52 protein-coding genes and 2 pseudogenes (1 of these 54 running past the window's edge) are annotated in these 57,671 nt (G+C 55.5%); 20 read left to right on the top strand and 34 right to left on the bottom strand.

Translation table 11 applies throughout. The annotated features are described in order from the left end of the window. Together nagZ and AC1DKH_RS19255 are read left to right on the top strand one after the other, a co-directional pair. Positions 1-55, top strand: partial view of a beta-N-acetylhexosaminidase gene (gene nagZ / locus AC1DKH_RS19260; RefSeq protein ID WP_477759921.1) — the final stretch only. The gene continues 956 nt to the left of window position 1, outside the view; the window shows 55 of its 1,011 coding nt (coding positions 957-1,011); its start codon lies off the left edge, out of view; its stop codon occupies positions 53-55. Positions 56-67: 12 nt separating this feature from the next. Beyond that, positions 68-805, top strand: coding sequence for an S-methyl-5'-thioinosine phosphorylase (locus AC1DKH_RS19255; protein ID WP_477798959.1), 738 nt, complete (start codon positions 68-70; stop codon positions 803-805). Between the two features lie 140 nt (positions 806-945). Here the strand turns inward: AC1DKH_RS19255 and AC1DKH_RS19250 are convergent, their stop codons facing one another. From AC1DKH_RS19250 to mfd, 3 genes are read right to left on the bottom strand one after another with little or no spacing between them, the layout of a single operon-like run. Next, positions 946-3,639, bottom strand: coding sequence for an SNF2-related protein (locus tag AC1DKH_RS19250; protein ID WP_477798958.1), 2,694 nt, complete (start codon positions 3,637-3,639; stop codon positions 946-948). A gap of 6 nt (positions 3,640-3,645) precedes the next feature. After that, the gene (locus AC1DKH_RS19245) at positions 3,646-4,224 is read right to left on the bottom strand and encodes a CsiV family protein (RefSeq protein WP_477798957.1); all 579 of its coding nucleotides are present in this window, start codon (positions 4,222-4,224) and stop codon (positions 3,646-3,648) included. Positions 4,225-4,234: 10 nt separating this feature from the next. After that, entirely contained in the window at positions 4,235-7,684 is a 3,450-nt protein-coding gene (gene mfd, locus AC1DKH_RS19240; RefSeq protein WP_477798956.1) for a transcription-repair coupling factor, read from the bottom strand. A gap of 363 nt (positions 7,685-8,047) precedes the next feature. Here mfd and AC1DKH_RS19235 point away from each other — a divergent pair, with 363 nt between their 5' ends. The 7 genes from AC1DKH_RS19235 (at position 8,048) to sthA (ending at position 16,134) form a co-directional block, all read left to right on the top strand. Continuing rightward, on the top strand, positions 8,048-9,511 hold the full coding sequence (locus AC1DKH_RS19235; protein ID WP_477756617.1) for a glyceraldehyde-3-phosphate dehydrogenase: 1,464 nt from the start codon (positions 8,048-8,050) through the stop codon (positions 9,509-9,511). 216 nt (positions 9,512-9,727) lie between these two features. Continuing rightward, positions 9,728-10,213 carry a hypothetical protein gene (locus AC1DKH_RS19230; RefSeq protein WP_477798955.1) on the top strand — a complete coding sequence of 162 codons (486 nt, stop codon included), beginning with the start codon at positions 9,728-9,730 and terminating at the stop codon, positions 10,211-10,213. Between the two features lie 115 nt (positions 10,214-10,328). Next, the gene (locus AC1DKH_RS19225; protein WP_477798954.1) at positions 10,329-11,441 is read left to right on the top strand and encodes a polymorphic toxin type 44 domain-containing protein; all 1,113 of its coding nucleotides are present in this window, start codon (positions 10,329-10,331) and stop codon (positions 11,439-11,441) included. A gap of 543 nt (positions 11,442-11,984) precedes the next feature. Continuing rightward, positions 11,985-12,410 carry a hypothetical protein gene (locus tag AC1DKH_RS19220; protein ID WP_477798953.1) on the top strand — a complete coding sequence of 142 codons (426 nt, stop codon included), beginning with the start codon at positions 11,985-11,987 and terminating at the stop codon, positions 12,408-12,410. Positions 12,411-12,528: 118 nt separating this feature from the next. Beyond that, the gene (locus AC1DKH_RS19215; RefSeq protein ID WP_477798998.1) at positions 12,529-12,903 is read left to right on the top strand and encodes a hypothetical protein; all 375 of its coding nucleotides are present in this window, start codon (positions 12,529-12,531) and stop codon (positions 12,901-12,903) included. Between the two features lie 606 nt (positions 12,904-13,509). Next, positions 13,510-14,532 carry an FAD:protein FMN transferase gene (locus AC1DKH_RS19210; protein ID WP_477798952.1) on the top strand — a complete coding sequence of 341 codons (1,023 nt, stop codon included), beginning with the start codon at positions 13,510-13,512 and terminating at the stop codon, positions 14,530-14,532. 207 nt (positions 14,533-14,739) lie between these two features. Further along, positions 14,740-16,134: a Si-specific NAD(P)(+) transhydrogenase gene (gene sthA / locus AC1DKH_RS19205; RefSeq protein ID WP_007984277.1), complete on the top strand. Its 1,395-nt coding sequence runs from the start codon at positions 14,740-14,742 to the stop codon at positions 16,132-16,134. Positions 16,135-16,176: 42 nt separating this feature from the next. Here the strand turns inward: sthA and AC1DKH_RS19200 are convergent, their stop codons facing one another. Continuing rightward, positions 16,177-16,899, bottom strand: coding sequence for a glycerophosphodiester phosphodiesterase (locus tag AC1DKH_RS19200; RefSeq protein WP_477756820.1), 723 nt, complete (start codon positions 16,897-16,899; stop codon positions 16,177-16,179). Between the two features lie 14 nt (positions 16,900-16,913). Continuing rightward, positions 16,914-17,495 carry a PilZ domain-containing protein gene (locus AC1DKH_RS19195; protein ID WP_477798951.1) on the bottom strand — a complete coding sequence of 194 codons (582 nt, stop codon included), beginning with the start codon at positions 17,493-17,495 and terminating at the stop codon, positions 16,914-16,916. Between the two features lie 94 nt (positions 17,496-17,589). Here AC1DKH_RS19195 and AC1DKH_RS19190 point away from each other — a divergent pair, with 94 nt between their 5' ends. The 3 genes from AC1DKH_RS19190 (at position 17,590) to AC1DKH_RS19180 (ending at position 20,839) form a co-directional block, all read left to right on the top strand. Beyond that, on the top strand, positions 17,590-18,840 hold the full coding sequence (locus tag AC1DKH_RS19190) for a lipoprotein-releasing ABC transporter permease subunit (RefSeq protein WP_477798950.1): 1,251 nt from the start codon (positions 17,590-17,592) through the stop codon (positions 18,838-18,840). 7 nt (positions 18,841-18,847) lie between these two features. Then, complete coding sequence (lolD, locus tag AC1DKH_RS19185) at positions 18,848-19,531, top strand: lipoprotein-releasing ABC transporter ATP-binding protein LolD (RefSeq protein ID WP_218428817.1); 684 nt, start codon at positions 18,848-18,850, stop codon at positions 19,529-19,531. A gap of 63 nt (positions 19,532-19,594) precedes the next feature. Beyond that, entirely contained in the window at positions 19,595-20,839 is a 1,245-nt protein-coding gene (locus tag AC1DKH_RS19180) for a lipoprotein-releasing ABC transporter permease subunit (protein WP_150724713.1), read from the top strand. A gap of 159 nt (positions 20,840-20,998) precedes the next feature. On the opposite strand, the gene AC1DKH_RS19175 is transcribed toward AC1DKH_RS19180, so the two are convergent. Next, positions 20,999-22,348 (bottom strand): heavy metal sensor histidine kinase, encoded by a 1,350-nt coding sequence (locus tag AC1DKH_RS19175; RefSeq protein WP_477798949.1) that lies wholly within the window; start codon positions 22,346-22,348, stop codon positions 20,999-21,001. After that, positions 22,348-23,028, bottom strand: a complete 681-nt coding sequence (locus tag AC1DKH_RS19170; protein ID WP_007995297.1) for a heavy metal response regulator transcription factor — start codon at positions 23,026-23,028, stop codon at positions 22,348-22,350. Before AC1DKH_RS19170 ends, AC1DKH_RS19175 begins: the two co-directional genes overlap by 1 nt. Positions 23,029-23,183: 155 nt before the next feature. Between AC1DKH_RS19170 and copI the strand changes: the two genes are divergently transcribed. Both copI and queF read left to right on the top strand, forming a co-directional pair. Continuing rightward, positions 23,184-23,720 (top strand): copper-resistant cuproprotein CopI, encoded by a 537-nt coding sequence (copI, locus tag AC1DKH_RS19165; protein WP_477798948.1) that lies wholly within the window; start codon positions 23,184-23,186, stop codon positions 23,718-23,720. Positions 23,721-23,781: 61 nt separating this feature from the next. Further along, the gene (queF, locus tag AC1DKH_RS19160; protein WP_477755952.1) at positions 23,782-24,612 is read left to right on the top strand and encodes an NADPH-dependent 7-cyano-7-deazaguanine reductase QueF; all 831 of its coding nucleotides are present in this window, start codon (positions 23,782-23,784) and stop codon (positions 24,610-24,612) included. 107 nt (positions 24,613-24,719) lie between these two features. On the opposite strand, the gene AC1DKH_RS19155 is transcribed toward queF, so the two are convergent. Both AC1DKH_RS19155 and AC1DKH_RS19150 read right to left on the bottom strand, forming a co-directional pair. Then, positions 24,720-24,983 carry a DUF4404 family protein gene (locus AC1DKH_RS19155; RefSeq protein ID WP_477755953.1) on the bottom strand — a complete coding sequence of 88 codons (264 nt, stop codon included), beginning with the start codon at positions 24,981-24,983 and terminating at the stop codon, positions 24,720-24,722. A 112-nt stretch (positions 24,984-25,095) separates the two neighbouring features. Further along, positions 25,096-25,716: an HAD family phosphatase gene (locus AC1DKH_RS19150; RefSeq protein ID WP_477798947.1), complete on the bottom strand. Its 621-nt coding sequence runs from the start codon at positions 25,714-25,716 to the stop codon at positions 25,096-25,098. A gap of 200 nt (positions 25,717-25,916) precedes the next feature. On the opposite strand from AC1DKH_RS19150, the gene AC1DKH_RS19145 reads away from it, so the two are divergent. The 3 genes from AC1DKH_RS19145 to rssC all read left to right on the top strand — a co-directional run bounded on the left by AC1DKH_RS19145 (position 25,917) and on the right by rssC (position 28,661). Continuing rightward, a complete protein-coding gene (locus tag AC1DKH_RS19145) occupies positions 25,917-26,606 on the top strand; it encodes an MlaA family lipoprotein (RefSeq protein WP_477798946.1) in 690 nt (229 codons plus the stop codon). 391 nt (positions 26,607-26,997) lie between these two features. Then, complete coding sequence (rssB, locus tag AC1DKH_RS19140; RefSeq protein WP_477755956.1) at positions 26,998-28,179, top strand: two-component system response regulator RssB; 1,182 nt, start codon at positions 26,998-27,000, stop codon at positions 28,177-28,179. Beyond that, positions 28,179-28,661, top strand: coding sequence for an anti-sigma factor antagonist RssC (rssC, locus tag AC1DKH_RS19135; RefSeq protein ID WP_477755957.1), 483 nt, complete (start codon positions 28,179-28,181; stop codon positions 28,659-28,661). The genes rssB and rssC overlap by 1 nt, the downstream gene beginning before the upstream one ends. Positions 28,662-29,682: 1,021 nt before the next feature. Here the strand turns inward: rssC and tal are convergent. Beyond that, positions 29,683-30,609: a transaldolase gene (gene tal / locus AC1DKH_RS19130; RefSeq protein WP_477763451.1), complete on the bottom strand. Its 927-nt coding sequence runs from the start codon at positions 30,607-30,609 to the stop codon at positions 29,683-29,685. Between the two features lie 475 nt (positions 30,610-31,084). Here tal and AC1DKH_RS19125 point away from each other — a divergent pair, with 475 nt between their 5' ends. Continuing rightward, a complete protein-coding gene (locus AC1DKH_RS19125; protein WP_477798945.1) occupies positions 31,085-31,453 on the top strand; it encodes a hypothetical protein in 369 nt (122 codons plus the stop codon). 74 nt (positions 31,454-31,527) lie between these two features. Then, positions 31,528-32,154: a hypothetical protein gene (locus AC1DKH_RS19120; RefSeq protein WP_477798944.1), complete on the top strand. Its 627-nt coding sequence runs from the start codon at positions 31,528-31,530 to the stop codon at positions 32,152-32,154. A gap of 35 nt (positions 32,155-32,189) precedes the next feature. Here the strand turns inward: AC1DKH_RS19120 and AC1DKH_RS19115 are convergent, their stop codons facing one another. The 24 genes and pseudogenes from AC1DKH_RS19115 to AC1DKH_RS19000 form a co-directional block, all read right to left on the bottom strand. Next, the gene (locus tag AC1DKH_RS19115; protein ID WP_477798943.1) at positions 32,190-32,648 is read right to left on the bottom strand and encodes a mannose-1-phosphate guanylyltransferase; all 459 of its coding nucleotides are present in this window, start codon (positions 32,646-32,648) and stop codon (positions 32,190-32,192) included. Between the two features lie 346 nt (positions 32,649-32,994). Next, the gene (locus tag AC1DKH_RS19110) at positions 32,995-33,384 is read right to left on the bottom strand and encodes a VanZ family protein (protein WP_477798942.1); all 390 of its coding nucleotides are present in this window, start codon (positions 33,382-33,384) and stop codon (positions 32,995-32,997) included. Further along, entirely contained in the window at positions 33,381-35,465 is a 2,085-nt protein-coding gene (locus tag AC1DKH_RS19105; protein ID WP_477798941.1) for a YjbH domain-containing protein, read from the bottom strand. Before AC1DKH_RS19105 ends, AC1DKH_RS19110 begins: the two co-directional genes overlap by 4 nt. Continuing rightward, complete coding sequence (locus AC1DKH_RS19100) at positions 35,462-36,229, bottom strand: capsule biosynthesis GfcC family protein (protein ID WP_477798940.1); 768 nt, start codon at positions 36,227-36,229, stop codon at positions 35,462-35,464. Before AC1DKH_RS19100 ends, AC1DKH_RS19105 begins: the two co-directional genes overlap by 4 nt. After that, positions 36,226-36,885, bottom strand: a complete 660-nt coding sequence (locus tag AC1DKH_RS19095) for a YjbF family lipoprotein (protein ID WP_477798939.1) — start codon at positions 36,883-36,885, stop codon at positions 36,226-36,228. The genes AC1DKH_RS19100 and AC1DKH_RS19095 overlap by 4 nt, the downstream gene beginning before the upstream one ends. 13 nt (positions 36,886-36,898) lie before the next feature. After that, positions 36,899-38,011: a polysaccharide biosynthesis/export family protein gene (locus tag AC1DKH_RS19090; protein ID WP_477798997.1), complete on the bottom strand. Its 1,113-nt coding sequence runs from the start codon at positions 38,009-38,011 to the stop codon at positions 36,899-36,901. Positions 38,012-38,693: 682 nt separating this feature from the next. Beyond that, positions 38,694-39,767 (bottom strand): UDP-glucose 4-epimerase GalE, encoded by a 1,074-nt coding sequence (gene galE / locus AC1DKH_RS19085; RefSeq protein WP_477798938.1) that lies wholly within the window; start codon positions 39,765-39,767, stop codon positions 38,694-38,696. 150 nt (positions 39,768-39,917) lie between these two features. Further along, positions 39,918-40,085, bottom strand: a pseudogene (gene cpsB / locus AC1DKH_RS19080) (mannose-1-phosphate guanylyltransferase/mannose-6-phosphate isomerase); the annotation flags it as partial. Between the two features lie 378 nt (positions 40,086-40,463). Next, positions 40,464-40,790, bottom strand: a complete 327-nt coding sequence (locus tag AC1DKH_RS19075) for an NAD-dependent epimerase/dehydratase family protein (protein WP_477798996.1) — start codon at positions 40,788-40,790, stop codon at positions 40,464-40,466. Positions 40,791-40,795: 5 nt separating this feature from the next. Continuing rightward, on the bottom strand, positions 40,796-41,002 hold the full coding sequence (locus AC1DKH_RS19070; RefSeq protein WP_477798937.1) for an NAD-dependent epimerase/dehydratase family protein: 207 nt from the start codon (positions 41,000-41,002) through the stop codon (positions 40,796-40,798). Positions 41,003-41,085: 83 nt separating this feature from the next. Further along, a complete protein-coding gene (locus AC1DKH_RS19065; protein ID WP_477798936.1) occupies positions 41,086-41,793 on the bottom strand; it encodes a WecB/TagA/CpsF family glycosyltransferase in 708 nt (235 codons plus the stop codon). Between the two features lie 200 nt (positions 41,794-41,993). After that, on the bottom strand, positions 41,994-43,238 hold the full coding sequence (locus AC1DKH_RS19060) for an O-antigen ligase family protein (protein WP_477798935.1): 1,245 nt from the start codon (positions 43,236-43,238) through the stop codon (positions 41,994-41,996). Between the two features lie 420 nt (positions 43,239-43,658). Beyond that, positions 43,659-43,826 carry a hypothetical protein gene (locus AC1DKH_RS19055; RefSeq protein ID WP_477798934.1) on the bottom strand — a complete coding sequence of 56 codons (168 nt, stop codon included), beginning with the start codon at positions 43,824-43,826 and terminating at the stop codon, positions 43,659-43,661. 313 nt (positions 43,827-44,139) lie between these two features. Then, complete coding sequence (locus AC1DKH_RS19050) at positions 44,140-45,282, bottom strand: glycosyltransferase family protein (RefSeq protein WP_477798933.1); 1,143 nt, start codon at positions 45,280-45,282, stop codon at positions 44,140-44,142. Between the two features lie 197 nt (positions 45,283-45,479). Further along, complete coding sequence (locus tag AC1DKH_RS19045; protein WP_477798932.1) at positions 45,480-45,713, bottom strand: UDP-N-acetylglucosamine 2-epimerase; 234 nt, start codon at positions 45,711-45,713, stop codon at positions 45,480-45,482. A 56-nt stretch (positions 45,714-45,769) separates the two neighbouring features. Beyond that, on the bottom strand, positions 45,770-47,206 hold the full coding sequence (locus AC1DKH_RS19040) for a lipopolysaccharide biosynthesis protein (protein ID WP_477798931.1): 1,437 nt from the start codon (positions 47,204-47,206) through the stop codon (positions 45,770-45,772). 38 nt (positions 47,207-47,244) lie between these two features. Further along, positions 47,245-48,414, bottom strand: coding sequence for a glycosyltransferase (locus AC1DKH_RS19035; RefSeq protein WP_477798930.1), 1,170 nt, complete (start codon positions 48,412-48,414; stop codon positions 47,245-47,247). Positions 48,415-48,723: 309 nt separating this feature from the next. Beyond that, entirely contained in the window at positions 48,724-49,845 is a 1,122-nt protein-coding gene (locus AC1DKH_RS19030) for a DegT/DnrJ/EryC1/StrS family aminotransferase (protein ID WP_477798929.1), read from the bottom strand. 3 nt (positions 49,846-49,848) lie between these two features. Further along, positions 49,849-50,430, bottom strand: a complete 582-nt coding sequence (gene wbpD / locus AC1DKH_RS19025; RefSeq protein ID WP_115947593.1) for a UDP-2-acetamido-3-amino-2,3-dideoxy-D-glucuronate N-acetyltransferase — start codon at positions 50,428-50,430, stop codon at positions 49,849-49,851. Between the two features lie 7 nt (positions 50,431-50,437). Further along, the gene (gene wbpB / locus AC1DKH_RS19020) at positions 50,438-51,388 is read right to left on the bottom strand and encodes a UDP-N-acetyl-2-amino-2-deoxy-D-glucuronate oxidase (RefSeq protein ID WP_477798928.1); all 951 of its coding nucleotides are present in this window, start codon (positions 51,386-51,388) and stop codon (positions 50,438-50,440) included. Positions 51,389-51,467: 79 nt separating this feature from the next. Continuing rightward, entirely contained in the window at positions 51,468-52,781 is a 1,314-nt protein-coding gene (gene wbpA / locus AC1DKH_RS19015) for a UDP-N-acetyl-D-glucosamine 6-dehydrogenase (protein WP_477798927.1), read from the bottom strand. Between the two features lie 109 nt (positions 52,782-52,890). Further along, positions 52,891-52,974, bottom strand: a pseudogene (locus AC1DKH_RS19010) (exopolysaccharide biosynthesis polyprenyl glycosylphosphotransferase); the annotation flags it as partial. Positions 52,975-53,227: 253 nt separating this feature from the next. After that, a complete protein-coding gene (locus tag AC1DKH_RS19005; RefSeq protein ID WP_477798926.1) occupies positions 53,228-55,456 on the bottom strand; it encodes a polysaccharide biosynthesis tyrosine autokinase in 2,229 nt (742 codons plus the stop codon). Positions 55,457-55,493: 37 nt separating this feature from the next. Then, on the bottom strand, positions 55,494-55,934 hold the full coding sequence (locus AC1DKH_RS19000; RefSeq protein ID WP_477798925.1) for a low molecular weight protein-tyrosine-phosphatase: 441 nt from the start codon (positions 55,932-55,934) through the stop codon (positions 55,494-55,496). Between the two features lie 649 nt (positions 55,935-56,583). Here AC1DKH_RS19000 and rfaH point away from each other — a divergent pair. Next, a complete protein-coding gene (gene rfaH / locus AC1DKH_RS18995) occupies positions 56,584-57,114 on the top strand; it encodes a transcription/translation regulatory transformer protein RfaH (RefSeq protein ID WP_477798995.1) in 531 nt (176 codons plus the stop codon). Positions 57,115-57,671 lie beyond the last annotated feature (557 nt).

Below are 57,671 nucleotides of genomic sequence, written 5' to 3'. Positions count from 1 at the left end.
CCCGCGCTGGCTGGCCGCTGTCGGCGCACTCAAAGAAGCTCAATTGATTGATTAAGGACTGTTCGTTATGACGGTTTACGCGATTATCGGTGGCACTGGCCTGACTCAACTCGAAGGCCTGAGCATTCGCCAGTCACTGGCAGTGGACACGCCTTATGGTGCACCTTCGGCCGACATTCAGATCGGCGAGTATGCCGGCAAGGAAGTGCTGTTCCTCGCGCGTCACGGTCATCCCCATCGTTTTCCGCCGCATCAGGTCAACTACCGCGCCAACCTCTGGGCGCTGAAGCAGGCTGGGGCGCAAGCGATTCTCGCAGTCAATGCCGTGGGTGGAATTCACTCAGCCATGGGCACCGGGCATTTCTGCGTGCCGCATCAGTTGATCGACTACACCAGCGGTCGTGAGCACACCTACTTTGCCGATGACCTGGAGCAGGTCACCCATATCGACTTCAGCTACCCCTACAGCGAACCGTTGCGCCAGCAACTGATCGCGGCATTGGCGGTGGAAGGTGTTGGCTACAGCAGTCATGGCGTGTATGCGTGCACTCAAGGGCCGCGCCTGGAGACAGTGGCTGAAATCGCCCGGCTGGAGCGCGATGGCTGCGACATCGTCGGCATGACCGGTATGCCGGAGGCCGCCCTGGCCCGGGAACTGGAACTGGATTACGCCTGTCTGGCGCTGGTGGTGAACCCGGCGGCGGGCAAGTCGACGGCGGTGATCACCATGGCCGAGATCGAGCAGGCATTGCATGACGGCATGGGCAAGGTGAAATCGACGCTGGCGCGGGTGCTCAAGGGCTGAGTCAGGCTTGGTTCCGCGTTGCGTCCTTCGCTGGCAAGCCAGCTCCTACAGGTTTGGTGTCGTTCGCAGATATTGTGTTCGACGTGCTCACTGTAGGAGCTGGCTTGCCAGCGAAGAGGCCGGTTCAGGCGCCGCAAATCTCAACGCTTTTCGAGGTTTTCCGGCAGCGGCGCAAACAGCGCTTCGATATCATCGCCCTGCAGTTTCCAGTCCCCGGCCTTGCGCCCATCCAGCACGCCGGCCGCGAGGTCGGATTTTTCCTTTTGCAGGTGCTGAATCTTTTCTTCCACCGTGCCGCGCGCAATCAGTTTATAAACGAACACCGGCTTCTCCTGGCCGATGCGATACGCCCGGTCAGTCGCCTGGTTTTCCGTCGCCGGGTTCCACCACGGATCGTAATGAATAACCGTGTCCGCTTCGGTCAGGTTCAGGCCAACGCCACCGGCCTTCAGGCTGATCAGAAATATCTGACGTTTGCCGCTCTGGAATTCCTTCACCGGCGTGCGGCGGTCGCGGGTCTGGCCGGTCAGCAGGGCGTAGGCCACGCCGCGTTTGTTCAGTTCGTCTTCGATCAGCGACAGCATTGAAGTGAACTGCGAGAACAGCAGGATCCGTCGACCTTCCTCGAACAATTCCTCGAGCATTTCCATCAGGCTGTCGAGCTTGCCTGACGTGCTGCCACGGCTTGGCAGGGTCGCCTCGTTGACCAGGCGCAAATCGCAGCACACCTGGCGCAGTTTCAGCAGCGCTTCGAGAATGATGATCTGGCTGCGGGCCACGCCTTTGCGGGTGATCTCGTCGCGGACTTTCTTGTCCATGGCCAAACGCATGGTTTCGTACACGTCGCGTTGGGCCTCGTTGAGTTCGACCCAGTGGATGATCTCGGTTTTCGGCGGCAACTCGGTGGCCACCTGTTCCTTGGTGCGGCGCAGCAGGAAAGGTTTGATCCGGCCGTTGAGGTGCTGGAGCCTGACCTCGCTGGTGCGTTTTTCAATCGGCACGCGGTAATCGCGGTTGAAGCTTTTGACGTCGCCCAACCAGCCGGGCAAGAGGAAGTGAAACAGCGACCACAGCTCGCCCAGATGGTTTTCCAGCGGCGTGCCGCTCAGGCACAGGCGTTGCCGGGCATTGAGCTCACGGGCAGCCTGGGCGGCCTTGCTGCTCGGGTTCTTGATGTATTGCGCTTCGTCCAGCACCAGTATGTGCAAGGGCTGCGCCGCCAGGCGTTCGACATCCTTGGGCAGCAGCGCATAGGTGGTCAGGATCAGATCGTAGTCAGCCAGCTTGTCGAAGTGCTTTTTGCGGCTGGCACCGTATAGCGCCAGTACCTTGAGCTGCGGCGTAAAGTGCGCCGCTTCGTCGAGCCAGTTGGGAATCAGGCTGGTCGGCATTACGACCATGCACGGCCGATCGAGGCGGCCGGCGTTTTTCTCGCTCAGAACATGCGCCAGTGTCTGCAGGGTTTTGCCCAGGCCCATGTCGTCCGCGAGAATTCCACCCACTTCCAGTTGTCGCAGCGACTGCATCCAGCTCAAGCCTTCGAGCTGATACGGACGCAGCGTCGCATTCAGGCCGTCCGGGGCGGTGGCCGTGTGGTCCTTGATGTCGCGCAGGCGCTGGGCAAAGGTGCGGATCTGTTCGCCACCCTCCCACAGTAGTGGCATGTCTTCCAGCGGGTTCAGGCGCGTGGCATCGGCCTTGCTCAGGCGCAGCGTGGTGTCGCCGGGCTCCTGCAGGTAGAACTCGCCGAGGGTGGCCAGCACCGGCTTCAAGCGGCCGAAGGGCAGGGCGACTTGCAGCGGGCCGTACTCGGAGTTCGGGCGATTGGGAATGTTGACCAGGATCAGCTCGTCGTCGCGGCGTCGGGCCAGGCGTTCCGGGTTGAGGATTTCGGTGTGGGAGCGCATCAGGTTGAGCAGGATCGGCAACAGGCTCAGGCGTTCGCCGTTGACGATGATCCCCAGTTCCAGATCGAACCAGTCGCGCTCCGGTGCCTGTTCGACCGTGGCGTACCAGTCGTCTACCGCCGTCAGGTCGAAACCGAAGTCCTCGTCGATCTGCAATTCCCAGCCCTGGGTGCGCAACTTCGGCAGTTCATTGAGGGTAAAGGTCAGCCAGGCGCTGTCATTGACCATCTCGAACAGCTCGCCGGCACTTTCCGGCAAGGCCTTGCTTTGCCGGGTGGCGACTTTGAAACCGAGGATTCGCAGCTGTTCCCGGTAGGACTGTTCCACTTCCGGGTGGCGTTTTATCCGCAGCGTCTGGGTTTCCTGACGAATCAGGATGTCGGAGTTTCTCTGCCCGGACACGTACTCGTCCAGGTAGCTGAAAGACAGCGCCGCCCGATGCTGAATGTACCGCTGCATTCGGCCGTTGCGCGGTTCGAACGCGCTGAACTCGATGCTGGCCAGCCACAGGCGCGGGACGGGCTGCACATTGTCCACCAGCACTTGCGGCGGGGCTTTCGGGCTGCGGTTTTCCAGGACTGCCTGGAGTTTTTCCAGAAGTTCGGCGTCTTTGGCGGCAGCGGGGAAGTCGAGGGTTTCCTGCACTTGCAGGAGCACCGCTGCGCAATGTTTGCAGTTGATGTGGACCGGGCAGGAGCAGGTGGCGTCGACCATCAGCAGCGTGCCCTTGGCTGACTCGCGCAGGCGAATGGTCTGACGGTAAACGTTACTGCCAGAGCCTTCGCAGGCGGCAATGATCGTGGCGTCGCCGGCCTCGACGATCCTGACACGATTCTCCAGCGCGTAACGGCGACCACGCTCCAGGCTCTGTTCCTTGAATCGGCTGACCCAGGATGGTGCCAGGGGTTTGCTCAGGGTCGCGGACATAGGGAATCAGTCCGGAATTTCTTCGGGAGCTGCTCGGGGTGCGGGAGCGGTCAGCGAGGTGATCTTGATCAGCAGGCCGAGGTGGCCGTTGTCGAGGAAGTTCAACTGGCCGTTTTTGGTGTGGCTTTCCTGTTTCAGGCGCTCGCTGGCGGTCACCATGCCATTGGCATCGATCTGATTGACCCAGAAATCGGCGTCGACGTCGGTAAAGCGTCCCAGCGTCATGTTCAGCGTGCCCTCGATCGGGAACTGACCATATTGTTCCTTGCCGTCGCTGATCGCCACTTTGCTGGCGTTTTCGCCGAGAGTCTGTTGCCAGGCCTTGTGCAGCAACACCGTGTAGTCGGCGCTGCTGGTGAGTTTTTCCACCTCGCCATTCAGGCTTGGTGTACGCAGGCTGTCGGGGCTGACGGGTTGGGCGCCAGCGGCCCAGTCTTCCGGTGCGGCGCGGCTGACAATCGCCGGCACGGCGTTTTGACGGACCAGAATCATTTCGACCTGATACAGGTCATCGGCAAATGCCGTGGGTGCAACCAGTGCTGGTATCAACAGGGTCAGCAAGGTCAGTGAGCGAAACAGGCGCATGCGGCGTCCTTCAAGCAGTTTTCGGAACGAGGCGCTCGAACAGCGCCTCTACAGTATTGAAGCGCTCTTCCGGGCGCTCCATCGGAACCATGAACTTGAACATCGTGGCGCCTTCGAATTTGTAGCGTTTTGGCTGGCTCTGGATCAGTTTGATCAGGGTCAGCGGGTCGACCGGCGTCTGTGCGGCGAACTCGACGCGACCGCCTTGGGGGCCGCCATCGACTTTCTTGATGCCCAGTTGCTCGGCCTGCAATTTCAATGCAGTGATGCGGATCAGGTTCTTGGTCGGTTCCGGCAACAGGCCGAAACGGTCAATCATCTCCACCTGCAAATCCTTGAGGCCGTCCTCATCGGTGGCCGAAGCGATGCGCTTGTAGAGAATCAGGCGGGCGTGAACGTCCGGCAGGTAGTCCTCGGGAATCAACGCCGGAACCCGCAGGTTGACCTCCGGACCGCCGCCGAGCGGTTGGTCGAGGTTCGGCTGCTCGCCCTTGCGGATCGACTTCACTGCGCGCTCGAGCATTTCCATGTACAGCGTGAAGCCAACGGCCTGGATCTGCCCGCTCTGGCCGTCGCCGAGCAGTTCGCCGGCGCCACGGATTTCCAGGTCGTTGGTGGCGAGCACGAAGCCCGCGCCGAGGTCCTGGGTGTTGGCAATCGCTTCCAGGCGCTTTTCCGCGTCCGGGGTGATTTGCTGGCGTGGCGGCGTCAGCAGGTAGGCGTAGGCCTGGTGGTGGCTGCGTCCGACCCGGCCGCGCAACTGGTGCAACTGTGCCAGGCCGAACTTGTCGGCACGCTCGATGATGATGGTGTTGGCGCTCGGCACGTCGATGCCGGTCTCGATGATGGTCGAGGCGATCAGCACGTTGAAGCGCTTGTGGTAGAAGTCGCTCATCACCTGTTCGAGATCGCGTTCGCGCATCTGCCCATGACCGATAGCGATCCGTGCTTCCGGTACCAGTTCGGCGAGGTCGGCGGCGCATTTCTCGATGGTCTTCACGTCGTTGTGCAGGTAGTAGACCTGGCCGCCACGCAGCAACTCACGCAGCAAGGCCTCTTTGACCGTGCTCTTGTTCTGCTCCATGACGAAGGTGCGTACCGACAGGCGACGAGCCGGCGGCGTGGCGATGATCGACAGATCGCGCATGCCCGACACCGCCATGTTCAGCGTGCGCGGAATCGGCGTAGCGGTCAGGGTCAGGATGTCGACTTCACTGCGCAGCGCCTTGAGCTGTTCTTTCTGGCGTACGCCGAAACGGTGTTCTTCGTCGATGATCACCAGGCCGAGGTTTTTGATCTTCACGTCGTCCTGCAGCAACTTGTGCGTGCCGATGACGATGTCGATCTTGCCTTCGGCCAGGTCCGCGACCGCCGCATTCACTTCCTTGGCCGACTTGAAGCGGCTCATCACTTCCACGGTCACCGGCCAGTCGGCGAAGCGGTCGCGGAAACTGTTGTAATGCTGCTGGGCGAGCAGGGTGGTTGGCACCAGGATCGCCACCTGGCGTCCACCGTGGACTGCAATGAACGCGGCACGCATCGCCACTTCAGTCTTGCCGAAGCCGACGTCGCCGCACACCAGGCGATCCATTGGCTTGGGCGCGAGCATGTCTTCGCGCACCGCTTCGATGGTGGTTTGCTGGTCCGGGGTTTCTTCGAACGGGAAGCCGGCGCTGAAGGTGGCGTAGTCGGCTTTCGGATCGGCGAAAGCGTAGCCTTCGCGGGCGGCACGACGGGCATAGATGTCGAGCAACTCGGCGGCCACGTCACGCACCTGTTCGGCGGCTTTGCGTTTGGCTTTCTGCCAGGTCTCGGAACCGAGGCGGTGCAGCGGGGCCAGGGCGTCGTCGCTGCCGGTGTAGCGGGCGATCAGGTGCAGGTTGGCCACCGGCACGTAAAGCTTGGCGCCTTCGGCGTACTCCAGGGCGAGGAATTCAGCGGTCTGGCTATCGATTTCCAGGGTTGCCAGGCCCAGGTAGCGACCGACACCGTGATCGATGTGCACCACCGGCGCACCTTCGCGCAGCTCGGTGAGGTTCTTGATCACGGCATCGTTGTTGGCATCGGCGCGCTTTTCGCGGCGACGGCGCTGCATCACGCGCTGGCCGAACAGCGGGCTTTCCGCGACGAGGGCCAGGGCCGGGTCGTCGAGCAGCAAGCCTTCGTCGAGCGGGGCGATGGTGATTGCCAGGCGATCCTTGCCGGCGACAAAGTCCGGCCAGCTGTCGACGGTTTTCGGTCGCAGCTTCAGACGTTCCAGCAGCTCCAGCAACACTTCGCGGCGGCCTGCGGATTCGGCGGTGAACAACACGCGACCGGGGAACTGGTCGAGGAATTCGGCCAGCGCTGCCATTGGCTGGGTGGCCTTGGCTTCGATGGCCAGGTTCGGCAGCTCGCGAGCGGGGAAGCGCTCGCGACCGCTACCGCTTTCCACGTCCTGTTGACTGGCCACCACGCGCGGCCAGTTCTTCAGGCGCGCGAAGCAGTCTTCCACCGGCAGGAACAGTTCGGCGGGTGGTAATAAAGGCCGGGACGGGTCGACGCGGCGTTCTTCATAGCGATTGCGCACGTCGTTCCAGAAGTTTTCCGCGGCCTGTTCGATACCGGGCAGCGAGAACACTTGCGTGTCCTGGGGCAAGTAATCGAACAGGGTCGAGGTTTCTTCGAAGAACAGCGGCAGGTAGTACTCGATACCGGCCGGGGTAATCCCGCTGCTCAGGTCCTGAAAGATCGGGCAGCGGCGGAAGTCGACGTCAAAACGCTCGCGAAACCGCGCCTTGAAGCGGGTGACCGCTTCTTTCTGTAGCGGAAACTCCTTGGCCGGCAACAGCTTGACCGAGTCGACTTTGTCGATGGAGCGCTGGTTCTCCGGGTCGAAGGTGCGCAGGGTTTCGATTTCGTCGTCGAACAGATCGATGCGATACGGCAGCTTGCTGCCCATCGGGAACAGATCGATCAGCGAACCGCGAACGGTGAACTCGCCATGCTCGTACACGGTATCGACGTAGCGATAGCCGGTGGCCTCGAGGCGGGTGCGCATTTGCTCGACGTCGAGTTTCTGGCCGATATCCAGCACCAGGCTGCTGCCGAGCAGGAATCTGGTCGGCGCGAGGCGGTGCAGGGCGGTCGTGATCGGCACCACCAGCACGCCATGGCTCAGCTCCGGCAGCCGGTACAGGCTGGCGATGCGCTGGGAAATGATGTCCTGGTGCGGTGAGAACAGGTCGTAGGGCAGGGTTTCCCAGTCGGGAAAGTGCAATACGGGCAAATCCGGGGCGAAGAAGCCCAGCTCCTGTTCCAGCCGTTCGGCACTTTGGCTGTCGGCGGTCAGCAGCAGGGTAAAGCGCTTGGCAGCGCTGGCGGCCTCGGCAATGGCCAGGCTCAGGGCGGCACCGGGCAGGTTGCCCCAGTGCTGTTTACCTGCCGCGGCAGGGAGAAGCGGTAGACGCAGAACGGGCACGGAAGGTTGAGCTCCAAGCGTTGCGACAAAGTCGGTAATTGTAGCGGTCTACGATGCCGCCTGTCAGTTGCTGACTGCGTCTAAAGCACGGGTTTGGTGAAATGTAGTGGTAAAGACAAAATTCGGCGGTTTTTTGCCAGAAATTACTGAATATGTAGTGGCAAAAACAACGAGTGTTACGGAGGGTTACGGATAACGAGGCGTGACCTCCAAAAAATTGACTGCGCTGCAAGCCCCGGTTTTATTGGGCTGGCGCGATGCGTAAGTTTTTTGAACGACGATTTGTTACGTAAAGCACGACGGGCGCGCATTGCTACGGCGGTCACTCGGCGGCATAATGTAGCCCCTTTTTTCTGCCCCTACATGTGGAAGGTTCCCGTGACTCAGAAGCCCGACCAGTGTCTTGGTGAATGGATCGACCGTGAAGCACTCGCAGAAGCGATGATTCCGCTTATCGGTCAGCTCTACCGCAATAACAACGTGGTGAGCTCGATCTATGGCCGCAGCCTGATCAATCGTTCAGTCATTGCGATTCTCAAAGCTCACCGCTTTGCTCGTCACCGTCAGTCCGACGAAAGCGAGCTGTCCGTCCACGAAACATTCCCGCTGATCAAGGCGATGAGCGAGCTCAAGCTCGGCGCCGCTTCGGTGGACCTGGGCAAGCTGGCGGCCAAATTCAAGGCCGAAGGCAATGGCCGTACTGCCGAGCAGTTCGTCCGTGAAGAACTGGCTGACGTGGTTGGCCAGCAAAACGTATCCGCCCGCAAAGGCACCGACGTTGTCCTCTACGGCTTCGGTCGTATCGGCCGTCTGCTGGCGCGCATCCTGATCGAGAAAACCGGTGGTGGCGACGGCCTGCGCCTGCGCGCCATCGTTGTCCGCAAGGGCGCCGAGAACGACCTGGTCAAGCGTGCCAGCCTGCTGCGCCGCGACTCGGTCCATGGCCCGTTCGATGGCACCATCACCATCGATGAAGCCAACAACACCATCACCGCCAACGGCAACCTGATCCAGGTGATCTACGCCAAGAGCCCGGCCGAAGTCGACTACACCCAGTACGGCATCGAAAACGCTCTGATCGTCGACAACACCGGTGTATGGCGTGACGCTGACGGTCTGGGCCAGCACCTGGCCTGCCCGGGCGCTGCCCGCGTGATCCTCACCGCACCTGGCAAGGGCGCGCTGAAGAACATCGTGCATGGCATCAACCATGGCGATATCAGCCCTGACGACAAGATCATCTCGGCGGCTTCCTGCACCACCAACGCCATTGTGCCGGTGCTCAAGGCAGTCAACGACAAGTACGGCATCATCAACGGCCACGTCGAAACCGTTCACTCGTTCACCAACGACCAGAACCTGATCGACAACTTCCACAAGGGCAGCCGTCGTGGCCGCGCCGCGCCGCTGAACATGGTAATCACCGAGACCGGTGCCGCCACCGCAGCCGCCAAGGCGCTGCCAGTGCTCAAGGGCAAGCTGACCGGCAACGCGATTCGCGTTCCTACGCCGAACGTGTCGATGGCCATCCTGAACCTGAACCTGGAAAAGGCCACCACTCGCGAAGAGATCAACGAGTACCTGCGCCAGATGGCCATGCACTCGGATCTGCACAAGCAGATCGACTACGTGAGCTCCCAGGAAGTGGTTTCCACCGACTTCGTTGGCTCGCGCCACGCAGGCGTAGTGGACGCGGAAGCGACCATCACCCAGGATAACCGCGTTGTTCTGTACGTCTGGTACGACAACGAATTCGGTTACAGCTGCCAGGTGGTTCGCGTGATGGAAGACATGGCCGGTGTAAACCCGCCAGCATTCCCGCGCTAAGCCTTTAGCGGCACATGAAGCGCCCCGACCTTGGTTGGGGCGTTTTTGTTTGTGCGCTCCGCAATAAATACGCTTTAGAAACAATCCTGTAGGAAAAGGATCGTTTCTTTTGGCGAAATTTCTGAACCATTCTTTTGACCCTGCCGTGAGAGTCGCGCCGCTGTTAGCGTCCGCCGCATTATTTCTGAACACCCTTCCAAGGATAAGGATTTTGAAATGAATGCACCCTTGCAGCCTTTGTATACCAACGATGTTTCCCCAGAGTATCTGCGCAGTCTGGACAATCCACACTTCACTGAGCAGCAAATTGCGCAATTCCATGAGCACGCCCAAGTGGTTGTGCGTCAACAGCAGGCTTACATCGACACTCATCCTGCTATCGCCATCTTCCGGTGCGCAACCGAGGGCAGCCAGACCCGTAACGGCGGGGTGATCCAGCAAGGGACAGAGCCGCTGGAGTTCAAGTTGGAAAATGGACGGTCGGTGCGCGTAGCGCGAACAGGCGACTACGTCCTGTATGCCGATGGCAGTACAGCGCAAATCATCACCGGCGCAGGGCAAGACAACAATGATGTGGCGCTGGTCGGCAGCGTGCTCAGCAATGGCGACGAAATCATCAATACACCGCAAGGCGGCTACGTGTTTATTGCGCGCGAAGGTGTGTCGATGGGCGAGGATTTTTTGTCATCGGTCGCGGACTGAGTGGCGAAGTCTGGCGCTGTCCAAAGCTGTCTCAGTGCTGCGTTGCTTAAATGCTCACGCAGCTGATGGTCGAAAACTTTCTGCACTCGGCCGGAAGTAACGGAGAAAAAACTCAATGAAAGAAGGACATTTCATCGGTCTGAATGACCGAACCACTTGTGGTGGCAAAGTTCTGGATGGTGACACCCGGATCATGATGTATGGCGTTGCCCACGCCTGCGATGGTGATCGAGTCACGTGTGGAAAAGACGGGAAGACGTATCGGATCGTCGGTGGCATTTCGCACATGATCAGTCATGGAAAGCCCATGGCTGGTACGCTGGACAGTTACAGTAATTGCCCCTGTAAAGCTCGGCTGATCCCCTCCGTAATGACGGCCACGTATCAAAGCAACGCAAGCCCTGCGCAGCCGGCTACCAGGGCTGCGGGCTCATCGGCGGCTCCGGCTGAAAACAGCTTTACAGCCAAGCCTCAGGTGGTTGATCTGAAGCGGGCAGATAAAATCTCTGCACCACCCGGCGACCTTGGTGGAAGCGAAGCCTGTAACCATCCAGACCAGATGGAAGAGCTTGCCAGCTACATTGCAGGTGAGATGAACAGGAACATCAAGCATCCGTCCGTGTTGAAAATGAAAGAGCTGATGAGCTACGACAGCGGCGCGCAAGCCAGGAAATTTCGGGCGTTACCCTGGTACGCCAGACTGGCTGGACCACCAAATTTCAACGGAATTGCATGGACGAAGAAGCTTGAGGCGATGGCGATCTGGACTAAACAAGTGGGTCAAAACATGGAGTGGGATCACAAGCCGAAACTTCGGGAGCTGTTTCCTGGGGTACGACACAAGCAAGGGAAGTATCTCTACTACTACGACATTTGGTCGAACATCCACTACGGTTATGTCGGAATCATAGGTGGACTTTCAGAAAGCTTACTGCTAGACGGAGCAGGGGCCGAGCAAATCGCCTCAGATACCCTGCGCAAAGCCGAAGAGTTACGTACAACGCCCAAAGAGGATAGAGAGCTCCTTGGCCCTCGTCCTACAGCTAGCCCTTGGACTGAATTGCGATCATGGGATGATGTAGCTGATAGAGTGTCGATAAGCATCGGTATAAAGCTCGCCCATCAGCACCCTGAAGGCGGGATATCAGCGCAGATGATCATGAATAAGGTGCTGGCAGTTCCACCAGAGAACTGGGGAGATGGAGTCCGTGTCCACGTCTGTAAATAACCCCCGATCTCGTTACTTACGGTGGCTATGGATTCCGTTTTTACCACTGCTGCTGCCACTGTTGGTATTGCAGTTGATGGCCCTCTGGAATGTTTATGTTCTACCCAGTGCAACCGTCAATTATTCCAAAGATGCCGAGCACGGATTGCGGTACACCTGGAACGTTCAAGACCGGATATACAGGGGGCGGATGTCCCCAGGAGGTGCCACCAGTGACCACGGATATCTATCTCCGGATGCCGAATTTTTCATGGAGTTTTCTTGGGCAGCCGAGAACGGGCGTTGGCACTGCATCAGCATTAAACCTAAGTGGCCAAATACGCATATATTCCTCGACTCCGACGGCAATATTGATATGTGGGAGGGGAGCGGTACTGACGTGGATCAGTTGAAGGAGTGCCAGTGGGACTTGGCGAAACCTTGATGTGTGCCATAGTTGACGATCAGTATCGGTGTGAGATGGGCCAAGTAATACCCACAGAGCGGGATATCCATGGATGATCGTGAATAAGGTGTCGGCAATTACTTCATAAAGCTGAGGGGATGGAGATCGTGTTCACACCTGTACGTAAAACAGGTCCAAGGTATAGAAGGTGGTTGTGGATTTCAGTTGTGTTTTTGGCCATCACTCATTGGGATATTGCGTTACCTACTGTGACTGTTCACTACTCCGAAGATGCTCGTGGCGAACTTAAATACATATGGAACGTGCAGGACCGTATTTTCAAGGGGCGTATGCAACCCGGAGGCGGTACGCGTGATTATGGCTTTCTGTTTCCGGATGAGAATTTTTTCATGGAAATTTCCTGGTGGAACGATGGCGCGCTCCGACATTGCGTCAACGTAACCCCTAGGTGGCCCAATACGCATATTTACCTCAATGCCAATGGCGACATTGATTACAGCGAAGGCAGTGGCACGGATACGCATCGACTAAAGCAATGCTTCACGGATACCGCAAGCCCATGAAGAGTAGTGAGATGCACAACTTGTAAGGTGAATCTAGGAGACGGAGTCCGTGTCCATTCCTGCTAATAAACCTCGGTCGCGATACATTCGGTGGCTATTGATTCCGTTGATACCACTATTGCTGCCATTGGTGGTTCTTCTGCTAATCGCCCTCTGGCAAATTATTGTGCTGCCCGCCGCGACGATTCATTACTCCAAGAATGGCGAAGACGAATTGCGGTTCATCTGGAATGTGCAACACCGGATTTACAAAGGAGGCCTCCCTCCAGGCAGCAGCACACGGGATCATGGGTTCTTGTTTCCAGATGAGAAGTTTTTCATGGAGATCTCTTGGTGGAGCGATAAAGATCTCCGACACTGCGTAAATATCACCCCGACATGGTCCAATACGCACATCTACCTTGATGCCAACGGCGACATTGATCGCAGCGAAGGCAGTGGCACGGATTCGGATCGACTGAAACAATGCGTCACCGATACCGCGACTCCATGAAAAGACCCCGTTTGCAGCCGTTGCTGTTCGGTCAAGTATTTAGTAGGAGCGAGCTTGCTCCGGGCGGCGTTCCGATGATGCAGCCAAGAGCGCTGCGTTTAGCTGGTAAGCATGCGTTATCGTTGACGACCATCGCGAGCGAGCTCGCTCCTACAGGGATTGGTGGTGTTTGCGTGGTAGTGATTACGCCAGCCATCCAATGTAGGAGCGAGCCTGCTCGCGATAGCGGTCTGACAGAAATATCGATGTTGAATGTGATGGCCTCATCGCGAGCAGGCTCGCTCCYACAGRGWTTGGTGGTGTTTGCGCGGTAGTGATTACGCCAGCCATCCAATGTAGGAGCGAGCCTGCTCGCGATAGCGGTCTGACAGAAATATCGATGTTGAATGTGATGGCCTCATCGCGAGCAAGCTCGCTCCCACAATGATTTTTGGATACCCGCAGATGTTGCGTACACCTGATAACCCTGTGGGAGCGGGCTTGCCCGCGATGAGGCCATCACATTCAACATTGATGTCGCCTGACAGACCGCCATCGCGAGCAAGCTCCCACAGTTTCTATCGCATAATGGCGAGCCTCGATGGTGTGTCAGGGGGGCTTCGGGGGATGCAGGATTTGTTGATCTGGCGGATATGGTGCTTTGTGTTGATCGTCCTGTTGTCTGGTTGCGGCAATGGCGACACTCTGGAAACCTTCGGCGGTCCCACCATGGGCAGCACTTATTCGATCAAGTATGTGCGCCACGCCGGCCTGCCGGCGCCGGACGAGGTCCGTGTCCAGGTTGAGCAGATCCTCGCTGACATTGACCGGCAAATGTCGACCTACCGCAGCGACTCGGACATAGAACGCTTCAATGCGTTGCCTGTGAACGGTTGTCAGGCAATGCCGGCGTCGATCCTCGAATTGGTCCGCGTGGGTGAGCAGCTGTCAGTGCAAAGTGAAGGTTCCTACGATCTGACGGTGGAACCGTTGCTCAACCTCTGGGGATTTGGTCCGCAGGCCCGCGGGGAAAAAGTTCCGACCGCTGAAGCGCTGGCCGAAGCTCGCAAGCGGGTCGGTCACGAACACTTGCGCATCGAGGGCGACCAGTTGTGCAAGGACGCCGCGGTCGAGGTCGATTTCAACAGCATCGCCGCCGGTTTCACCGTTGACACGATTGCTGCAAGGATCGAGGAAAAAGGCATCCACGATTACCTCGTCGAAGTCACCGGAGAACTCAAGGCCGCTGGCAAGAAGCCCGACGGCTCGCCATGGCGCATCGCCCTGGAGGAACCGCGGGATGACCGGCAAGTGGCCGAGCGCGTCATTGTTGTCGACGGTTATGGCCTGTCCACTTCCGGCGACTATCGTAATTATTTCGAGCAGAACGGCCAGCGTTTTTCCCACACCTTCGATGCGCGCACCGGTGCGCCGATCTCACACCGTCTGGCATCGGTCACGGTGATTCATCCTTCAGCGTTGATGGCCGATGGCTTATCGACGCTGTTGTTGATTCTTGGTCCGGAGCGCGGTTGGGACTACGCAGAAAAGCACGATATCGGCGCATTTTTTGTGATTCGTGCCGATACAGGTTTCGTCACACGCAGCAGTCACGCTTTTGAACGCCTCAGTGGCGAAAAAACCGAATGATTTCGGCGATTTGAGCATTGAAAACTGGCGTTGTAGCGCAGGCAAAAGTAGCCTACGACGCGACCAAGGGTTAATGTGCGCGGCGTTGACGCTTCTATAGACTGTGTCCGGGTTCTGCACTGGCCCCAAATTGTTCCTTCATGCCACGCATTGGCGTGATTTAGCCGCAGGCGCCGAGGGTGCCGCGGCCTGTTCTGAGGAGTACGCATGGCTGTCTACAACTACGACGTGGTGGTGTTGGGTTCCGGCCCGGCGGGAGAAGGCGCGGCAATGAACGCCGCCAAGGCAGGGCGCAAGGTGGCGATGGTCGATAGCCGTCGCCAGGTCGGCGGCAACTGCACTCACTTGGGCACCATCCCGTCCAAGGCACTGCGTCACTCGGTGCGGCAGATCATGCAATTCAACACCAACCCGATGTTCCGGGCCATTGGTGAGCCGCGCTGGTTCTCGTTCCCGGACGTGTTGAAAAGCGCCGAGAAGGTCATCTCCAAACAAGTCGCTTCGCGTACCGGCTACTACGCCCGTAACCGCGTCGACGTGTTCTTCGGCACCGGCAGCTTCGCCGACGAGCAAACCATCGAAGTGGTCTGCGCCAACGGCGTGGTCGAAAAACTGGTGGCCAAGCACATCATCATCGCCACCGGTTCGCGCCCTTATCGCCCGGCGGACATCGATTTCCACCACCCGCGTATCTACGATAGCGACACCATCCTCAGCCTCGGCCACACCCCGCGCAAACTCATCGTTTACGGCGCCGGCGTGATCGGTTGCGAATACGCCTCGATCTTCAGCGGTCTGGGTGTATTGGTTGAATTGGTGGATAACCGTGGTCAGCTGCTGAGCTTCCTCGACTCGGAAATTTCCCAGGCGTTGAGCTATCACTTCAGCAACAACAACATCACGGTTCGCCACAACGAAGACTACGACCGCGTTGAAGGCGTGGACAATGGCGTGATCCTGCACCTCAAGTCCGGCAAGAAGATCAAGGCCGACGCCTTGCTCTGGTGCAACGGTCGTACCGGCAACACCGATCAGTTGGGTCTGGAAAACATCGGCGTGAAGGTCAACAGCCGTGGCCAGATCGAAGTCGACGAGGCGTACCGCACCTGCGTGCCGAATATCTACGGTGCCGGTGACGTGATTGGCTGGCCGAGCCTGGCCAGTGCCGCCCATGACCAGGGCCGTTCGGCCGCTGGCAGCATCGTCGATAACGGCAGCTGGCGTTTCGTGAATGACGTGCCGACGGGCATCTACACCATTCCGGAGATCAGCTCGATCGGCAAGAACGAGCAGGAACTGACCCAGGCCAAGGTGCCGTACGAAGTGGGCAAGGCGTTCTTCAAGAGCATGGCGCGGGCGCAGATCGCCGGCGAGCCGCAAGGCATGCTGAAGATCCTGTTCCACCGTGAAACCCTGGAAGTGCTGGGTGTTCATTGCTTCGGTTATCAGGCGTCGGAGATCGTGCACATCGGTCAGGCGATCATGAACCAGCCGGGCGAACTGAACACGCTGAAGTATTTCGTCAACACTACGTTCAACTACCCGACCATGGCCGAAGCCTATCGGGTAGCCGCGTACGACGGCCTCAACCGGCTTTTTTGAGCGGCTCCGGCCGGTGGCCTGAGCCGGCCGGGGAGACCGATTTCAGCAATTCTCGAGGGTGGCGGTGGCCAAACCGGGAAAGTCTGTAATCAGGCTGTCAACGCCGAAGTCGGCGAGTCTGCGCATCAGCGCAGGCTCGTTGACGGTCCACACCGACACATGCAGCCCCTGACGCTGCGCCCTTTGCAGGCGTTCCGGCGTGCACAGGGTCCAGTTCAGCGCCAGAATCTCACAGCCATAGCTGGCCGCGACCTTCAGCGGGTCGAGCCAGGCATACTCGGCGACCAGCCCGCGGGACACGTCCGGCACCAGTTCCAGCGCAGCCTTCAGCACTTCACGGGAACTCGAGGTGATGGTCACCTTGTCCATCAGCCCATGACGTTGCACCATTTCGCGAATCGCCAGCACGGTGGTCGCGGCACGCATCCTCGATGCGCTTTTGACTTCCAACTGCCAGTGATCGAAGTCGCATTTCTCGAACAGTTCTTCCAGCGTCGGAATCGGGCACGGCTTGATCCAGTCCGGGCCGCCCTTGCGTGCGTCATACGTCACCAGCTCGGCCGCCGTGTGTTCGACGACCTTGCCGCGACGGTCCGTGGTGCGCTTGAGGGTCGGGTCGTGGATGACCATCAACTCGCCGTCCATGGACAGGTGCAGGTCCAGTTCACAGCGACGCACGCCGTGCTTGAGACATTCCTGAAAGCTGGTCAGGGTGTTTTCCGGTGCTTCGCCCTTGGCGCCGCGATGGCCGTAGATGAGGGTCACGGTTCTTCCTTAAATTAATTGCCTGATTCGAGCTGTTCGCGGGCCTGGCGTCGTTCCTGGGCCTGCTTTTGCAAGATGTGGCGGGCCAGCAGTTGGCGCTGGGCGTCGGTCGGGTGTTCGAACTCGGTGCCGACGTCATAGCCATCGCCCCTGCGGTCGCAGTGGGTGACGCGAGCGCGCAGCTGCAGGCCCAGGGCTTGCGGCATCAGCACCAGCTTGACCGACAGGCGTGCGCCGGCGGCGATGGGATGTGGATGCTGAAAGTCGATGCCGCCTTCGGAAATGATCACCGGCCGCGGTTCGCCGATCTGCCCGAGCACTGTCAGAGCGACGACCTGACTCAGCAAATCGATGCGTTTGTTCTGGGATTTGAGGAATGCGGCTGTCGTGCGGTCGCGTTCGCTGATCTGGCGCAACAGGTGTTGCGACTCGAATTCGCTCAGGTGCAGTTCGCTGAGCAAGTTGAAGAGCGGGGAAGCATCCTGCAACACTTCTTGGCCTGCGGCTTCGCGAGCGGACAGGGGCCGAATTTCCAGTGCGATCGTATCCTCGATACGGTAGTATTCGCGGCGATCTTCTTCATCTAATGTCGACATGGCGAACCCATGGTAGCGGCGGTGGTCTGAGTGTAAAGCTGGTTATCGACCCCCGCCACAAGGACGTTCCTTTTCCCTCCGAACAAGCCCCGACATGTTCAGACCTCTCTTCGTATTTATCGGCACGCGTTACACCCGTGCAAAGCGTCGCAATCATTTTGTGTCATTCATTTCCCTGACTTCGATGATCGGGCTCGCCCTTGGCGTGGTCGTGATGATCGTGGTGCTCTCGGTGATGAACGGCTTCGATCATGAGATGCGCACCCGCGTGCTGGGCATGGTGCCCCACGCGACCATCGAGTCCGGCGAGCCGATCAGCGATTGGCAAAGCCTGGCGGCCAAGGTCAAGCAGAACCCGCAGGTGGCGGCCGTGGCGCCGTTTACGCAAATGCAGGGCTTGCTGACCAATAACGGCAAGGTCTCGAAAGTCCTGCTCAATGCCATCGACCCGGCGCAAGAGCGTCAGGTGTCGATCATCGATCACTTCATGACCCAGGGAAAACTCGACGATCTGGTGCCGGGCGAGTTTGGCATCGTCATCGGCGACAAGGCTGCGACCAAGCTCGGAGCCGCGATCGGCGACAAGCTGACCTTCGTCGCACCGGAGGTCACCGTGACCCCGGCCGGGATGTTCCCGCGCATGAAGCGCTTTACCGTGGTCGGCATTTTCCATGTCGGCGCCGGCGAGCTCGATGGTTATCTGGGCGTCACCAACCTGCAGGATCTGGCCCGGCTGCACCGCTGGAAACCGGATCAGGTCCAGGGCCTGCGCCTGAAGTTCGACGACCTGTTCCAGGCACCGCGCACCGCGTGGAGCATCGCCCGCGATCTCGGTGAAGACCGCTACTACGCCCGCGACTGGACCCGCACCCACGGCAACCTGTACCAGGCGATCCGCATGGAAAAAGCCATGATCGGCCTGTTGCTGCTGCTGATTGTCGCGGTCGCGGCGTTCAACATCATTTCCACGCTGGTGATGGTGGTGAACGACAAGAAGGGCGACATCGCGATCCTGCGCACCTTGGGCGCCACGCCGGGCACGATCATGCGCACGTTCATGGTGCAAGGCACGGTCATTGGCGTGGTCGGTACCGCGATCGGCGCGGTGGTCGGGATCTTCGCCGCGCTGAATGTCAGTGCCGCGATCTCGGCCCTCGAAGGCCTGATCGGCCACAAGTTCCTCAACGCCGACGTGTACTTCATCGATTACCTGCCATCGCAAGTGCAGAGCCAGGACGTGGTGATGGTCTGCTCTGCGGCGTTGGTCCTGAGTTTCCTCGCCACCCTGTATCCAGCCTGGCGTGCCGCGCGCACCCAGCCTGCGGAGGCGCTACGTTATGAGTGAGTCGGGCATGAGTGATAAAGCAATCTTGAGCTGCCGCAGCCTGGGCAAGTCCTACGAGGAAGGTCCGGAGTCGGTGGAAGTGTTGGCCGACCTGCAACTGGAGTTGCACCCGGGCGAGCGCGTGGCGATCGTCGGCAAGTCGGGCTCGGGCAAAAGTACCTTGCTCAATCTGCTGGGCGGCCTCGATACGCCGACCAAGGGCAGCGTCTGGCTCGACGGCGAGGAACTGTCGGCGTTGAGCGAGAAGAAACGCGGCCTGCTGCGTAACCGCGCCCTCGGCTTCGTGTACCAGTTCCACCACCTGCTGCCGGAATTCACCGCGCTGGAAAACGTCTGCATGCCGCTGCTGATCGGCAAGACCGCGATCCCCGAAGCGCGCCAGCGTGCCACGGCGTTGCTGGAGCGGGTAGGGCTGGGCCATCGCCTGGAGCACAAGCCGGCCGAATTGTCCGGTGGTGAGCGTCAGCGCGTGGCCATCGCCCGCGCCCTGGTGAACACACCGGGCCTGGTGATGCTCGACGAGCCAACCGGCAACCTCGACTCCCACACCGCCCAGGGCATTCAGGACTTGATGCTGGAACTCAGCACCTCGATGCGCACGGCGTTCCTGGTGGTGACCCACGACATGAACCTGGCCCGCCAGATGGACCGCGTCCTGCACCTGCAGGAAGGCTGTCTCACTCCCATCTGATTGGCTGAAACCCGATGTCTGGAAAGGCGTCGGGTCTATTATTTCCATACGGTGCCCCAGCGAATGTTCAGACCGTTATCGATCTTTATCGGCACGCGCTATACCCGCGCCAAGCGCCGCAATCGCTTTGTTTCCTTCATCTCGATGACGTCGATGATCGGCCTCGCCCTCGGCGTTCTGGCGATGATCGTGGTGCTGTCGGTGATGAACGGCTTCCAGCGCGAAATGAGCTCGCGCATCCTCGGCATGGTGCCGCACGCCACCATCGTCGGCGTCAATCCGATTGATGACTGGAAACCCGTGGCAGCGGCGGCGATGAAAAACCCGGAAGTGACGGCGGCAGTGCCGTTCACCGAGATGGAGGGCATGCTGTCCTACAAGGGCACGATGCAGCCAATCCAGGTCAGCGGTGTCGACCCGGCGCTGGAAGGCCAGGTGTCGATCGTCGCCAAGCACATCGTCCAGGGCAGTCTCGAAGCCCTGAAACCGGGCGAATTCGGCGTGGTGATCGGCGAGATCACGGCGCGCCGCTTCCGCTTGAACGTCGGCGACAAGATCACCCTGATCGTGCCGGAAGTCAGCAATGCGCCGGGCGGCATTACCCCGCGCATGCAGCGGCTGAATGTGGTCGGCGTGTTCAAGGTCGGTGCGGAGCTGGACGGCACCATGGCGCTGATCCACATGGCCGATGCCGCGCAGATGCAGCACTGGGAGCCGAATCAGGTGCAGAGCGTGCGCCTGGCGGTGAAGGACCTGTATGCCGCGCCGCAAGTGTCGAGCGACATCGCCACGGGGCTGGGCGCCGCCTACAAGGCTGACGACTGGACCCACACCCAGGGCAGCCTGTTCAGCGCAATGAAAATGGAAAAAACCATGATCGGCCTGCTGTTGCTGATGATCGTCGCGGTGGCGGCGTTCAACATCATCGCGACCCTGATCATGGTGGTGAACGACAAGGGCGCGGACATCGCGATCCTGCGCACCATCGGCGCCACGCCACGGCAGATCATGGCGATCTTCATGGTGCAGGGCACGGTGATCGGCATCGTCGGCACCCTGATTGGCGGTGTGTTAGGCGTGATTGCCGCGCTGAACGTCAGCCAGATCGTGGGCTGGATCGAGCGGGTCAGCGGGCAGCATATCTTCAGTTCCGACGTGTATTTCGTCAGCAACCTGCCGTCCGAGCTGCAAGGCGCGGATGTGGCGCTGATCTGCACGGCGGGCTTCGTCATGAGCTTCCTGGCCACGGTTTACCCGGCATGGCGGGCGGCGAAGATCGAGCCGGCTTACGCTCTTCGGTATTCGTAACCCGTCACACCGCCATCGCGAGCAAGCTCGCTCCCACATTAGATCTGAGTCAACTCGGTCAACAGTGGGAGCGAGCAAGCTCGCTCTCACATTAGATCTGAGTCAACTCGGTCAACTGTGGGAGCGAGCTTGCTCGCGATGAGGCCGGAACTGCCGGCCTCAATCCCCCCTTGGCAACTCGATCACAAACCGCGTCCACCCCTTCTCCGATTCACAGCGAATCTGCCCGCCATGGGCACGGATGATCGACTGGGTGATCGCCAGTCCCAGTCCCGCATGTTCGCTGCTGCCTTCACGACGCGCAGGATCGGCCCGGTAAAACCGGTCAAACAGGCGCGGCAATAGATCTTCTGAAATCTGTAGGCCCGTGTTTTCAACGGTCAGGCGCAGTTCTTTTGGCTGATCGACGATTCGCACCCGAACCTCGCCCTCGGCCGGGGTGAAGCGCAGTGCGTTGTCCAGCAGGTTCGACAACGCCCGCCGCAACATGCTGCGATCACCCTCCATGCGGCCCAGCCCTTCGCGGGTGAGCGTGACCCGGGCGTCTTCGGCCAGCGGCGCAAAAAACTCCAGCAGCAGATCCGCTTCCTGTCCCAGCTCCAAAGGCTCGCGTTTGGGCATCAACAACCCATGGTCAGCCTTGGCCAGATAGAGCATGTCATTGACCAGTTGCGCCATCCATTGCAATTCTTCGAGGTTGCTGTGCAGGGCCTCGCGATAGTCCTCGAGGGGGCGCGGGCGGGTGAGGGTGACCTGGGTGTGGGTCAGCAGGTTCGACAATGGCGTGCGCAGTTCATGGGCAATGTCGGCGGAGAACGCGGACAGGCGCTGAAACGAGTCGTCGAGGCGTCCGAGCATGGCGTTGAAGTTGTGGGCCATTTCCGCCAGTTCCGGCGGCATGTTTTCTTCAGGCAACCGCGCGTTCAGCGATTGCGCGGAAACACCGCTGGCCACCGCACTGATCCGCCGCAGCGGGCGCAAGCCGCTGCGTGCCGCCCAGGCGCCCAGCAGGGCGGTAGCCAGGGCCGACAGGCCGACGGTCAGCCAGATCAAATGCTGCATGCGTTGCAGGAAGTGCTGGTGGTGGGTGATGTCCAGCAGCAAGGTCAGTTGCGGTGACTCGGGTTTGTCCGCGAAAAGCGGTGCATTCAGGACGCGGTAATCCATGCCGTCATGGCTTACCGTCGACAATCCGGGCTGGCGCGGCAATACCTGGGGAATGTTGGTCGAGCTGTCATACCAGCGCTGGCCGTCGCTGCCGGTGATTCGCAGGGGCAGGCCAGCCTGCCGGCTCAATTCCTCCGCCAGCTTCGTTTCGCTGTCACTCGACTGGAAGTCGTGCAAGGCCCGACGCAAGCCAATCAGTTTGCCGTCCAGCAGTTGCTGGTCGAGCTCAATGAAGTGCGCCTCGCTGGCGCGGCTGAACAGCACTCCGGCGAACAACGACACCACGGCGGTGCAGGCGGCAAACAACAGCGCCAGGCGGCTGCTCAAGGACAGCCGGCGCATCAGGCGGGGCGCTCTTCGAGGACGTAACCCATGCCGCGCACGGTGTGGATCAGTTTGTTGGGGAATTCATCGTCGATCTTCAGGCGCAGACGACGGATCGCCACCTCGATGACATTGGTGTCGCTGTCGAAATTCATGTCCCACACCTGGGACGCAATCAGCGACTTGGGCAGGACTTCACCCTGGCGGCGCAGGAGCATTTCCAGCAGTGCGAACTCCTTGGCGGTCAGGTCGATACGCTGGCCGCTGCGTTCGACCCGGCGACGGATCAGGTCCAGGCGCAAATCGGCCAGTTGCAGGCTGGTCTCCTGCGGCGTGGCACTGCCGCGACGCAACAGGCTGCGCACTCGCGCCAGCAATTCGGAGAAGGCAAACGGCTTGACCAGATAGTCATCGGCGCCCAGTTCGAGGCCGTGAACCCTGTCCTCCACGGCGTCACGTGCTGTCAGAAAAAGTACCGGCGTGTCCAGGCCAGCGCTGCGCACCGCTTGCAGAATCTGCCAGCCGTCACGACCGGGCAGCATCACATCGAGAATCAGCAGGGCATATTCGCCGCTGAGGGCCAATTGCTGGCCGGTGTTGCCGTCGGCCACCAGTTCCGTGTTGAACCCGGCCTCGGCCAGGCCCTGGCGCAGGTAATGGCCGGTTTTCGGTTGGTCTTCGACGATCAGCAGTTTCATGGGCAGCTCTTGGCAGATGGAACGAACGCTTTATACCGTGGGCAGCGTTCATACAGGTCAACCTGACAAAGTTGTAATCTGGCTGTCAGGTTGCGGGCAGTGGCAGCAGTTTAGAGTTTTCCCCATGCTGAGCCTTATCTTGTTGGAGTATGACGATGTTTTTACGCAAGTCCGTGGCGCACATCCTGTGTTTGCTGGCGCTGAGTTCACCGGTGTGGGCGGACGCCGGGCATAGCTACGATTTCGGTCAGCCGGCCCCGGCGGCCAAGGCGACCCGCAGCATCGAGGTGGTGATGGAGGACATGTCATTCACGCCGCAGGCCATCGACATCAAGGCCGGGGAAACCGTGCGCTTCGTGCTGGTCAATAAAGGCCAGTTGTTGCATGAGTTCAACCTGGGGGATGCGGCGATGCACGCCAGACACCAGCAGGAAATGTTGCAGATGCAACAGAGCGGCATGCTGACACCCACCGGCATGAAGGCCATGGACCACGGCAACATGGCCGGCATGGATCACGGTTCGATGGACCACGGCATGAAGCATGACGACCCGAACAGCGTGCTGGTGGAGCCGGGCAAGACCGCCGAGCTGACCTGGACCTTCAGCAAGGCCACCAGCCTCGAATTTGCCTGCAACATCCCCGGTCATTACGAGGCTGGCATGGTCGGCAAACTGACTGTCAGTCAGTAAGCACTCAAAGGCGGGAGCAAAGGCTGATAGAATCCACTGATTCTTCAGTCAGGTTTCCGCCATGCATCCCGCAGCCGAACACTCGCCGCTGGGCAAGTCCAGCGAATACATCGCCACCTACACGCCGTCCTTGCTGTTCCCGATCCCGCGCACCGCGAAGTGGGCGGAACTGGGCCTGACGGCTGAAACCCTGCCGTATAAAGGCGTGGACTTCTGGAACTGCTTCGAGCTGTCCTGGCTGCTGCCGTCGGGCAAGCCGGTGGTGGCGATCGGCGAATTCAGCATTCCGGCGGATTCGCCGAACATCATCGAGTCGAAGTCGTTCAAGCTGTACCTCAACTCCCTGAACCAGACGCCGTTTGCCGATACCGCGAGCCTTGAGGCGACGTTGGTCAAGGATTTGTCGGCGGCTGCCGGCAAGCCGGTGGGCGTGCGCATTCGCAGTCTCAAGGATGTCGAGAGCGAAGGCGTCGTGGCCTTGCCGGGCGTGTGCATCGATGAGCTGGATATCAGCGTCAGCAACTACGAGCATCCACGGCCGGAACTGCTGCGTTGCGATGATTCGCGCATTGTCGAGGAGAGCGTGCACAGCCATTTGCTCAAGTCCAACTGCCCGGTCACCAGCCAGCCGGACTGGGGCAGCGTGGCGGTGGAGTACCGTGGCGCGGCGCTGGATCACGCGAGTCTGCTCGAATACATCGTCAGCTTCCGCCAGCACTCGGACTTCCATGAGCAGTGTGTAGAGCGGATCTTCCTCGACCTGCAGCGGTTGCTCAAGCCGGAGAAACTGACGGTGTATGCGCGTTATGTGCGCCGTGGCGGGCTGGATATCAACCCGTACCGCAGCACCGAAGAGGTGCAGCTGCCGAACCATCGCCTGGTCCGTCAATAAAGATCCAATTGTAGGAGCGAGCTTGCTCGCGATGGTGTGTCAGTAGACGCCAAGGTAGCTGACACTCCATCGCGAGCAAGCTCGCTCCTACAAAGGCATTGTCGGGTTCAGATCCCCATGTTGGCCAAGGCCTGCCCGATGTTGCGCAGGGTGCCGGCAAGGGTAGGGTGTTCGAGTTCGAAGCGTTCCACGGCCAGGTTGACGCCATCGGCGAGGCTGGATCCCTGGGTTTTGGTTTCCAGCTCAAGTTCAAGTTCGATCTGTTCCATCAGCGCGTGCAGGTCAGCGCGCTCGGCTTCGGAAAGCGGAGGATTCTGTTCCAATTGCTCGCGCAGGGCATTGAGCTGTTCTTGCAGTTCGCGGGCGGGCATGGCGTTCTTCCTTCTTTAATCGATAGGCACTGGCATAGACCATGACCGAAGGCCAAAGGTCGATGCCTGACCTTTAGATTAATCCACTCGCGCGCAACCTGCATGATCTCGGTCAGGGCTTTTCGCCCTTGAGCCGACGCAAGCTGATATCGGCCAGGCAGGTGTCGAGTTCACCGAGGTGGTCAATCACCGAATGCACGCCCAGGCCGAACAGTTGCATCGTCGCCCTGGCGCGTTTGATGTCGCGCCCCTGCGGGGTCAGCGCTTGCCATTCCTGAGGCGTCAATCCGCACAGCGAGCCGCAGGACGCCAGGCCGATGGTCCACAACCCGGCATTGAGCCCCGCTTGCAGCAGGCGGGGTTCGCCGCTCACCAGTACGCAGCCGTCGAGTCGCTCGACATTCAGGGTCATCAAGGCTTGCCAGCAGGCGTTCGGGGCGGGCCATGGGGTATTTGTTGCTAGATGTTGCGATTGCTTGATCCATTCAGGCAACGCAGCGGCCAGGGGTTGGCTCAGGGCAGGGGGCAGCTCATCGAGCCAGGCGCAGGGGATTTTCCGGCGCTGCAAGCTGCGCAGGCTATCCAGTGCGCCGGGTGTGGCCTCGGCATGTTCAGCCGAGTGGCTGCCGTGCCGGTGCGTGTGTGCGCCGAAATCCACCAGGCAGCCACTGAGACCGAACAGTACGGCGGTCAGGCTGGGTGCGGCTTGGGGCAAGGCTTCGGCGAGCGGCATGTGGACGTCCCTGAAATAGCCTGAAGGCTAGCGGGCGACGGTGACAGTTGAGTGACATGGACGTGAATCGCTCGCATTTTGCACGATTCCTTCGATGTGGATTTGGTGCAAAGTGCCTTAAACAGCGTTTACGTCTTATACTTGGCAACTTATTGCCCGGGCCAAGTGCCCGAGCCAGTACAAACCAAGGAGTTTTTTCTATGCGCTGGAGCAATCATCTAGCCAGGATTTGTGTATGCGCCAGTGCGATGCTGGTTCCGTTCGTTGCCCAGGCAGCCACGGAAGATGATCCTTGGGAAAGCGTCAACCGCCCGATTTACAAGTTCAACGACCTGATCGACACCTATGCGCTCAAACCCCTGGCCCAGGGCTACCAGTACGTAACGCCACAGTTTGTCGAAGACGGCGTTCACAACTTCTTTCGCAACATCGGCGATGTGCGCAACCTGGCCAACGATATCCTGCAGGCCAAACCTCGCGCCGCAGGTGTTGATAGCGCACGAATCATTTTCAACACCACCTTCGGCTTGCTGGGCGTCATCGATGTCGGCACCAGAATGGGCCTGCAGCGCAATGACGAAGACTTCGGTCAGACGCTGGGTTACTGGGGGGTCGGCAGCGGCCCTTACTTGATGCTGCCATTCCTGGGGCCAAGCACCTTGCGTGATGCACCGTCCAGGTACGTCGACAGCTACACCGGCGCTTATCGTTACGTAAACGACATTCCGGTGCGTAACTCGTTCTTTGCCCTGGATGTCGTCGATACCCGCGCCAACCTGCTGTCGAGCGAGAGGCTGATCACCGGCGACAAGTACACCTTCATCCGCAATGCGTACTTGCAGAACCGTGAGTTCAAGGTGAAAGACGGTCAGGTTGAAGACGATTTCTGATCTCGACCGGTAAACTGAAAAAGGCGGCCATCAACAGGCCGCCTTTTTTGTCTGTGAAGACCCGCATGCGGATGTAATCACGCTTTTCACTGTAGTCCCGGCCGGTTTGACTCGTGGGTTCGAACCTTCCATTGGGTTACGGATCTGCCTGTTCTTATAACTCTCGGTGATTTGACAAATAAAGACGTCAAGCGACCATCGGTGTGAGCTTGAAACGCCCCGCGGATGGGAGTACCGTCTGCGCCTTAGAAGGGCACCTCTGGTGTACAAGTGTGTAGGGCAAATGCCCGATAGCGGTGCGACAGAGAGGCTAGAAAGCGAATCCAGTAGTCAGCGCCGGGCCAAAGTCCCCGCCTGCTACGCCAACCTAATTCTGGCGCCGTTTGCCCACATGCCAAAAACCAGTGCCACGCTGCTGATAATCGATGATGACGAAGTAGTGCGCGCGAGCCTCGCCGCCTATTTGGAAGACAGTGGTTTCAGTGTCTTGCAGGCCAGCAATGGCCAGCAGGGCCTTCAGGTATTCGAGCAAGACAAGCCCGACCTGGTCATCTGCGATCTGCGCATGCCGCAGATGGGCGGACTCGAACTCATTCGCCAGGTGACCGGGTTGTCGCCGCAAACGCCGGTGATTGTGGTTTCGGGTGCGGGCGTGATGAACGACGCGGTCGAAGCCCTGCGCCTGGGCGCAGCGGACTACCTGATCAAGCCTCTCGAAGATCTGGCCGTGCTCGAGCACTCTGTGCGCCGGGCCCTGGATCGTGCGCGCCTGTTGCTGGAGAACCAGCGCTACCGCGAGAAGCTGGAGAAGGCCAATCGCGAGCTCGAAGCCAGCCTGAACCTGCTCCAGGAGGACCAGAACGCCGGTCGCCAGGTGCAGATGAACATGCTGCCGGTCAGCCCCTGGACCATCAACGAGTTCAAATTTGCTCACCAGATCATCCCGTCGCTGTACCTGTCGGGTGATTTCGTCGACTACTTCCGGGTCGACGAGCGCCGGGTAGCCTTTTACCTGGCGGACGTTTCCGGTCATGGCGCCTCTTCAGCCTTCGTCACCGTGCTGTTGAAGTTCATGACCACGCGCTTGCTGTTCGAGTCCCGGCGCAGCGGCACCTTGCCGGAATTCAAGCCTTCAGAGGTTCTTGGTCATATCAACCGGGGCCTGATCAGTTGTAAGCTGGGTAAACACGTCACAATGGTCGGTGGAGTCATCGACGAGGAGACCGGTTTGTTGACCTATAGCATCGGCGGTCATCTGCCGTTGCCAGTGTTGTACACGCCAGACAGTGTTCGTTATCTGGAAGGGCGTGGCCTGCCGGTGGGCCTCTTCAACGAAGCCACCTACGAAGACCACGTGCTGGAACTGCCACCGACGTTCAGCCTGACGCTGATGTCTGACGGTATTCTGGACCTTTTGCCAGAACCCACACTCAAAGAAAAAGAGGCGGCGTTGCCCCAACGGGTCAAGGCTGCGGGCGGCACCCTGGATGGGCTGCGGCAGGTTTTTGGATTGGCCACGCTAGGGGAGATGCCGGATGATATCGCCCTGTTGGTGTTGAGCAGGAATCTTTGATGAGTACTGGTAGAATCCAGTTCGCCGAGCAGGACGGCACCTTCGTCCTCAAGTTCGTCGGTGAAGTTCGCCTGACCCTGTGTTCGGCGTTGGATGCGACTATAGAGAAAATCTTCACCGCGAAGAATTTCAACGCGATCGTGATCGATTTGACCGAAACCCGCAGCATCGACAGCACCACCCTGGGCCTGCTGGCCAAGCTGTCGATCCTGTCGCGGCAACAGGTCGGCCTGCTGCCGACCGTCGTCACCACCCACGAAGACATCACCCGTCTGCTGCAGTCCATGGGCTTCGAGCAGGTGTTCAACATCGTCGACCAGCCTGTACCCTGCCCGGAATGCCTGGACGACCTGCCAGACCAGGATCAGTCCGAAGAAGTGGTGCGGATCAAAGTGCTTGAAGCGCACAAAATCCTCATGGGCCTGAACGACACCAATCGTGAAGCCTTCCATGATCTGGTGAATGCGCTGGAGCGGCACTGATCCCCTGAGGTGATGTGGGCCGGACTGGCCCCATCGCGAGAACCCCGCACCCACAAAAAAGGGCGAACCCACCAAGGCTCGCCCTTTTTGCATCACACCTACTCAGATCACAGCCTGGCCTCCCACAGGTTTTTCGTTCAGCACATGACCTCAGCCATCCCGCAAATCCCTGTGGGAACGAGCCTGCTCGCGATGGCGTCCGCAAGAACCCCACATCAACAAAAAAGGGCGAACCCACCAAGGCTCGCCCTTTTTGCATCACACCTACTCAGATCACAGCCTGGCCTCCCACAGGTTTTTCGTTCAGCACATGACCTCAGCCATCCCGCAAATCCCTGTGGGAGCGAGCTTGCTCGCGATGGCGTCCGCAAGAACCCCGCACCCACAAAAAAGGGCGAACCCACCAAGGCTGGCCCTTTTTGCATCACACTCAGATCACAGCTTGGCCTCCCACAGGTTTTTCGTTCAGCACACGACCTCAGCCATCCCGCAAATCCCTGTGGGWRCSAGCCTGCTYGCGATGGCGGTGGGCCAACCAGCGAAGATGTTGAAGCTGACGGCCCCATCGCGAGCAGGCTCGCTCCCACAGGTTTTTCGTTCAGCACACGACCTCAGCCATCCCGCAAATCCCTGTGGGWGCCAGCCTGCTKGCGATGGCGGTGGGCCAACCAGCGAAGATGTTGAAGCTGACGGCCCCATCGCGAGCAGGCTCGCTCCCACAAGGTCCYTCGTTTAGCACACGACCTCAGCCAGCCCACAGGGTCCCGTGTGCGCCGCATTATTATTGTGGGAGCCAGCCTGCTGGCGATGGCGGTGGGCCAGCCAGCGAAGATGTTGAAGCTGACGGCCCCATCGCGAGCAAGCTCGCTCCCACAGGTTTTTCGTTCAGCACAYGACCTCAGCCATCCCGCAAATCCCTGTGGGAGCGGGCTTGCTCGCGATGGCGTCCGCAAGAACTCCGCACCCACAAAAAAGGGCGAACCCACCAGGGTTCGCCCTTTTTGCATCACACCCACTCAGATCACAGCTTGGCCTGCAACAACGCCTCAAGCTTCTCCTGATCCCGCGCGAACTGACGAATCCCCTCAGCCAGCTTCTCGGTCGCCATCGCATCTTCGTTGGACAACCAGCGGAACTGCGCCTCGTTGAGGCTCAGGCGCGCTTCACCGGCATGGCCCGGCACCAGTTTGCGCTCCAGCTTGCCGGTATCCGCCGCCAGCTTGTCGATCAGGTCCGGGCTGATAGTCAGGCGGTCGCAGCCGGCCAGATGCTCGATCTGGCCCAGATTGCGGAAGCTCGCCCCCATGACCACGGTCTTGTAGTCATTGGCCTTGTAGTAGTTGTAGATGCGCGTCACCGACTGCACGCCCGGATCATCCGCGCCGGTGTAGTCGTTGCCGTTGGCTTTCTTGTACCAGTCGTAGATGCGGCCTACGAATGGCGAAATCAGGAACACCCCGGCATCGGCGCAAGCGGCTGCCTGGGCGAAGGAGAACAGCAGGGTCAGGTTGGTCTGGATGCCTTCCTTTTCCAGGATCTCGGCAGCGCGGATGCCTTCCCAGGTGGACGCGATCTTGATCAGCACGCGGTCGCGACCAATACCGGCCTTGTCGTACAGCTCGATCAGGCGATGCGCACGCTTCAACACGGCGTCAGTGTCGAACGACAGGCGCGCATCCACTTCGGTGGAAATACGGCCCGGGATCACTTTCAGGATTTCTTGCCCCACGGCCACGCCAAAACGGTCGCTGGCCAGGCCCACATCGCCCTTGCAGTCATTGACGCAGGCGTTCAGCAGCCCGGCATACGCCGGAATGGCCGCGGCCTTGAGCAGCAGGGAAGGGTTGGTGGTGGCGTCCACGGGTTTAACGCGAGCGATAGCTTCGAAGTCGCCGGTGTCGGCAACCACGGTGGTCATTTGCTTAAGTTGTTCCAGCTTGGAAGTCATGGGCGTGCTCTGTCCTATGGGTCTGATGACATTACCCGAGCGCTGACAGCCACTCAAGGGCGTGTACGTGTATCGATGGCCCCTGCGGCGACAACCTGAAAACAGGTGTTTGAAAGGTGGGGCGCGGTGTCGATAAATAGGATGCCAGGCGGGCTCACAGGTTCAACTGATCTGACGGTTAACGCCTTGCAACCAGATCATCTGACTGCTGAATCCTCTGATAACGCTCGCCGCACCTTACGTGTAATTACCGATATTGTTGAAGTCTATATAGTTCGATTGCAGGCTCAATAATTGTTATAAAAAGTCACTTAATACTCTGCTCAAGTTAGTCTTCGCGCTAACAAGTGTAATGTTATCTGGCAGATGTTTTGATCGTTAGAATACGTCCAGTACATACATGGAATAAAGTGTAATGTGATAATCGGAAATGTGTTTGTAGAAATAACTTCACCACGTGAAGAGGTATATGTTTTTGGATGCGTTTGATGATTTGATGCTTGGCTACGCACTAAAAAAATTGACCGACGTGTTTGAAGAAATCGAGGAGGTTTCGAAAAACACCGCTTCGGACAAGGCAACGTGCGTGCTGGGTATCAGACAATCCAAAAACGCAAAAAAAATCCCCGTCTGGCTGGGGCGTCTGAGAGGCAGCACCCCTTATCAAGTCACGCATGTCCTGATCGATCAGATGCACGCCTCTCGCAAACTCAACCGTGACCTGCGCTTCGCGGCACAAGCTGCCTTGCTGGAAGCCCTGATAGAGGACGGACTGGCAATGCACATCGCGAGTTATTCGGTGGTTGTCGTAGAGAATCGCCTGAAGTGCTTTTCGGATCGATGAGCGTTGTATCTACTGAACACGCACCCAGTGTCCATTGCACTGGAAAATTGCACGAGGCGTGAGGAAGTAGCTTGGTGTCAAAACTGTACATCGCACAATACGCCGGCATCACCGTCATGCTTCCAGCGGCCATGGTCGTCGCTGGTTGGCTGTGGTGCATGGCCTCCAGAAAACTCGCGCTCTTATGGCTAGGCGTACTGTTCGTAGCCTATTTCGTCGTAGGTCTGAGTAAAGTGCTGTTCAAGGGCTGGGGAATCGGCCTGGAAAGCCTGGATATCGCGGTCATCAGCGGCCACGCAATGAACGCCTGCCTGGTGTCGACCGTTGTGTTGAGTTTGCTATTGCGCCAACTGGATCATCGCCTTCGATGGTTGGCACTGGGTGCCGGGCTGCTGTCGACCTGGTGGTTCAGCGTCCAGTATGTCGGTCAGACGATTCATCCTCTGCCGGAAGCGATTGCCGGGGCGGTTGTGGGGTCAATCGCGGCGTGCGTATTTCTTTTCAGGCTGGAGCGAAAGGAAATCCGCAAAATTCCCCGCATGGCCCTCATGCTAGGGCTCGCGATGATCATGCTGAGTACGAGTCTTCCAAAATATACAGCCGAGAGGCTCTTGAACTCTTTCGCCGTCACTCTTTCGGGGGCAGAAAAGGCATTCATGCAGCCTCAGTGGCGCACTCGCGGAGAATCGTCAAGGTTGTAGCTTTTGCTTCGGTTGTGAGTTCTGGCGAAGTGGCGTCACCCGAATTCACGACTGTTTTTCTCTTCGATCCGATCCAGCAGCTCTGCAGTTTTTTTCTGCATCAGTGCTATATCGCCACGACTCTCAACCTTCAACAGGATCTCGCTCTGCGCTGGGCAGATCTTGAAACGCCATTCAGTGAACGTCAGGCTCAGGCCGTCGCTGTCATCCACATCCAGTGCTTCACTGGCATACAGCGCCCGCAAGTACTCGAGTAGCGCAATGGGATTGCCGACCATGCGCCGAATATCACCCGAGGAAGGAAAGAGCCCGATGCGCTCCACCAACAACTTTGGCTGTGGGGTGATCGTGGGGGGAGTACTTTCGTATGTCCGCAACCAGGCCATCAATCCACTGTTGCCCTCGGTGAACTTCTGCCCCAAAACCATGTTGCCGGGTGCAAAAGGGTCCAGCGATTTATAGACAGAGTCGATCGGTGATCCGGAAGCGTTCATAGTGGTCTGCCTTGAAAAAGATTTATGGCCGCTTAAAAAGCGCGGCACCCAAGAGCAAAAAAAAGCGTGGGGCACGCTCCCTTGTAGGAGCTGCGGTGCGGCGATCCGACTTGTCGGGTCGCCGCATCGCAGCGATGGTCGATAACGATAACGCGTGTGAACCGGATAAACGCGGCGTACTTGAGTCCATCGCCAGCAAGCTGGCTCCTACAGAGGACTACATGCGCCTAACTGACGTTTACAGGCCTTTCTTATAGAAAATCGCATAACAGAAATGGGTGGCGTCGATTCAGTGCTTTGATGTTTTCAGGCGTGTTGTCGCTATGCCCACGCAGAAGCCATGGTCTTAAGTGCCAGGGAACCCGGCGGACTGTTTGACGGGTTGCACCCAACGCCACGCAATCAAGCCGAGCAACACACCGGCAGCATTGGCCAAGGCGTCGTAAGGTGATGCCGTGCGCAGCGGCATCAGTGCTTGTGCATATTCGATCAGGATCCCCGTCAGCAGACAGCCCAAGGCAATCCAGTGCGCCTTGACCCGCAGGAAGGCCAGCCGGCAACTAAAAGCCAACACGAAAAAACCAACCAGGTGATGCAGCTTGTCTTCCTGGGCAAAGGCTTCGGGAATCGGTTGCGCTCGCAAAGCGGCGGTCAGCAAAACCAGACAAACGCTGATGAAAAGCAGCGTGCGTATCCTTTGGGACAGTTGTGTGAAACCCAGGAGTAACGAACTCATTCGGTGATTTTCTCAAAGTTTTTATAGAACGCATCTTTGTCGCGGCCATTGGTCATTGTGTACAGCGAATATTGGCGGTTAAGACGCGCGCCACCATCGCGGGTCAAAGGAGCCCAGACCAGATTGGCGCGACGCATCGTGGAAACGCTCATCAACTCGTCGAAGGGGACCGAGATATAGATACCTTTGTCGAAGCTACCCTCGCCGAACTCTTCTGCCGAGGCCGTGGTGCGGGTGACCCATCCACCGAACCTCACACCGTTACTGAACTCATGCGACACATCAAACGTGGCACCCCAATCGCGCGCCAGGTAACGCCCAACACTGACCGCCGCCTGCAAATCGAACGGCAGTTCGGTATAGGTGGTGATGTGACCGGTCACGGTCTTGTAATCGCGCAGACCAAAACCCTGGTCAAAGTCACGCTGGCGTACATAGTTCAAATCAGCACCCAGGGCCCAGCGCTCGCCCATGGGGCGGTACAGCAATTCACCCCCGACCCCGGCGAACATTGACTCCAGATAACCGCCATACACCATGCCAAACAAGTCTTGATCCAGCTGCTTGGCATGGTTGAGCTGAAATGTCGGCATCGTTACATCAGAGGTGATGACGTACTTGCGCAAATCGGTCCGCACTCGGGGCAGGTTGCTCGGTGCGTCGTACGTGAACTTATCAAAGTTGTTCAGCAGATTGGTGCTGATGACCCCGCTCGTCCACGTGCTGCGGGTAAAGCGGTATTCTGCGTCCACATCAGCGGTCAGCTGGTACAGCATGCCGTCGGGACCGCCAATGTTTTGCTTGTAACCCAAGCCGATACCATAGGTAAAACGCTCGAGGGCCTGGGTGTACAACGTGTTTTCAATGTGCGGCGTGGCCCGGTTCAATTCGGTGGTGCGGTGCAGGTCTGTAAGGTCTTGTTGGTTGTTCACCACGGCCCGGAAAGTTTCGCGCGGCACACTGGTTTCTACCACAGGCATGTCGTAACGCTTGTTCACCATCGTGAACCAGTCGATTTCGTCATTCGCGCTGTTGTCCAGAATCCGGCTGGCCCGGCCCACGCCTTTGGCGGAGTAGAAATAGCGCGACTGCTCGCCATACACAATCAGCTCGGAATCGCGCTGAGCAATACGCTCGACCTTATAACCTGCGTTGTTTTCCAGTCGTTTGGAAACCCCCGCCCAGTCGACCTGATCGAGCGGCGTGGTTGGCTCGCGTGCCGGAAGCGCTTCGACAGCGGGGTCGTAGCGCTTGGCTGGCGCCTTGCGGCTGGCGAAATTGGTATGAAAAGTAATACCGAACAACGCGGTGTTGCCGCGCTCCCAACCTGCGGTCAAATCGACTGAGTCACTCAGCTTGAAGACCGCCCCGATGTTGATGGGCGAGTCCTGCTTCAGGGTAGTGTCGAACGGCTCGTGCTTGTAGTCGTTACCGTCGAACTCGAGTTTCAAGCTCAAGGGTGACCAGGGCGTCTGATAGGCCACGCCGCCAAACAACGCGGGCGAGCCTCGAAAATACGAGCCGGTATTGACGTTGCCTGCGTCCGCGCCCGTGTTTACCGGGCGTGTATCAAAGCGCTCATCGAGGTACCCCAGCGGGTTTTCGAAATCCCCGCGGTTACCGATGTAGCCCCAAGCAACGCCCAGGCTGAAATCCAGATCGTAGTAACGTTTGTTCGCCACAAAGTATTCGCTGGAAAACAGGCCGGTGCCCCCAACGTCCCGAAAGCCGAGCGCGACCTCGGGCAACCAGTGGCTTTCTTGCCAGAGGCGGGCTTTGACATCGACCGCCTTGTCTTTATAGACCTGGTCGCCGCTTAATGCCTCGGTCCCGTATTTTTGGTTGCCGATAGCGGTATAACGGAAACTGCCTTCCAACCAGTCAAGGGGCTGTATTGAAATGCTATAGCGCGAATATGGGTCAGTGCGGTTGGCGTTCAGGCTGAATTCGCCGGCGGGCGCCATCCGTGCGGTGGGGGTTTGCAGCAAACCCACGCCACCGAAATCATTCTGGGTAAAACGCGGCTCTCCATGAGCCAGGCTGTAGGGCAACAACACTACGGCGGCGAAACGTAACTTCAAGGGGCCACCTCGGGCAGCGGTTGGGTGGCGAGAAACTGGGCAAGCTGCTCGTTCAAGTCGGGTGTGGGCAGGTCCGGATCATCGTTGCGCACGGGCACCAGAATCGTGCTGCCGGCGGCGGCAAACACCCCGTCTTCGCGGTTCCAGGCGGCATTGCCGACTCGCCTGACCTGGCCATTGGGCTGAATCAACCACAGGTAATCGGCATCTGCGTCGGTCACCGGCAGACAACTTTCAAGATATTCCTGGACGGGCTGCAGGGCGCGATAAGGCAGCGCGCAGGGCTGTTCAACTGCGCCCTGGACAGTGACCGTAGTCGGGCGTAGAGGGTAAATCAGCTGGTCGCCGTCACTGAGCGAGTAATTGCGGGCGAACGCAACCTCCAGCGCCACGGGGTCGAGCACCGCGACTCTGCGGCCGGTAACGGGTAACTGGCTGACCTCTTCAAACAGGCGCGCAGCGAGGGCTGCGAGGCTGCTTTTTTCTTCAAGCAAGGCCCCACGTTGCAGTAATTTCAGATCGAACAGCACACCGGCTTTAAGGCGGATTTGCTGCTCCACCAGCGGCTGGTGCAACCAGGCGGCGGCCAGCCAGTAACTTTCGGCGTTCGGGCGCCCCTGGCTGACGGCATCGAGCAAGCGTGCACCTGGCACGAACCCGAAGGAACCGGCGTTTTTTACATCACCCGTGACCGTGACAGCGGCCTGAGCCATCGCAGAACTGGCCAGCAACAGGCAAGCCGACAGCGTTTTCAAATATCTCACCGAGCCGTCTCCCGGTCAGGGCGCAATTGCACAATCTTCAAGAAAAGGTCCGGCGTCAGATGTTGTTCGCTCTGCAGGATCAAGCCATCGTCAGGCCTGACCCAAAAACGGTTGGTGGCCTTGAATCCCAGCTCGGGTATGTCGATGCGTTCGTCTATGCGCTGCAACGCATAGTCCTTGTCCAGGATGGTGACGGTTTCGATGGCCTGTCGACTGAAGCGACTGTTGACCGCCAGCCCAACCCGCGGACCCTGATAGACATCTATCCAGCGGGTACTGCTGTAACCATCGGGCAATCGCTGCAAGCCAAGCTTGAACGGCGACTCGCCGTCGAAGCGCGTGCCGTCGAGATTGATGCCCAGGCCGACGCTGCGCACGACCAGACCGTCGCGCATCAACAACACCTGTTTGCCGGAGGCGACCCAGAACTCCAGGTCGCCCTGCTGGCGTAGCTTGGCCAACACACCGTCGCTTTCCTCCGTGGTGACCTTGATCTGCGCATAGGGCACGGCCTCCACTTGCGCCGCAGTCACTTCCAGCGACGGGGCGCCCAGTGTGGAGGCTTTAAAGGTATCCAGGGACGCCTGCATCAACGGATTACAGCCACACAGCAGTAATCCCACCGCCAGGCATGAGCTGTTACGCAAAGTTTTCAAAGCGGCTCAAACCTTATCGACTGCTGGCTTCACTGAGATTGTTTGTGGCCGCTGCGCCGGTACCCAGGATAACGGCCGATGGCAGCAACTGGCTGATCAAGCGGTTCCAGCGGGTCACGCCTGCAGGGCCGACGTAGACAATGTCCTGGGGTTGCAGATCGAAGCGGCTGGCAAGAGCAAACGCGGTTGGCGATTCGGCTTCCAGCTGAAAGACTTTTGCCGGCTCGGTTTCAAGGTTCTCGGCACCTCGAATGACATACAGCGCATTGCCATTGGAGGTGGCCTGGTTCAGTCCACCGACCGTTCCGACCGCATCCGCCAGATTCATCCGGTTGATTTTGAACGTGAGCGCCCGAGGCTGGCTGACCTCACCCATGACGTAGATCTTTTTCCGGTCGTTGTAGGGCAGGTACAACTGATCGCCGTCTTTCAAATAGACGTTATGCAACTGCGAGCCTTTGCCGTTAAGCGAGTCCAGATCCAGCGGATACTCACGTCCGTCCCGGGTCAGTGTCAGGCCGGCAAGGTCGGCATTCAATGGATCGACAGTAGCAGTACCCATGGCTTCGACGACGCTGAGCGGCGAAGTGGTAATGGGTTGTTGACCGGCTTTCAAAATAGCACCGGAAATAACGACTTTTTGACTGGCAAAGCGCAAAACACTCAAGTCAACCTGGGGGCTGTCGACAAATTGAGTCAGGCGCTCCGCAATAAAACCGCGTAGCTCCTCGATGGTTTTACCAGCAGCATGAATATTGCCGATATAGGGGTAAAACATGGTGCCGTCCGGGCGTACCAGGCGACCGTTCGCATCAATTTGCTGTTGCGCACCCGATGGTGCAGTCAACTCAGGATGGTCCCACACCGTGATGTACAACACATCATTGGCGCCAATCCGGTAAGCTCCCGGCTTGAACGCCAGCAATTCGGCGGGCACCGAGGCTTGCACTTTTGTCGCCGCGTTCTGGGCAATCAGTTTGGGCGTTATCGGAATCAACTCGATCCGAGTGCTTTCCGGTGAGCCTTCACGGCCGACCTGGCTGGTATCCAGGTGTTGACCAGGTGAGAACATACAGCCCTGCAGGGCAACACCTGCAAGCACAGCGAGCGACAAACTACGAATCATGATTGAGGACACTTGTGGAGGGAACACATCAGAACGAAACCACCCGGATTGCTCCGGGTGGTAGAAGGCTATCGACCTTGCGGTGCGCTTAGCGTGTACCGGTGGTACCAGTGGTGCCGGTAGTGCCAGTAGTGCCGCCGTCATTGTTGCTTCCGCCGCCACTGGATGACAGCGCAGCGGCTCCGGCGATAACTGCAGCGCCGATGCCGAGAGCAGTCCCTGTGGTCAGGCTGCCCACGAGAGGGGTGTTCAGACTCAAAGGAGCGTTTGCTGCGGGTTTTGCAGGAGTGCCTGGAGCAGAAGACGCTGCGGGAGGCTCAGCGGCGAAAACGGAGGCACTTAAAGAAAGCATTAGAGCGGAAGCAAGTAGTTTGGTCATGGTAGATTCCTTTTTGATGCATCGTCGGTATTGGCGGTGAAGCTAAGAAGCGAGCGTGCAAGGCCAAAAACTCTGAGCGTCCAGTAGCGTTAAGTATAGTTATTGATTCGAGCTCGATGAGAGTTGACCTCTGGGTCATTCCTCAGTGAGATTTATCTTGCGATCATTGTCTCAAGAATACCTGTGTAGGATGTCTAACAGGTCTGACGTTTTCTAACGTACCCGCTGTTTCTAACAGTTGTTATTGGGTATGTGGTGCCAATGTAATGGTTCACGTCTGATCGCTACGCCATACGAGAGATGCTACCGGCCATAACCTTGTGGGTTAGCAGCTTGCCAACGCCAAGTATCGGCCATCATTTCCGGCAACCCGCGCTTGGCCTTCCAGTCCAATTCATTGGCGGCTTTTGTGGGGTCGGCCCAGCACTCGGCAATATCTCCGGGACGACGCTCAACCAATTTGTAAGGCACGGCCCGACCACTTGCCTCCTCGAATGCCCGAATCATTTCCAGCACGCTGTAACCGATACCGGTGCCCAGGTTCCAGATGTTCACCCCGGTTTTTTGGAGGACTGTCCGTAGCGCGCACAAATGCCCGTCGGCCAGATCCTGCACATGGATGTAGTCGCGCACCCCGGTACCATCCTGCGTCGGGTAATCGGCACCGAACACCGATAACTGCTTGAGCTTGCCAATGGCCACCTGGCTGACATAGGGCAGGAGGTTGTTCGGCAGGCCATTGGGATCTTCGCCAATCAGCCCGCTTTGGTGCGCTCCCACCGGGTTAAAGTAGCGGAGCAGGGCGACGCTCCAACGCGGGTCTGATTTCGCCAGATCCTGCAACAGATCCTCGACCATCAGCTTGGAGCGACCATAGGGATTGGTCGGCACGCCAGTGGGGAAATCCTCCCGGATCGGCATCTGCGTCGGCTCGCCATACACCGTGGCGGAAGAGCTGAACACAAAATTGAAAACTCCGGCGTGGGCCATTGCCTGGCACAAGGTGACACTGCCTGCGACATTGTTGTCATAGTAGTGGAGCGGTTTGCGGACACTTTCCCCCACCGATTTCAAACCGGCGAAATGTAATACCGCGCTGATCCTCTGCGAAGCGAACAGCTCATCCAGCAACGCACGGTCGCGAATATCCCCCTGAATAAATTCCGGAAACTTGCCAGAGATAACGCCCACTCTATGAAGTGACTCCTTCGAGCTATTGCTGAGATTATCCAATACTATTACGTCATAACCCGCTTCGAGCAAAGCGAGGGTGGTGTGCGAGCCTATGTAACCGGCGCCGCCGGTTACCAGAATTTTTCCGGTCAAAGGAAAGAGTCCTTTAAAGTGAGCAAGAAGAGAGGAATGAGAAGTCAGCATTTACGTGCGACAACAACACGAAGAGGGAGTCAGGTCGCTTGGAGTTTTTTAGTGAGTAACTAGACGAACTTGCCGCTTGTGGATAGGTATTGCATCTACATTCTGCAGAGCTGCTGGCTTACACGTTGCCGCCATTACAGCTTGTTTCGGCCTTCCATATTTGTCTTCGAAACACACGATATCGTATTCACCGAGGTAAGAACCGGATTGCACCTCAATCAGTTCCAGAGGGATAACTCCCAGATTTTCCAAGGCATAGACCTAGCCATTGGGAATGTAGGTGGACTGATTTTTCGTGACCAGATAGGTCTTTGCACCGGGCGGTATGTGGTGCAGATTTGTTGACCTGCCTGATCTTCCAACATGACAACGATAAACAGAATTATCGGCAATAACCTTGCGGGTCGCCTAACTGCTAGCGCCAGTTATCAGCCATCCTTTCCGGGCTCGACTACTCGCCCGCTCGAATCATTTCCAGCAATCTGTAACCGACACCAGTGCCCAGGTTCCAGATGTTCACAACAGTCTTTTGGACAATAGTCCGTAGCGCACTCAAATGCCCCTCAGCCAGATCCTGCAAGTGGATGTAGTTGCGCACCCCGGTCCCATCCTGTGTCGGATATTCGGCACCAAAACTGCTTGAGCTTGCTAAGGGCCGCCTACCTGACATAAGTCAGAAGATTATTCGGTAAGCCATTAGAGTCTTCGCCAATCATCCAACTTTGGTGTGCACCCGCCGGGCTGAAATAGTGGAGCAGGGTGATGCTCCAGCGTGGCTCCGATTTTGCCAGGTCTTGCAATACATCCTCGACCATCAGCTTGGAACAACCATAAGGGATTGGTCGGCACGCTAGTGGGAGAGTAATCGCTGATGGGGATCTGCGTCGACTCGCCATATACCGTGGCGGAAAAGCTGAATATCAAACTGAACACTCCGACATGGGCCATTGCCTGGCATAGAGTTACGCTGCCTGCGACGTTGTTGTCATAGTAGTCGAGGGGTTTGCAAACACTCTCCTCCACAGATTTCAAGCTTTAAAACCGGCGAAATGTAATACCGCGCTGATTCTCTGCGACGTGTACAAGTTATCCAGCAAGGGGCTGCCACGGATGTCGCCTTGAATAAACAGAGGTGCCTTGCCGCAGATCCGTGCGAAACGCAACAGCGACACTGGCGAGCTGTTGCACAGGTTGTCCAGCACTATCACTTCGTAGCCGGCCTCGAGCAGAGCCACGACAGTGTGGGGGGCGATACAACCGGTGCCGCCGGTTACCAAAGTTTTGTCAGAAAAAACTTAGTTCTATCAGCGGTAAAAGCTCACATTTTGTGCTTCTTTATCTTGAACATAAAAGCATCATAAGAGAACAAAACTAAAAACTTAATAAAGTCCGATGTATATCGTTTTAAAAGTTTCGGTTCATCGGCAATCCTGAAAGCCCAGCGTAAGTTGAATCTATCAACCCAAGCAGGGTAATATCTAAGTCCCGCTTTTGCCGTTTGATGAAAAAAACCACCGCTAGTATAGCCGCAGCCCCGCCATCCCGCTTTTTTAAGATCAATAAGAAATTGCTCTTGGTAAGGAGTGCCCATGCTAGCAATTACAAAATCTGGATTTTTCAGTGATATTTCCTTAAGAATTTGTTCTCTTTCCAAGGGTGAAACAAAAAACCCATGTCTTATACCAGCCACCCGTAACTGCGGATAAGCTTTGATAACCTTGTCAACAGCTGCCTGTGCGATCTTTGGTTCGCCACCTATAAAATATATACTTTTGCCCTTCAACACGGCGAGATTAAATATTTGAGGCGCAAGAGACGTCATATCAAAACTTTTGCGTTTTTTATAAACTCCTATCAAGCGTAAGAAAAGGCAAAGAACAATGCCGTCGCAATGAATTTCATCAAAGCCGGAAATCAGGTCAGGATTTTTCCTGGCTAATAGATAGGAATAGTGATTGAGGAAAGTATACAACCCAATATCAGATCCTGAATGATGGGAATTAATTTTTGTTAAGATGTTGTTCATAAGAGCGCGTCATTTTCCATGTTTGATCAAGGCAGTTAGTGTTTGCACAGTCTCGGTGCGCAGAAGGTAAATAAAGAAACAAGCGGGGAAACGTAATCGGCGTATTGTAAATAAGTATTCTGAGCAAATTTAACGCGGGGTCATTAAATGTAGATACTTTTATACAAAACCACTTTTATACAGAGTCTTAAATCTGAAGATCAACGAAACTGAAGGGGGCGGTTGTTTTTTGTTGTGGTTTGGCTTACAAATTCAATTATTATCAACAAGAGCACAAACCAAATATTAAATGATAAAAATAAGGACTCCAAAGAGTTAACCATTACAAACGACAGAAAAAACACAACGCTAATCGTCAAATCCAACTCGTTATTTTTTTTAGGGATTATTTTTTTTATGAAAGCTAATACCAAAAATACTCCAACCATCCCTAAAGAAAATGCGAGATCAAGAAAGCCACTGTGGGTTGATCCAACTTGAAATCCGACATTGCTAGCAAATGTAGAGTTGGCGTTGAAAAATGCTTCGAATTGATTTAGTCCATACCCAAAAACGGGGCGCTCAAAAAACATAGATAAAATAAAACCCCAAATAAAAACTCTACCAGTAAATGTAGTGTCTTTGTCGAGAATAGTTAACCCCGGCGGGGCAAAACTAACTAAAAAAGGAATAACTGATATGAGAGTAATACCTGCATATATTGGGTGGCGAAATTTATAAATTACGGCGCGTATTTTTTTTGACTTCAAAAATAAATACATAGTGAGAACTAATATTAAACAAATTAATGCGGTTGTAGAGCTGCTCATGAAAGTTAGAAAAATAGATAGGCCCAGTCCAATCAAAGGTTTCCAACCCATCCCCCTACCAATCATTGAGATGAAAATGCAGGCACCCAATACGGAAAAATTTCCTAACCCATTTTTGTGTGTAAATATCCCCTGCCAGTCTCCCTCATGGAGGCCGATAGAAACACCGTAACTGGGAATGAAAAGAGAAAACGCGATAGAAATCAGCGACACAACAACAAAAAAATTAGTTAGCTCTTGCAATATGACAATTCGTGAGAATTTCAAAAAATAAACTCTCACAAAAGCAAATATAAGCGGAATAGCCAGCAGTAACTTTGCGGAGGCAATCCGGTCTTTAGACCAAAAAATCGATACAAATATATAAACAAGAAGCAGAACCATCCATTTGTCATTCCCCTTGATTATAGATTGTCTGTTTTTTTTACGGGCTACAACGTATAACGCGACGCAAAAAAACGCAAAAAAAGCCCATATCATGCTTGTGAAGTTTAAAGGGCCGGAGTAAGCCACTGTTACTACCTGGCCCTCCGCTGTTGCTCCTCCGGTTTTAAATAGCTCGACCGAGTCCGTGGAGAGATAAAGCATTAAAAAAAAACAGCATTTCAATGCCAAGTTGTAAATTTTGTTTTGCAAGGAAATTTCCCCGTCACATCATAATTCGCGCTATATAGATAATATCTATGTTTTAAACTGTGGTACGTGTCAAGGTACCTATCGTCTTGGTACTGCTGCGACTACCCATTGTGCCCTTAACTTCAGGATGTTCGGGGTTCAATTGCATCTGCCAACTTTCAGTTGCGTGTCCCGCTATTCGAGCGGATGGGATTGATTTTCGTGACATCGTCATAAATCGTTGCTCTAGCTCTGTAAAAGAGCTGTTGTTTTGCCTTCGTGACGTTTGTTTGGTGTCACGTATATCAAGGCACTATGACGATGGTCTTTGATGTACCACTCGATAAATTTTGCACCCAAAGTTCTTGCCCCAGATCGCATTGGCTTTTTTTCTGAGTTGCACCAAAGCCTCCGCTTCAGCGCATACAGCATCTGATCGGATCAACTGGCGCTCCAGTTCTTTGATTCGTCGTTGTTCGGCTGTCTTCTCGCGCTGGGTTTCAGGTCAGCCAGGATACTGGCGTTTTGGCAGACCTCGCGCTGCTGCTGGATTTGCTCCGGATAAATGCCCTTGATTCGGGAATATTGAGAGATTTCCACCTCGCTCAATGGCGCGGCTTCCATGACGGCATTGAATTTATCGGCGCTGGACCATTGATCACTGGTCTACTTGTTTACCGGCACGATCAAACCCTGTCTCTTGCCATTTGTCTCCAGTTACGCAGTGACCGTAGCGTGAGATTGAGTGCAATGGCAAGGTCTGTCACTGAGCGATTAAGGGGCGGCATCATTTGCAGAACGGCCAAATGTTTGAATTCCTCTCATAACGCTTGGACATTGCTACACACCCTCGCCCTCTTGAATAAATGAGTCAATCAACAAGGGCAACAGGTAGCCTGACACGGAGGGACTGGTCGAAAAACTATAAGTCACTAACGAAAATCTTTACTTTACCTTTGTAATCTACATTTTGTGCAGCAAACGCCCTAATGCTCTCTGCGGTACCCCCATTTTTTTCATAGCTCTCATACCATCCTATGAGATTTCTGATATCAATTGCAGAGTCGTCGGCCGTTGACCTATAAACAAAATCAATTGCATCAGGAATATCTGGGTCGTCAGCAGCAATCACGATTGGAACGCCACGTGAAAGGTATTCTCTACTTTTAAGGTCCGAAGCAATGCGCAAGCCTTTACGGTGAACTCCTAATGAAGAGATGCCTATGTCTACTTCATTGAAAATATTATTTAGTGACGGGCCATGTAATGTTCCTTTGAAACTGACATACTGAGATAGGTTTAGTTTGTTCACCATTGATTTAAGTCTTAACTCCGCGCCGCCACTGCCAACGATAATAAAATATACGTTGGCTTGTTGCTCTGTAACACTTTTTCTTTTTTCATAGTAGTTACTTAATCCTTGAATGACTCTGTCGTAACCGTGCCATTCCTCAAGAGCGGCTACGCCGATGAGCGTAATTGAAAGTGGTGTCTTATCTTTTTTGCACTCTTTCAATTCAATGGAAGATACATCAATACCATTAGCTCCAAGAACCATTTTGTTTTTGAGTCCTATTGAGAATCGTTCTGATTCTTCGCTGTATTGAATAATTCGGTGTGCTGGGTAGAGCGCCAGTGGGTAATTAAGTTTTATCAATGAACATAAGAATATTTTTTTGAGGTTTGTTTTTTTGCTACTTTGGATTTCCTCAAGTACGGAAACTAGAGGAGTTGGGACATCAATGACGATTTTTGCTCCCCTAAGTCTTTGTATCAGTATAGGCAGACTGCAAAGAAGCATAGAGAATGCTGTGGATCTGATAATCAATAAATCAGCTCTACTAATAAGAATTGCTAGAGGCAACAGTAAGTGCCCTATAACTCCACCTTTTTCTATTATTTTATGCTCAGCTTGATAGCCGTTTGCTGATAAAGCTGATGTTGTATTTTTGATTTTTTTGATAACGCCAATAGAGGCGCTTTCACTCCAGCGGGCTAAGTACTTTATTTTGGCGTTTGCATGTAGTGTAGGTTTTTTTTTGATGTTTAATTTACAATTATGCATTTGGCTACTTTAGGGTGATTGATCTTGGAGAGAGCAGAGCACTGGCAGGTCGGCCGTTTCAAGCTCCTCGAAATACAGTGCATGCGTACCGGATGTTCAATGTTTTCTGCTCGATGGATCGTGCATGGTAATGTTTAGCGTATCGAACCCCTCCGGCTTCCGGGCGAGCCCTTTGTTATAGAGAGTGGTATCGTAAATCACGTGGCCCTCCACTCGGACCTTGGCGTCGCCAATACCTCCGTTACGCTGGATCTGAAGAGCTGTCTCGGTGGGTGAAAATAGAGTGTAGAGACGTGCTCGATCAGTACTCGGTTGATTTCTGCCGACATACGGCGGTTGTGCGAACATAGGCCCGTCTCAACATGCGCCACCAGGATATGCAGCTCGGTAGCTAATAGTGCGCCGGGTACTGTCGGTGTCGCACTACACAAGGATCAGTACGACCGACTACATAAAAAATGGTGAGCTTATACGAGGAATCTGTAGATTATATATTTTGTGAAGATGTTTTTACTTTTATATAACGCTGCATTTCTACTTTTGCGGCGCGCAGCGAGTTCTTGAAGCATAAAATACCAGCTATGCCAATTGCAGTCCATGCCGTAATCATTAAGACTTGATGGTCTTCTCCGATCATGGACGTGGATACAGCAGCGAGCAGGCATGTAAACGTTGCGCCGTATAGTTTCAAGCGGGGTATTTTTCGCCAAACAAGACAAGAAAGCTCTGTTCGGCAGACTAAAAATATCCAGAAGGCAATAGCTGTAGAGGTCGCTGCGCCTGCGGCGCCGTATATGGGAGTTAGCCAATAATTTCCAGCAAAATTAATTGCTGCGGCAATAAAAGAAGCAGCCATTGAGTAGCTAGTTTTACGGGCTATGCCGATACCTACTGCGGTCGTTTCAGAGAGGGCGTATAGCAAAGGAACCGCCATGCATGCGGTTACTAGATATTGCACATTGTCATATGTGGACGGAAGCAGAAACTGAAGCGCCCAAGAAAACATACCAGAAAGCGTGAATATAAAAAATGCGGCAGCCAAAACATGCTCGGAGATTTGATTGATCTTTTCTGGATTGATTCCTTCGGCGGCCCATTTGTAAACGGTCGGGGCCCAGATCGTTGTGAAAACTCCTGAAAAAATACCTGCCGCTGAAGCTACACTAACTGCTATGGAGTAAATGCCAAGTTCTTCAAAGGTAGACAGGCTGCGAAGAAATAGTTTATCCATCGCCATCAATGCCCAAGATGCCATGCCACCAAATATCAATGGCAAACCGAATTGAAGCATAGTGCCGAGTTTTTGTTTGTCGATGCTTTTGCCAACAGCAGGTAACCATTCAGCTCTGGTATTCCAAGCGTATATAAGCATGACTGCCAGCATGGAGAGAACGTAGGCTATTATCAGTTTCTCAAAGCTGAAACCGGCCGCTAGAATAATATAAACTCCAATTATAAAAAGAAAGAGTGCTTTGGGCAGGACCTGGCTCATGGAGAACGCTAGTCCTTTTTCCTGTATGCGCAATATTAAAGACAAAAATCGCGAGATAAAGGTAGTCAATAGACAGCAGGCAAGCAAGATGCTCAAAGCAGGACTATCCAGAGAAAAAATAACTCTCGATAGAAGACCTGGATCATAAAAAATAAAACCCAGTGATACTGCCGTCAGTAATAAAAGCCCAGGTGCAGACACGGTTTTTAACAATGAAGGTTTATCTTCTGTTTCGTGATACTCACGTACATAAGCTTGGTCCAACCCCAGGCAGAAAAAAATAACCGCAAAGCTGCAGACAATCTGCAGCATGGAAATACGACCAATATCCTCGACGGAGAAGAACCAGGCCATGACAGGCAAAGTAGCGAAGCCCAGAATAGCTGAGCCAATCGGTCCTACAGTGAAGCCAAGAATTTTTGATCTATTCATAATGCCTGACAAAAAAGTTAGATAAAATACCCGCCAAGTTATTTATCAGATAAGATTTCTTTATATATTGATTTGAGGCGGAGCGCGATTGTTTTCTCGCTGAAACGATCAATACACGATTGCTTGATTCTCCCGGAATCATAATCTCCAGAATTTTGGTAAAGCTTCGACATAGCACCCGCAAGGCTCTCAATGTCGTCTACCGGCACCAAAATTCCGTCACCCTCGTCCACAATTGACTCAGGTCCGCCGCAGCGTGTAGCTACTACAGGCTTGCCGAGGGCCAAGGCTTCTATGACAACTACACCAAAAGTCTCGTATCTACTTGGAAGAACAAAAGCATCTGCTTTGGATATCTCCTCTAGTACTTGATTTCGGCTTAAGAGTCCAAGAAATTTTATTTTTGAAGATAACCCAAGATCGTTTGATAGTTTTTCAAGCCTTGGGCGCTCTGGGCCATCACCGCCTATTGTAAGTGTGATGTTTTTATTGTGTTTAAATGCTATTCCAAATGCTTGTATTGCGTTATGGATGCATTTATTTTCTGACAGCAAAGCGACGCATATAAAATTAAAATATCCATTTTTGTTTTTTTGCCCGGCTTTATGATTAATGAAGTTGTCATGAACTATGTTTGGTATTTCATGCCAAGAATTAGGAGGAGTCCCTAACAATTTCTCCATTTGCCTGCAGAAAGATTGGCTGACGGCGATATTTTTACTGGAAAATTCTGTTGATTTTTTTGTAAGAGCTATTCCGCGCTTAGATATAAGTCCTCGTGAGTAACCCGATGAATGCTCTGTGAGAACGTATGAAATGTTGTCTTTTTTATTTATATGTTTTGCTAGTCCGCCGCCATAAAGCGCGGAGTGTACGTGGATGATGTCGGGCTTTCCATGTTCAATAATATATCTGTTATATAGAGTGACGCCATGTTTTATCCAAAGCCAAGAGTTTGCATTTGGCATCCGTGGGAACCAATTTGTTCCGTGAGAACGATAGGTGGGCATTCCATCATCAATCTCGCTGGTGACATTATATTGACCGGAGAAAATGCTTTTCCAGTCCCTCAATGAACGAAGTTGTGGGTAAATAACGCCCACCTTGCAACCATGTTTTTGCAAAGCTAACGCCTGTTCACGGAAAAAACTACCGCTAATGTCACCTGGTTTATGTGGGTACCACGAAGGAATGATAAGAATATGCATTTTATGTGAGCTTTGAGATTGGCGTGGGCATTGTTTTTACCTTGAGGAATCATAATTCCTCGATTGCTTTTTCTGGGGCGCCAGCAATAATTAAGCACTTCCACGGGATTTCGTTACGACTGAGTTGGCACCAACAATATTGATATGTGTAGATTCGCCTATTGATACATTTTCACGAGGTCCGATTAAAATGCGTTTTGCTCCGAGAATCGATTTTTTGGCGCCCATTTTTTATATCACATAACTTCGAACTTCTCTATGCGCCCAATTCGCTGCTCTTGATATGAGGCGCGCGATTATTGTTTTTATTTAACTTTTAAATGTCAGAGGTTGAAGTATGTGTGTAAGCTCTTCTTTTTTGATGTAAGGGTGCATCGGAAGACTAATTACTTGCTCGGCAACATTGTCGCCTACTGGCAGTATGGACGCACTGCAAGCCACAGCTGGCTGCTTGTTCAGCGGAATCGGATAGTGCACAGAGGTGGGGATACCGGATTCCTTGAGCTTTGCCTGTACAGCTGCGCGGTCGCTTACGCGCACCGTGTATTGGGCATAGACACTGGTGTTATACGGCTCTATGTACGGGGTAGCCAGAATGCTAAGTTTGCTTGAGGCGATATAATCTCCCCTGCATAAGCCAGCTAACCCCTCATTATAGTGAGTGGCAACCTGCTGGCGTAGTTGGATCTCCTCCTCGAAGATGTCCAGCTTGGGTAGCAGAATGGCTGCTTGCAGGGTATCCAGACGGCTGTTTACGCCGACACGAATATGGTGATAGCGACGATCCTGGCCGTGGCGCGCGATTTGGCGTATGACCTTGGCGAACTCTTCATCGTTGGTGAAGATAGCCCCACCGTCGCCATAGCAACCCAGCGGCTTACTGGGGAAGAAGCTTGTGCAGGCGATGGTGGTCAGATTGCAGGAGCGCTTGCCTTTATAGGTTGCGCCGAAGCTCTGTGCGGCATCCTCTATCACCGGGATACCGTGTTTGGCGGCTATGGCATTGATGGCATCAAAATCCGCGCACTGGCCATACAGTGAGACTGGGATGATCGCCTTGGTACGTGGGGTGATGGCTGCTTCCAGCAGTTGCGGGTCGAGGTTGTATGTGCGTGGGTCGATATCGACATATACCGGCTTGGCACCGAGTAGGGCCACGGTTTCAGCTGTAGCGATATAGGTGAAGCCGGGGGTAATGACTTCATCGCCTGGACCGATGCCCAAGGCCATCTGGGCGATTTGCAGCGCATCGGTGCCATTGGCGCAAGTGATGCAGTATTTGGCTCCGACGAAGTCTGCGAGCTTTTCTTCCAGCTCAGCCACTTCCGGGCCGAGGATGTATTGGCCATGGGCAAGCACGCGCTGAATGCCTGCGTCGATCTTGTCCTTGATGCGGATTTGCTGGGTTTTCAGGTCGATGAACTCGATCATTTACTATGCATCCACTTTGCTTAGGGTGTTACCGCTCAGTACATAGCGGGTATCGGTGTTCGGGCAGACGACCTCGCCATCACCCGTTACCGGCAGCTCCAGTTGTTCGCCGAACTCGCTCATCCAGCCAATCTGCCTGGCCGGTACGCCGACCATCAGGGCGAAGGCCGGCACATCCTTGTTGACTACAGCGCCTGCGCCGACGAAGGCGTATTCACCGATGGTCACGCCGCATACGATGGTGCAGTTGGCGCCAAGGGTGACGCCTTTCTTCACCAAGGTGTCGCGATACTGGTCTTTGCGTTCGATCAGCGAGCGCGGGTTGTAGACGTTGGTAAAGACCATGCTTGGGCCACAGAACACGCCTTCTTCGAGAGTGACGTTGTCGTAGACGGAAACATTGTTCTGCACTTTGCAGTGGTCGCCGATCACCACCTGGTTGCCGACGAACACGTTTTGGCCAAGGGATACGCCCTGGCCAATGCGTGCGCCGCTGCAGACGTGAACGAAGTGCCAGATGCGCGAGTCTGCGCCGATCTGCGCGCCGTCATCGACGATGGCACTGGGATGCTGGTAGTGGGACATGGCGATCTCAGCGGTTCAGGGTGTTGAGGAACGGGTGACCTTCATCGTTCTGCGCACTGACGATGGCGGCGGAGCGAATGGTGTTGACAGTTTCTACGCAGTGGCGGGCGTCTTCGATGCCATATCCGCGGCCGGCGAGGATTTCCTGGTAGCTGGTGGTGTGCAGGTCAGTAAAGCCTTCAGAGAACTCCATTTCTTCGCCGTTGACGGTGATGGAGCGGTAGGTGGGTTTCTTGCCTTTTACAGATGCAGGCAGGTCGTTGGCATCGATAGATAGGAACCAGCGCACGCGGGCTTTCTCGTATTCAAGGTAGCCTGCTGCCTTGTGCTCGGAAGTGAAATGCACGACGTTGCGTTGCAGCTTGCCGAAGATGAAATGCAGCATGTCGTAGAAGTGCACGCCGATGTTGGTGGCAATCCCGAAGGACTTGCGTGGGTCGCCTTTCCAGCTCTCCGTGTACCACTTGCCGCGCGATGTGATATAGGTCAGCTCGACATCGTATTTGTGCTCGCTGGCTTCGCGGGCGACCTTGTCCTTCAGGTCGAGAATCGCCTTGTGATGGCGCAACTGGAGGATGTTGTACAACTTCTTACCCGTTTCCTGTTCGACCAGCGCCAGCTCATCGAGAATTTCCGGGGTTGGCACCAGCGGCTTCTCACAAATTACGTCGCAACCGAGGCGCAGGCCGGCAGCAATATGCGAATGATGAAGGTAGTTGGGTGAACAGATGGAGACGTAGTCAAGTGCAGTGGCCGCGTTCCGCTTGATACGGTTAGCGTGTTCGTAAAAGCACTCGAACTGGGTGAAAAACTCGCTCTGTGGCGAGATGCTATCGATGATGCCAACCGAATCATTGATGTCGTAGGCGGAGACCAGCACGTTGCCGGTATCCTTGATGGCGCGCATGTGACGAGGCGCGATGTAACCGGCGGCACCGATCAGGGCGAAGTTTTTCATGGGTATTCCTTGCAAAGTACGATAACCCGGCAAGATGACTGTTGTCCTTGCCGGATGTTTTTGACAGTAATGAAAGTGATCAAGCCTTAATGATGTGCTCTGCCGGGGCACGGTACTTGCCACGGCTGTCGACGATTAGACGTGCATGTTGCTTGATCAGTTCGTAATCGAACTTGTCGTGGTCGGTAGCAAGCACCACCGCATCGAAGCTGGCAATATTATCAGCGCTCAGTGTTTCGCTGCTCAGTTCGAAGTGGTGTTCGCGCATTTTGGGAAAAACTGGTACATGTGGATCGCTGTACCCGACGATGCCCCCCTTGGCTTCAATCAACTCCATGATTTCCACTGACGGCGATTCGCGCATGTCATCGACGTTCTTCTTGTAGGCGATGCCGAGTACGAGGACTTTGCTGCCATTGAGCGCTTTGCCGCTGTTATTCAGGCCGTCCATCAGTTTGGTAAGCACGTACTCAGGCATGGCTTTGTTGACTTCGCCGGACAGTTCGATAAAGCGGGTATGCAGACCATATTCGCGTGCCTTCCAGGTCAGGTAGAAGGGGTCGATCGGTATGCAGTGACCGCCGAGGCCTGGACCAGGGTAGTAGGCGGTGAAGCCGAAAGGTTTGGTGGCTGCGGCATCAACTACCTCGAAGATGTCGATGCCCATGCGGTCGGCGACGATTTTCATTTCGTTGACCAGGCCGATGTTGACGGCGCGGTGGATGTTTTCCAGCAGCTTGGTCATTTCCGCTGCTTTGGTCGAGCTGACCTGTACCACTTGGTCGATGGCCTGCTCATACAGAGCAATACCAGCTTCTAGGCATGCGGGGGTATGGCCGCCGATGACTTTCGGGATAGTGCGGGTTTCAAAGTTGGGGTTGCCCGGATCTTCGCGCTCCGGCGAGTAGACCAGGAAAATGTTCTTGCCGACAGTTAGACCGCCTTCCTGTACGCGGGGTAGCAGTTCTTCCTCGGTGGTACCGGGGTAGGTGGTGCTTTCCAACGAGACCACTTGGCCAGCGCGCAAATAGGGTTTAAGCGCATCAGTGGTGTTGATCACGAAGCTCATGTCCGGCTCGCGATACTTGTTAAGGGGGGTCGGTACACAGAGAATCAGAGCATCGCATTCGCTAACACGACTGAAGTCGGTAGTAGCGCTAAAGCCGCTCGCGCGCGCGAGTTTAATCTTGCTTGCTGGAATGTGTTCTATATAGCTCTCGCCCGAGTTCAACTTGATTACTTTGCTTTCATCAATGTCAATGCCCAACACTCGGAAGCCGATGGCGTTGTAACGCAGCATCAACGGCAGACCTACATAACCGAGGCCGACGATACCGATGATAGCTTCCTTGCTTTTGAATTTTGCGATACTGGTTTCTTGGTGTTCGGACATAAGAAAGACTCGGATTGGTAGGGGTAAAGTTAAGAGTTCTGTCGGTGTATCGCCTGCGCTTGTTTATTACGTATCAGCGCAACGTTTCTACAGGTGACGGACGCGACCTTTAATAGATATCTTTCGATAACAGCATGAAGGGCGTCTTTATCAGAATTTTCATATCCAGCCACAACGACCAGTTATTGAGGTAAGTTTCTGTTTCTGCCTTTGGTACAGACCGTTGATGGTCTTGGCTTTCCCCTTATCCATGGCAGGGAGGGATTTGCCGTGGCCGATATTGAGGTTTGGGCACGCTACCGCCCCAGGATTTTTTGCTAGTCCCTGAAAGCGGTTGCATCTATTAATATGTCTGTATCATTTGTTGCAGGTGCAGGAAGTACGGTGCTCTGAACGCCCTTAGGGGCTTAGGGGCGCTCGCCTATCATTAAAAGCGGTGGTGAAAATTAAACGCTCTCTGACTTATATTCGTAGTTGTAATAACCGTAGTCGCTATAGCCATATTTGGAGGAGGCGCGCTTTTCAACGCCATTGAAAATAGCGCCTTTCAAATCAATGCCATTTTGCGCAAAGCGACGCATGGTCAATTCAATTTCACGAACCGGGTTCAGTGCAAAACGCGTCACAATCAAGCTGGTACCCGACTGTCGGCCGACAATTGCCGCATCCGTCACTGCGAGCAACGGCGGGGTATCCAGAATCACCAGGTCGTACTGGGCGCTGACATGCTCCAGAAAGACACTGAAGTTTGCGTGCATTAGCAGTTCTGAAGGGTTGGGCGGTATTTGTCCGCGGCCAATAAAGTCAAGGTGCTCGAATTCAGTTTTATTGATCGCGGTTGCCAGGTCGCAGCGCTTGACGAGTAAATCAGAAAGCCCGTTTCCTGCAGATGTTCCGAATACTTTATGCAAATACCCTTTGCGCATATCCACGTCGATCAGCAATACACGCTGGCCGGTCTGAGCGATGACTGCAGCGAGGTTGGCGGAAACGAAGGTTTTACCTACCTTGGGGCTCGGGCCGGAGATCATCAGGCGATTATTACTGGCTTCGAGCATGGCGAAATGCAGACTGGTGCGCAGGCTGCGCAATGCTTCTATGGCGAGGTCGGTAGGATGGCTGATGGCCAGTATTGGGGCGGCGTTGTTAGCGCGGCCTCGGCCACTTCGCAGGGTTTTGCTTTCTTCCGTTTTTTGCAGCGTGCTGAAAGGAATGGATGCGTACACCGGCAACCCCAGCTGTTCAATTTGATCCGGATTTTCCACGCCGCGGTTAAGGGCTTTGCGAAAAAGCACCACTGCAATCGCCAGGAAAGCCCCGAGCAGGGTGGCGATGAGAACGATCAGAGTTTTCTTCGGTTTAACGGGCTTTAGCAGATCCACATCGGCGGTATCGATCAAGCGCACGTTGCCCACGGTGCCGGCACGCATTACGTCCAGCTCCTGGGATTTATTCAGGAGCTGGGTATAAATTTCGGTGCTGACTTTTACATCGCGGGTGAGGCTAAGCAGTTCTTGCTGTGTTGAAGGCAGGCCTTCGACTTTTTTGGCCAGGCCATCCTGCTTGGCTGTCAGCTCGCCTAATTGGCTGAGCAAGGCCCGATAGGCTGGGTGCTGACGGGTAAACTTGCGATCCATTTCCGCTTGCTGCATTTTCAGTGCGGAGATGTTGGTATCAAGCGCCACGATCTGATCGAGAATGGCTTTGGCTTCCAGGCTGATATCGATGGATTTACTGCGAATTTGATACTTGTTCAGGGCGTTTTCGGCTTTTTCCAGGTCTTTACGGACCTGAGGCAGTTGATCTTTTAGAAACTCCAGGCTTTGAGCGGCTTCGGCCGACGTCCGCTCAACATTTTGCCGTACATAGAGCTTGGCGATTTCATTGAGGATTTGAATGGCTTCAGCCGGTTTCTCGCTCTCAAGAGCAAGCCCGATCATGCCAGACTCTTTACCGCGCTCTGCTACATCAAGTAACTTTTGGTACGCCAAGATACTGGTCAGGCGTGGGTCACGCGCAATGCTGAACGTTGTGCCAGGATTGGCTTGCAATACCTCGACTTGCAGTTTGATGCCGTCCTGGTCATAGGCTTGGCCCACTTGGCTTTGGACCAGGACATTGTCGTCCTCATCCAGCAACGTGAAGTGGCCGTTTTCACCACTGACCAAAGTGAGTTGTTTACTCAGGAGTTCTTGCGGAAGCACGAGCTGAAATATTTTCAGGGTTTCGCCACCCCAGGCAAAGCTGTTCATGCCAAACCAGGGCGCCGCAACCGTATTAACATCGTCCGGTTTGAAATGACGAGCAATAAAGTCGCCGATCACCGGAAAACGGTTCGGCTCGACAGTGATATCGAGCGATAGATTGTCGACAACCTTGCCAATAATGGCACGTGATCTTATTAGTTCGATTTCTGTGGCTGAAGGTGACTCTTTACCCAGCATACTGTTGATATCGGAGAAGCCGAGCATGTCATTTTTTTTGGCCTCCACCTGTATCAGGGCAGTTGCCTGGTAAACCGGTGTGGCCAACACCGCATAGACCGTTCCAACGGCCATAGAGGCAGCAGTGATCCCGGCAATCAACCATTTATGATCGACCAGTGTCCCGAGTAGGCCCATCAAGTCGATTTCATCATCATCGTCATGTGAGGTTAATGCTGGAGTTTGCTGCATAAGTGGGTTCTTTTTTAACAGGTATTCGAGGAATGGTTTAGCGTGCGAGACGCCTTGCCCAGGCGGTTACTGCTTCTTCAATCAGCGCGTATGCATGCACAAAAGCAGGTTTGCCTTGACGGTAGGGGTCACTGATTTCGCGGTTGTTCTGCCACTTGCCCAGCAAGAAGACCTTGCCTCGCGCTTCAGGCGCGATCTTGAGAACACGGTCTATGTGGGACTGCTCCATCACCAGGATCAGATCCGATTCGCTGATGGTGGCGGGGGTCAGTTGATTGGCTTTGTGCTCATTTGGCAGATGGCCATGCTCTTCCAGTACGGCCCGGGCGGTGGACTCGATAGGGTGGTCTTGTAGCGCGCCAAGACCCGCGGAGCTGATTTCGATGTCGGACCGGCCCAGTGCATCTCGCAACAGATGTTCTGCAGTGGGGCTTCGGCAAATGTTGCCAATGCAAACGATGAGAATCTTGTTAAACAAGGCAACCTCCCTGGAAATTCCACACTTGCGGTGATGGTGCAATTGGAAAGACTGAAATTCTGTTCTTCTTCAATGGCACTTTTGTGACGGCTTGCAGCTATTGGGTGTGTGCCTCTTTCCGTGAGGAATTGCCGTACTGGATGAAACTGTTCACTGCGAAGACTCTGGTCTGCTGGAATCTTGACTTGGAGCGTGCTTGACAGTTGCTGTGCTAAAAATCATAACTGGCAACCCACGACAAACTCAACCATTAAATGCCACGTGGTTATTGAGTGCGCACGGAAAAAAAATATCAATATATAAAGTCAGATATTAAATAACATCACTAACTCTTAAAATAACATTGCTGGGCATTGCCGGACAAATTCTAACGTTTTAGGCTTTTTTGTGTTGTGCAGTATTGGGCTGTGTTAAATAGCGTGAGGCGCGGTTTGACGATTATTGTAGGGGATTGCTTTGGGTAAAGCGTTCTCCAGCATTCGTCTATCGCCAAATAAGTTTCGCATGTTTTTAAAGGGCGCAGTTTCCATGATCGGCCAATTCCGTTTTTCAGGTGCGTTTCCATCCTTGGGAGAAATCCGTCGCAAGGTCGAGGAGAAAACCACGGAGCTATTTGGCCACATAGGCGTAGAAGGGGTTGATTGTGTCCATCCATAGTGCTTCGGCAGTTCAAGCGACCTTGCCTGAGAGTCTCACTGCCAGCGCCTGGTATTTGGTTCAATGCAAGGCGAACCAGGACGAGCGTGCAGAGATCAATCTGGATAACCAGGGGTATACCTGTTTTCGCCCTACGCACCGGCGCGAACGTGATTTACAGGGGCGCAGGAAGATTGTTCGCGAATCGCTGTTTCCGGGTTATCTGTTTATCCAGCTCGGCTCAGGTGAGAGCTGGGCGCCTTTGCGTTCTACCCGCGGTGTATTGCGAGTTGTCAGTTTTGGAGGCAAGCCCCTGCCTGTAGGTGATGACTTGATCGCCCGACTTCATGAGCACGATAGCGGAGCCCCTGTGGAGGCCCGGTTTGCCTGTGGCGAGAGGGTGCGTATCAATGAGGGGCCTTTTGTCGATGTGGAAGCGATCTTCCTGGCGATGGAGGGAGAGCAGCGTGTGTTGCTCCTGATGACACTGCTGCAACGTGAGCAAAGAATCAGCATCCCCCTGGTTGATATCAGTAAGCATTGACACGGCGCATTGCTCCCGGCCAGCCAATCAACGAGCAGATAGCATTCTGGCAACAAGGTTAGTTGCTCTCGTCCTCGCTCCCCCCCCCCCAGTAGGCATTAAGCATTTTTCGCAGCGCCGGGAAGGTAGCGGTCTCAGTCAGGGCCGCATCTTTGCGGCGTCGCTGACGTTCCAGCTCGCGAACAGGTTTATGTCGTCACGCGATTGCCCGGTATCCTTTTTTTGGTTCTTCACGCAATCCCGGGGAACTGTAGGAGCCGGCTTGCCGGCGATGGACTCAGGGACGCCGCATTTATCCGGTTCACTCGCGTTATCGTTAACGACCATCGCTGGCAAGCCAGCTCCTACAGACTGCGTCCTGGTTGAAAATGAAGTGGCTTCCCGGGGAGCTGTAGGAGCGAGCTTGCTCGCGATGGACTCAAGAGCGCCGCGTTTAGACAGAAAATACGCGTTATCGTTAACGACCTTCGCTGGCAAGCCAGTTCCTACAGACTGCGTCCTGGTTGAAAATGAAGTGACTTCCCGGGGAGCTGTAGGATTCCCGGGGAGCTGTAGGA

The organism is Pseudomonas sp. 05L36 (assembly GCF_056398125.1).
This window is presented reverse-complemented; position numbering and strand designations above follow the sequence as displayed.

Bases quoted from the DNA above. Each gene is read 5' to 3' on its own strand.
- AC1DKH_RS19255 (WP_477798959.1), top strand. From the start codon at position 68: ATGACGGTTTACGCGATTATCGGTGGCACTGGCCTGACTCAACTCGAA.
- AC1DKH_RS19250 (WP_477798958.1), bottom strand. From the start codon at position 3,639: ATGTCCGCGACCCTGAGCAAACCCCTGGCACCATCCTGGGTCAGCCGA.
- AC1DKH_RS19245 (WP_477798957.1), bottom strand. From the start codon at position 4,224: ATGCGCCTGTTTCGCTCACTGACCTTGCTGACCCTGTTGATACCAGCA.
- AC1DKH_RS19235 (WP_477756617.1), top strand. From the start codon at position 8,048: ATGTGGAAGGTTCCCGTGACTCAGAAGCCCGACCAGTGTCTTGGTGAA.
- AC1DKH_RS19230 (WP_477798955.1), top strand. From the start codon at position 9,728: ATGAATGCACCCTTGCAGCCTTTGTATACCAACGATGTTTCCCCAGAG.
- AC1DKH_RS19225 (WP_477798954.1), top strand. From the start codon at position 10,329: ATGAAAGAAGGACATTTCATCGGTCTGAATGACCGAACCACTTGTGGT.
- AC1DKH_RS19220 (WP_477798953.1), top strand. From the start codon at position 11,985: ATGGAGATCGTGTTCACACCTGTACGTAAAACAGGTCCAAGGTATAGA.
- AC1DKH_RS19210 (WP_477798952.1), top strand. From the start codon at position 13,510: ATGCAGGATTTGTTGATCTGGCGGATATGGTGCTTTGTGTTGATCGTC.
- sthA (WP_007984277.1), top strand. From the start codon at position 14,740: ATGGCTGTCTACAACTACGACGTGGTGGTGTTGGGTTCCGGCCCGGCG.
- AC1DKH_RS19195 (WP_477798951.1), bottom strand. From the start codon at position 17,495: ATGTCGACATTAGATGAAGAAGATCGCCGCGAATACTACCGTATCGAG.
- AC1DKH_RS19190 (WP_477798950.1), top strand. From the start codon at position 17,590: ATGTTCAGACCTCTCTTCGTATTTATCGGCACGCGTTACACCCGTGCA.
- lolD (WP_218428817.1), top strand. From the start codon at position 18,848: ATGAGTGATAAAGCAATCTTGAGCTGCCGCAGCCTGGGCAAGTCCTAC.
- AC1DKH_RS19180 (WP_150724713.1), top strand. From the start codon at position 19,595: ATGTTCAGACCGTTATCGATCTTTATCGGCACGCGCTATACCCGCGCC.
- AC1DKH_RS19175 (WP_477798949.1), bottom strand. From the start codon at position 22,348: ATGCGCCGGCTGTCCTTGAGCAGCCGCCTGGCGCTGTTGTTTGCCGCC.
- AC1DKH_RS19170 (WP_007995297.1), bottom strand. From the start codon at position 23,028: ATGAAACTGCTGATCGTCGAAGACCAACCGAAAACCGGCCATTACCTG.
- copI (WP_477798948.1), top strand. From the start codon at position 23,184: ATGTTTTTACGCAAGTCCGTGGCGCACATCCTGTGTTTGCTGGCGCTG.
- queF (WP_477755952.1), top strand. From the start codon at position 23,782: ATGCATCCCGCAGCCGAACACTCGCCGCTGGGCAAGTCCAGCGAATAC.
- AC1DKH_RS19155 (WP_477755953.1), bottom strand. From the start codon at position 24,983: ATGCCCGCCCGCGAACTGCAAGAACAGCTCAATGCCCTGCGCGAGCAA.
- AC1DKH_RS19150 (WP_477798947.1), bottom strand. From the start codon at position 25,716: ATGCCGCTCGCCGAAGCCTTGCCCCAAGCCGCACCCAGCCTGACCGCC.
- AC1DKH_RS19145 (WP_477798946.1), top strand. From the start codon at position 25,917: ATGCGCTGGAGCAATCATCTAGCCAGGATTTGTGTATGCGCCAGTGCG.
- rssB (WP_477755956.1), top strand. From the start codon at position 26,998: ATGCCAAAAACCAGTGCCACGCTGCTGATAATCGATGATGACGAAGTA.
- rssC (WP_477755957.1), top strand. From the start codon at position 28,179: ATGAGTACTGGTAGAATCCAGTTCGCCGAGCAGGACGGCACCTTCGTC.
- tal (WP_477763451.1), bottom strand. From the start codon at position 30,609: ATGACTTCCAAGCTGGAACAACTTAAGCAAATGACCACCGTGGTTGCC.
- AC1DKH_RS19115 (WP_477798943.1), bottom strand. From the start codon at position 32,648: ATGAACGCTTCCGGATCACCGATCGACTCTGTCTATAAATCGCTGGAC.
- AC1DKH_RS19110 (WP_477798942.1), bottom strand. From the start codon at position 33,384: ATGAGTTCGTTACTCCTGGGTTTCACACAACTGTCCCAAAGGATACGC.
- AC1DKH_RS19090 (WP_477798997.1), bottom strand. From the start codon at position 38,011: ATGATTCGTAGTTTGTCGCTCGCTGTGCTTGCAGGTGTTGCCCTGCAG.
- galE (WP_477798938.1), bottom strand. From the start codon at position 39,767: ATGCTGACTTCTCATTCCTCTCTTCTTGCTCACTTTAAAGGACTCTTT.
- AC1DKH_RS19065 (WP_477798936.1), bottom strand. From the start codon at position 41,793: ATGAACAACATCTTAACAAAAATTAATTCCCATCATTCAGGATCTGAT.
- AC1DKH_RS19050 (WP_477798933.1), bottom strand. From the start codon at position 45,282: ATGCATAATTGTAAATTAAACATCAAAAAAAAACCTACACTACATGCA.
- AC1DKH_RS19040 (WP_477798931.1), bottom strand. From the start codon at position 47,206: ATGAATAGATCAAAAATTCTTGGCTTCACTGTAGGACCGATTGGCTCA.
- AC1DKH_RS19035 (WP_477798930.1), bottom strand. From the start codon at position 48,414: ATGCATATTCTTATCATTCCTTCGTGGTACCCACATAAACCAGGTGAC.
- AC1DKH_RS19030 (WP_477798929.1), bottom strand. From the start codon at position 49,845: ATGATCGAGTTCATCGACCTGAAAACCCAGCAAATCCGCATCAAGGAC.
- wbpD (WP_115947593.1), bottom strand. From the start codon at position 50,430: ATGTCCCACTACCAGCATCCCAGTGCCATCGTCGATGACGGCGCGCAG.
- wbpB (WP_477798928.1), bottom strand. From the start codon at position 51,388: ATGAAAAACTTCGCCCTGATCGGTGCCGCCGGTTACATCGCGCCTCGT.
- wbpA (WP_477798927.1), bottom strand. From the start codon at position 52,781: ATGTCCGAACACCAAGAAACCAGTATCGCAAAATTCAAAAGCAAGGAA.
- AC1DKH_RS19005 (WP_477798926.1), bottom strand. From the start codon at position 55,456: ATGCAGCAAACTCCAGCATTAACCTCACATGACGATGATGATGAAATC.